Genomic DNA, 57,671 nt, shown 5'->3' on the forward strand with positions numbered 1-57,671 from the left:
TCGATGCGGACGTAGAGTGCGGTCAGGAGGGTGTTGAGGTCGGTCGTCACAACCCGAGCCTGAACACCCTCCGTCCGCGTCTACAGCGCCCTTCGACCCTCCGGGTCGATAGGACTTACTCGTCTAGTGGTGCGCGACGCCTACTCCGACGTGTTCTCCCGGCTGCGCCGGCGCAAGACGCTGTCGCTGGCCGCGGAGATGCAGTGGGAACTGCTGCCGCCGCTGACCTTCGGCACCGACCGGGTGGTCATCACCGGCGGGCTGGAGCCGGCCTATGACATCGGCGGGGACTCGTTCGACTACGCGGTCAACGGCGACACCGCCGAGCTGCTGGTCATCGACTCGATCGGGCACGGGCTGCCGGCTGCGGTGCTGGCCAGCGTCGCGATCAGCGCCTACCGGCACGCCCGCCGCAACGCACTGGACCTGCCCGACATCGCCGCCGAGGTCAACGGGGCCATCGCCACCCAGCTCGGGGGCAGTCGCTTCGCCACGGCCGTCCTGGCCCGCTTCGACATCGGCACCGGTCGGCTGCGGTGGATCAACGCCGGCCACCCCGCCCCGCTGATCCTGCGCGGTTCGTCGCTGGTGCGGCTCCGGCAGTGCCCGCCGGCCCGCCCGCTGGGCCTGCAGGAGGACAAGCCGGTCTGTTGCGAGATCCGGCTGGAGCCCGGCGACCGGCTGCTGCTCTACACCGACGGCATCACCGAGGCCCGCTCCCCGGACGGGGAGTTCTTCGGCGAGCAGCGGCTGGCCGACTTCATCAGCGCCGCCGCGGCGGCCAGCCAGCCCGCACCCGAGATGGTCCGCCGCCTGATGCGCCACGTCCTCGACCACCAGGCCGACCAGCTGCAGGACGACGCCAGCATCGTCGTCCTGGAGTGGCGCACCGGCGGAGAGCGCCAGGTCCTGCCCTGATCCGGCGGAGTGGCCCCGGACCGCCGACAGGACCATGCCGGCTAACGTCCAGGATCCAAGCACGCGACTGAGCTGGGTGGTGGCACCGGAGCTGGAGGTGGTGGCGCCCGAATGGGCGCGGCAGTCGCCCTCCGCCCTCCCCCTGCCGCAGGCAGTACCGGGACACAACCGCTGGCACCCGGAGACTCGAGGCCTGACCCTGCGCCCGGGCGGACCTGACGGATCGAGGGCAGGGTGTGGCATCGCGACGTTCCCTCCTCAGTGAGGAAGGCGGCCCCGCCACCCCGCGGTTAGGAGTGGCGGGGCCTGACCGCGGCATGCCCCCCGGGTGGCCGCCGCGGCTGCATAGGGACCTACGAGGAACGCTAGTGGCCTCGCTCCTGGATCGCCCGGTAAGCGGATTGCGAGGACCGGGTCCGGACGAGTGGGAGTTCACCGGTGAGAACCAGGTGCTCGGCGATGTCGCGGACCTTGACGTTCTTGTTCATCGAGATGGTGGACAGGGCGTCGAATGCCTGGTCGGGGGTCAACTTGTGGCGCTCGATCAGGATGCCCTTGGCCTGCTCGATGACCGCTCGGGATTCGAGCGCGATCTGGAGGTTGTCGGCCGTCGTCCGGGCGCCGCGGTACGCCTGGACGGTCCCGGCGGCGACCGCCGCGTAGGGGGCGAACCCGGTGGCCACCGCCCGGCTGACCTCGTCGAAGGCGTTGGGCCTCCGGGCGTAGACGTTCAGCGATCCCGCGACCTGCTCCTCCCCGGTGAGAACCAACGGCACGGCCAGCACGCTGAGGACGCCGTGTTCGGCGACGTACCGCCCATAGTCCGCCCACCGGCTGTCTACACGCGTGTCGCCGATCTCGACGAGGACGCCGTTGCGGGCGGTGTGCAGGCACGGCCCGTCCCCGCGGTCGTACTGGACCTCATCGAGGCCGAGGGCCAGAGGCCCGGTATCGACGACGGTGCTCGGCTGGTCCTTGACCAGCAGGGTGACCGACGCCTCGGGGTGGCCGGGCATGACCCTCTTGGTGAGGTCGGCCATCGATTGCAGGAGGGTCTCCATGGAGAGTTCCTGCAGGGACACCTGGCCCAGGTGCTCGAGTGCCTTTTCGGCTTCGGTGGATCGTTGGTTCTCGCTGCCGGCCACCGTGGGCCTCCGGTCTGATTGATACCGGGGTGTGACCTCGGCGGCGAACCCCAAGGTGGGTTCCGCAATACGCTACGCCGCTGCCTGACGCAACATCGACGCGCAGGTGCTCGACCGGGCGTCCGCACGAGCCTACGCGCCTTCGCGGTGCGCCGGTGCCCGTTACCGAGTCGACGCCCGCCACGGCCTCGAGCACCATCTGCTCAGGCTGACCGTGCTGGTTCGACTCCCGTCACCCGCTCTGCGCCGTGACCGGCTCCTACGCCTGTCGATGTATCCGCCTCAGGGCACTTGGTTCCAACGGATCATGAGCTGGCGACTCCGCAGCTGACGGTGCACCGAAGGCGGGCCGGCCCCAGACGCCGTTGGGGTGGACGCTCGACCGCAGGTGCCTCTCCAGGTAACGCTGCTCGCCCGAAACGGCACAAGGCCGGGACCCAGGTGAGGCCGCGGGGAGACAAGGTGGGCCCCGATCCCGACCTCCCTCATTTCGCCCTATGCCGTTCCGTTGACGCACAGCGATGACGCGCCGAGGCGCGATTGCCACCTCCCACCGAGCCCCGTTGTCTGCTGGAACCAGGCGCCGAGAAGCGGCGCCGCAAGCCGGGGAGCACGGGATGCCGATCTGGACGGTGCAGGTCACCGACCGCGAGGACGAGACGATCGAGGCCGGGCTGCTGGCCACGGAGGGCGGAGCCCTGGTCGCGCTGTCGGAGGACGGCCTGCTGGCCCGTGCCTGGGCACCAGGCCAGTGGCGAACGGTCCGGCAACTCACCGGCGTGCATGCCCATCCGGCCAACCGGTCCGATGAGACCGACACGCTCCTGACCGGGCGACCTCGGCGCTGACGCGACCCGCCTGCACGGACCCTGCGCCAAACCCGGTGGCGGAGAGGCATCCCTGACTGGGCCAGTCGGGGACATCTCCCCGCCACCGGTGGGAGGGCAGGGAATGTTCGGATGAACCTGCCGTGACCGGTGCCGGTCGAGACGGCCGACGCCACCCGTCCGACATCCCCGGCGACCTCGCAGAACTCAGGAGCGACACGGTGCCCGACGCGGCGAACGGCGAAGAGGACTGGCAGATCTCCTGGGACGCACCTCTGCGGACCGCCCGCGCCCAGGCCGCCGCCCTGACCTCGACCACCGACGCGGTCTGCCGGGTCGACCGCTAGTGGCGCTTCACCCTCGTCAACGCCGCCGCCGAGCGGCTGCTGGGCCACCCCGCGTCCGACCTGGTCGACCGGAGCGTCTGGGACGTGTTCCCGGACTGGGTCGACCGTGACCTGTACCGGGCGCTGCACGAGGCCGTCGAGCACCGCGTGCCGGTGAGCCTGATCACCCTGGAGGCCCGGTGGCGGCGGTGGTTCGAGGTCCGCGCCTTTCCCGACGCCACCGGGCTGTCGGTCTTCTTCCGGGACGTCGACGAGCTCCGCCGGACAGCTCAGGAGCAGGCCGCGCGCACCGAACTGCTGCGGGCCGCACTCAAGGTCTCCCCCGCCGCCACCGTGCTGCTGGACGCCGACGGCACGATCCTGGCCACCAACCGACAGTGGTACGCCTTCGGCGAGCGCAAGGGCGAGGCCCGCGAGCTGCGCGCAACGGGCACCAGCTACCACGACGCCGCGCTGCGCCACGTCACCCCCTTCGACGCCCGCACCCTCCGCCAGGGGCTCGAGGCCCTCGCCGCCGGCACCGAGGACACCTTCGCCCACGACTGCGCCGTCCCGGTCGAGGGCGGCCTGGTCTGGTTCCACGTCCAGGCCTCCCGGGTCGACGATGCCGGGCGGATGGTGGTCACCCACACCGACATCACCCATCTCGTCGACCACGACCGTGGTGGCCTCCAGCCAGCGACCGACCGGCGGATAGAAGCCCGACCAGGTCACCGGCGTGCCGGTGCTGCGGGCCCGGAGCAGGAAGCTGTGGAAGATCGTGCCGCCCAGCTCGGGCAGCGCGACCCAGATGGTGCGCCCGATCAGCTCGGCGGCGGGCCGGCCGAGCAGCGCGGAGGTCGCCGGGTTCACGTAGCGGATGCACCAGTCGCGGTCGAAGAACGCGACCGGACCTTTCCGCGTTTCCAGGCAGGCGATCGCGTCCGCCCGCAGCGGGGAGAGCGTCTCGCTCACCGCAAGCCCGGCTCTTCGGCCCGCCCCGCACCCTTGCAGGTGATCAGAGGCTACGGCAGCAACGGACCGCGGGGGCGATGCCGCGACCCCGGCGTCATCGGCGGCCGACCGTCAACAACGCTCGTGGACACTGCAGCTAGCGCGCCGAGAGCGCGGCGTCGGTGGCTCGGCGGATCGCCTCGTAGCAGTTGCAGGCGTGGGTCTGCAGGCGTGGCCGGTCGGTGATGGTGATGCGGCCGCGGGTGTAGGTGATGGAGCCGTCCTCGGCCAGGGACTGGGCGACCTCGCTGACCGAGGTGCGGCGCAGGGCGAGCATCTGGGCGAGGAAGTGCTGGGTGAGCTCGAAGCGCGGGCTGTCCATCCGGTCGGCGGTGGTGAGCAGCCAGCGGGCGGCGCGCTGGCGCGCGGTGTGCACCCGGTTGCAGGCGGCGTTGCGGGAGACCTGGGTGAACAACGCCTGCGCCGAGCGCCGGACCATGGCGGTGAGCGGGTCGTCGACGTCGGCGAGGTGCGGGCGGAGGTCCTGGGCCGCCATGCGCAGGGCCCGTCCGGGGACCTGCACGAGGGAGCGTTCGCTGGGAGCGGCGGCGCCGAGGTAGACCGAGATGCCGACCACGCCTTCCCGGCCGATGGTGGCGATCTCCACGGTCTGGTCGTCGCCGAGGTCGGCGAGGACGGAGACAACGCCGGCCAGCGGGAAGTACACCTCACCGACGGCCTGTCCGGGTTCGTGCAGCACCTGCCCGGCGGGCAGCGGGATCTCGGTCAGGTCGGGTAGCAGGGCGGCCAGGGCGCCCTCGTCCAGACCGCCGAGGACGGTGTTGCGGCGGGCCAGGTCCAGGTCGCTCGCCACGGTGGTGTGCCTCCGGTGCTGTTCGAGGGGTGTGCCCGGACCTGCCGGTGGAATCCTGATCCCTGTCCGGGGTCGACGCGCTCGGGCGGAGGCTGCACCCTTGCACAGCGGGCATCACCATCCTGGCGCGGCCGGGTCCCGGGCGCCAGGGCAGGACGCCCCCTGCCCTCCGCGCCAATGTCGGGTACCGTGCACAGTGCCGTCGGTGTGCCGTGGAAGCGGCGTGACCGGCGGCGCACGGCGGCGGTGTGACGCTCCAGCCACGGGTGCTCTCGCCGCCGGCGCTGGGGTGGTCCGGAGTCTCCGCGGCCGACCAGCCGAAGTGGAGAGGACCAGGCGCATGGCCGGTCCCACGGATCGCTCGAGCCCGCGCACGCGGGCGGCGCTGGACGAACTCGGCCGGCTGCTGCTGGCCGACCACACTCCGCCGTCGGTGCTGCAGCGGATCGTCGAGCTGGTGCAGCAGGCGCTGCCGGGGGCCGCCGACGTGTCGATCACGCTGATGCGCGACGGGAGCCCCACCACGGCGGCCTTCACCGGCCCGCTGGCCGAGCAGCTCGACGAGACGCAGTACGAGCGCGGCTACGGTCCGTGCCTGGACGCAGCGATGAGCGGCCAGTTCACCGAGATCCTCGACGCCCGCGCCGAGGACCGGTGGCCGGAGTACGTGCCGGTCTTCCTCGAGCACGGCGCGTTGAGCTCACTCGCCGCGCCGGTGCCCGCGCCGCACCTGGCCGCGGGGCTGAACGTGTATGCGCGCACCGCGCGAGCCTTCAGCGACGACGACCGGTCCGCCCTGGCCGACTTCGCCGCGTACGCCGGTGCGGCGCTGACCAACATGGATGCCCTGCAGGACGCCCGGGAACTGGCCGAGAACATGCAGAAGGCGATGGAGTTCCGCTCGGTCATCGAACAGGCCAAGGGCATCCTCGTCGAGCGGTACGGGCTCACCGCCCAGCAGGCCTTCCGGCTGCTGGCCGAGGCCTCGATGCACACCAACCGCAAGGTGCGCGACATCGCCGAGGACCTGGTGCTCACCGGCGAGCTCCCCGCCGCGCCCGCGATCCGCCGGCCACCACCCGACGGCGGCAGCTGAGCGCCGGGCCGCCGCACGCATCGGCCGTGGCGAGCACAGCCACCCGCCGTCACCCCACGGAGCACGATCTCTGGACGGACCCATGACCGACCCCGCTCAGCACGCCGACGGAGCCGCGCCGCAGCCCTTCGAGGATCCGGTCCTGGCCCCGCCGGTGGACCTCGGCGCGGCGCTGAACCAGATGGCCGGGCTGGTGCTGTCCCGGGAGACCGTCGACACCGCCCTGGCACTGGTCACCAGCCTGGCCGCGACCACCACCGCCGGCACGCTGGGCGCCGCGGTCACCGTCGTCGACGAGCACGGCAAACGCTCCCGCGCCGCGTCCAACACCGCCGCCGAGCAGGCCGACGCCCTGCAGTACGAGTTCGACGAGGGACCCTGCCTGACCGCCTGGCGCACCCGCCAGCTGGTCCGGATCGACGACACCACCACCGACGGCCGCTGGCCCCGCTGGAACGAGGCGGTCAGCGCGCTGGGAGTCCGCTCGGTGCTCAGCGCACCCCTGCTGGTGGGCGAGGAGTCCATCGGCGCGATGAAGGTCTACTGCGAGCGCCCCATGAACTACGGCCCGCACGACGAGCACGTCATGCGCCTGCTCGCCGGACAGGCCGCGATCCTGCTGGCCAACACCCAGAGCCTGGCCGAGGCCCGCCGGCTCAGCCGCCAGCTGACCGAGGCACTCGCCAGCCGGGACACCGTCGCCCGGGCCACCGGCGTGCTCATCGCCACCGGCGCGGCCGGCGAGCAGGAGGCGTTCGCCACCCTCGCCGCTACCGCCCGGCGCACCGGCCGCCCAGTCCACGACGTGGCCTCCGCCCTCGTGGCCGCAGCGGTCGCCCGCAATGCCCGCGGCTGACCGATCGCCGACCATGACCAGCGACGAGCCCCACCGGCGCATGGACGCCGCCCGGGTCCGCGCGGAGCTAACCGTGCAGGACCTGTGGCTGCGCTACGTGGCCCTCGGTGGCACCGGCGACGCCTTCGACCTGGACGGCTACCTGCAGGGACTCGTGCCGTTGGAGACCTTCCAGCAGGACATCCTCGCCCAGGCCCTCAACGAGGCACTCGAGGACAGCTACCGCGCCTACCGCGTCCCGCTGTCCTCGCCCCCGCCCGGCGACGCCGTCGACGAGCCGCTCCGCCGCTTCGTCGACGACCTCCTCGACCGCGGACCGCCCGCGTCCCCACAGCAGTCCGAGCCGCCCGCGCACCACTCCGAGTGACCCTCGTCCGCGCCAGCCCCGACGAGGCCGAGGGCGGTCCGACGGCCACTGCTCGACCGCCGGACCTGGGCCGTCGGCACCGGCGGTGACGACAGCCGTGCTTCCAGAATCTTCCGGATGGGGCCCTCAGGGCAATCGTGGCGTCTAGCAGCGGTCGGGGATTCGACGTGCCGGGCCCGGCGCGACGCGACGGCTCCCACGCCCGCCTGTCCTGATGGAAGTGCCCGACCTCTGTGACGGGCCCCATCCGCGGTCACACCGGCACTGGCACCGGCACCATCGGGTAGGCCGCCCTGCGCCGCAATCGCGCCGTTCTCACACCCCTGGGTGTGCCCGTCAACACGGTGGCCAGCCGCGCCGGCGACGGGAGTGCAGGTTGTCGATCCGTGCGTCAGGGACCGAAAAGGGAAGTGGGGCCGCTGATAGCCCGGTGGGCGGCCATGTCGCCGCCAGGCGGCACGCCAGGGCGGACGGCGGCCAGCGCCTCGGAGGACGGGAGCGGCGACCTCGTGTCCGAGGTCGCGACGAACAGGCAGCGGGCAATCGTCGGGGCTGCCACGGCCAAGGCGCTGACCGGGCTCGATGACCACTCCCGCTACTGCGTCAGTGCGGCGCTGATGTCCGCCGAGCGGACCCGGGCGGTGTGTGACGGGCTGGCCGCGGCGCTGCGCCGGCACGGGCTGCCGCAGCAGATCCTCACCGACGGGAGCTGGGTGGGTCGAACGGTGCTATCAGGGGGTGTTAGCGGGTGATCGAGGACGGGCTAACAGTCACCGACTGATGGACGGAGCAGGGGGACGAGCCATGGAGCTAGAAATCAGCGCCGAGGGCTCAACAGACGCTTCAGTCCGCGGCCTCGCGGCTCCGGGATCTCAGGTTCGGCCGATTCAGTCCCTTGTAGCGCCTCGCGCACCGCTTCCCGCCCTTCGGCCTCAGCTCCGCTGCGCTCATCCTCGTCGCTGAACCCCGAATACGGGTCATGGACCAAATCTGTCAACCGCATGCGGGGAGTCTACGGCCGCTACGACTGTGACGGCGACTACTGCCGCGCCATGCGGGACGCGCCGGTCCTGCAGCGCTTGAGCGACACGGGAGCGGCTTGCTACGAAGACGTTGCAGAAGTAGGGCTTCGGGCTCTGTTCCGTCCTGACGGCTTGACGCAGGCTGCCGGGCATGTCCTTGCCGGCGTCTTCCCCGCCGCCCCGGCTGATCAGTGACGAGTTGTGGGCGCTGTTCGAGCCGCTGATCCCGCCGCAGCCGCCGGCGGTGCACGGGCGCACCGGCCGCCCGCGGGTCTCCGACCGGGACGTACTCGAGGGCATCGCCTTCGTGCTGTCCATCGGGATCGGGTGGACCAAGTTGCCCACCGAGCTGGGCTACGGGTCGGGCTGGACCTGCTGGCGGCGGATGCGCCAGTGGGCCGAGGCGGGCGTCTTCGACCGCGTCCACCAGACCGTGCTCGACCGGCTCGGGGAGCAAGGCGAGCTGGACTGGTCGCGGGCCAGCCTGGACTCGGTCAGCGTCCGGGCGAAAAGGAGGGTGAGCTGACCGGACCCAATCCCACCGACCGGGGCAGGGCCGGCACCAAGTACCACCTGCTCGTCGACGCCGCTGGACTACCGCTCAACGTGCTGGTCTCGGCGGCCAACCGGCACCACAGCATGCTCGTCGAACCAGTGCTGGACTCGATGCCGGCGATCAAGCGCGGCGGCCGCGGCCACTCCCAGACGCCGACCGGCCAAGCTGCACGGCGACAAGGGCTACAACAACCCCCGCGTCCGCCGCTATCTGCGGCGCCGCGGGATCACCGCCCGGATCGCCCGCATCGGCGTGCACTCCAGCCAGCGACTGGGCTGGCATCGCTGGGTGGTCGAGCGCACGCTGGGCTGGCTGCTGTTCTACAAACGCCTGGCACTGCGCTACGACCGCACCACCGTCACCATCACCGCGCTGGCCCGGCTGGCGGTCATCCTCATCTGCGCTCGCCGGCTCCCGAGCAACTAATGCAACGTCTTCTAAGGGCTAGCGGCCCCACCACGCCCCTCACAAGCGGCTGACGCACTCCGTCAACGGCTCGGCCTCCGCTCGCGCCAAGCCGCAGGGGATCCTGACGTGCGTGCGCATCGAGCCATCGGCCGCTATGGGTCGCAGCCGGCCGCGGGCCGCTGCGAGTCGCGCGGCCCGACCGGCAACCGCAGCAGGCCGATCCCCATATACTTCGTATGATCTCATGTGATACCGCTTTCGAGCGAACGCCTATCCGGTTCGGCGCGCACCAAACCGCATGGACGCCACTGCCTCCGCTCATTGACGACTCGGCCACGGCTCAAGCGACCCGCAGAGCTGATCGGCCCACAACTCCTTGGGTCGGCCAAATCGCTAGCCCGCACGACGAGCGCAAACGCTGGAGTACGGCCTGGGCCCGGTGGGGAACTGGGCGAATCTATGTCCTAGATTGGCGATAGGCCACGTCGAGCGAGCCCCGTTCTACCACTCGCGTGCAAGTAGCTGAGGGTTGAGCTCGGACGGGAAGTATTGAGTCCTCCGCACCCAGACAACGCCTTCCGCCCGCGAAACCACGGCGACGTCAATGGGCTTTCCGACGACCTCGACCGCCATGGACATTCGCAATCTGAAAGCAGTGAAGGCCACCATCTGCCGAGCGAACTCAGCAAGGTCTGCCTTTGGCAGGAAGCGCACTGCATCAATTACTTGCCGTCCGTGATCATTAATTCGATCGTCCAACAGTCGATTGAATCGGTCGGTGACCGCCGCCTCTACACCGTGCCTTTCGTTGAGCTCGCCAAGGACGCCGCCGAACCAGCGACGTAGGTCTGGGTGGATCCCTTCCATGAAGAGTCGCACATGGTCATTCACGGCAAAAGGAACGATGATGGCAGGTCGATCTGTTGTGACAGAAACCGCATCGGCCGAGGCTTGCCTTACATGCTCTCCGACGGGCACGCCAATAAGGTGATGGCACATGCTCGGTAAGCGCTGCTTGCACCCATACCCCGCAATCACAACTCCGGTGTGGTACGGCTCGTGTGGAGATAAGTGCGTCCAAGCCGATAGAGCAGCTCTGCGCAGGACGGCTGCGGCTCCCTCAGGAAGGAGTCCGCTTTCAGCGCGCAAACGGTCGAGCCTTTGGCTCAACCATGCTTCCAGGGGGCTGTAGCTTTCTACAACTTCATCTTCCAGCACGCGCTTTCGCGGACGAAGTTTCTTCATATAGCGGTTTATCTCGTCTTGGACCGCCTCAACCGGGTCGGCGGGCTTGATGCGCAGCGCCCTTGTTGCCCGAGTGAAGATTGGCTCGCCAAGGCGGCAGCTGCCGGCGCACGAGCTGGCGATGGTGCCGACTTTGCCATCTCGGCGTCGATGAACTGGAGGAGTTCAGTGGCGTAGTCGCCAACCGTATCCCTCGTTGCAGACTCCACCAACCGGAAATCCTTGAATAGGACCTCCCACGGACTCCCGAGATATTCGGGACTGCCGTACCAGAAGACTACGACGGGATCCTTGGAGTGAAGCGCCAGTAGCTTCGACGCACCTCTGTAGTGTTTGGACCCGTCTCGATAGGGGATCGTGACCGTGCTATCGGCCGCCAAGGCAACGGCGCTGGCATTCATAACCACCACGCCAGCAGTCATGTCGCCACGAGCCCTTCATAAACCGGGATGTCCTGGAACACGTCGTCGTCCGGGTCGAACAGGTCCTCGTCCTCATCGACGATCCGCTCGAAATCGTCGCTGTACGAGCCCTTCAGTTGAATATCGGGGGAGAACCAGCGACGCCGAACGCGCTTTGCTCGGAATAGTGGCGTCAAGTGCCCGCTTGAGATAATCGCAATCTGCATACTTCGACTTGCGACGATCCGGGCCTCAGTGTCGAGGGTAAGTAGTTCCAAACCGCCAGCCTTGATATTGGCGGATACGGCGACTTCGACACCCGCACCGGCGGACTGTGATACCAGGGCCGCGGTTGCTTGCGCCGTGATGACATCCGTGACCACGTGCCAGTCCCGATCCCAACGTCCGGCTCGGATCAATGAGCGTATCTCGGTCTTCAGCTCCGCCTCATCCGCAAATCTGCGATGAGACCCGCCTGAGGCTCTGAAGACCGTTGCATTCTGCCGGGTGAAATTGATGCCCAGGCCCGCCTGGTCAATTGGGAGGTGAGGTACGAGGGGGTTGACCTCCCCCTTCGCCTTGAACCCAAGCTCCACCGCCCCGGTGCTCGCGTACTCAAAATCCATATTCGAATCGACGGGAGCGGTTTCTTCAGGCTTTACTCCGAATTGTCGGAGTGACGTTAATGGCATGAAGACTCCACCGTCGAGCACGCCAATATCCCCCATCGCCACTCTTATGCCGGGCGGCCAGGCCGCCAAGAAGCGCAGGTTTCGGGCCAGTTCGGAACAGTACTGCTCGCCAGCGGACGCCATTTCCCCCACCTCGCATGCCGCGTGTCTGTGATGGGCGTACCGGAACTGCTGGGAGGCGGAGTCTAGCCATCCAAGCACCGATGTGGGAGCGCACTCGGCGCCAGCCATGTAGGAGCTGCCCGGTCGACATAGGCGGCAATCCGCGGAGCGAGAGCCGGGATGCGATCCGTGTCTCATCCACGCGGGACGCTGAGCCATGCGAGGTGCCCCGCTGACCAGCGATGGGGCTCTGTATCCCTGGGGCCGTGGACTCGAGCTCGGCTCCCCGCTTAGAAGGCGTTGCATTAGTCGCTCGGGAGGCGTCGGGCCCAGATGAGGGTGACGGCGAGACGGACCAGCGCGGTGATCGTCTTTGCGGTGCGGTCGTAGCGCAGCGCGAGGCGTTTGTAGGAGAGCAGCCTAAGGTGCGTTCGGCGACACAGCGGTGCCGGCCGAGGGGGGCGCTGGAGTCACGGCCGATCCGGGCGATCCGCGCGATCCGCGCGGTGCTCCCGCGGCGACGCAGGTAGCGGCGCACCCGCGGGACGTCGTAGCCCTTTGTCGGCGTGCAGCTCGATCGGTCGCCGACGCAGATGGGTCGCGGCCGCCGCGCCTAATCGCCGGCATGGAGTCCAAAATCGACTCGACCAGCATGCTGTCGTTGCGGTTGGCGCCGGAGACGGCGACGTTGAGCGGGAGCCCGCAGGCATCGACGAGCAGGTGGTACTTGGTGCCGCGCTTGGCCCGATAGGTGGGGTTCGGGCCGGTCAGCTCACCCCCTTGTCGCCCGAACGCGACGCTGTCGAGGCTGGCCCGCGACCAGTGTAGGTCGCCCGAATGCCGAGCTTGTCGAGCACGGCCCGGTGCAGCCGGTCGAACACACCGGCGTCGTTCCACTCGTGCAGCCGGCGCCAGCACGTCCAGCCCGACCCGTAGCCGAGCTCGCGCGGGAGCGTGGTCCAGCCGATGCCGGTGGCCAGCACGAACGCGATGCCTTCGAGCACGTCCCGATCGGAGGTGCGGGGCCGGCCGGTGCGGCCGTGCACGGCCGGCTTGGGCGGTGGGATCAGCGGCTCGACCAGCGCCCACAGCTCGTCACTGATCAGCCGCGGCGGCGGGCAAGACGCCGACGATGACATGCTTGGCACCCTGGCCATCGGCTCAGCGGCTGACGGAGCCAGACGACCTACGTCCGCAACGTCTTCTCAGTGGCGGGTTGAGGTTGTGACGCCAATCGCGTCCGGTCGCCGGGACGGGCCGCGCATCCTCAGCGACCTTGCTCGTCAACTGAACGATGGCCAGATGTACGAATGCGCCCTGCCGCAGGTCCGCCTGGGCCCAAGGAGTCACCGGGCGTACGACCGCCGCGCCAAGCACAGGCGACCGTCATCCGCGAGCGCCAACGGTTGCTGGTTCGTGCCCGGAGCTGACCTGGTCGCCCGCCCGTCGTTCCCTGTCGACCCGATCTCCCTGGTCATCGCGCGGCGACCGCCCCCGGCAGGCCGCCCGATGAGGCCATGACCGGCACCGCATCGTCACCTGGATGCTGGGGCCGTCAGCAGTCAGACCCGAGGAAGCAGTGCAGTCACCTGCAAGCCTTTGTCGGCAGTCCGGGTGACGTATGCGTGGCAACCGGGCTGTTGGCCGACGGCCAGATCGACCTCCACCATGGGCAGATACTTGTCGGCCTGGGCCTTGGTCAGCTGTCCAACCCGCTGTCCATTGATGCGGACTTCGACGGTCGACTGACCGGCGTACTTCCCAGTGGCGATCTGACAGACGCCAAGACTGGCGAAGACCGGGAACATTCCGTCGGCCGTGTGGTGTGGTGTCAGTGCACTCAGCACGTCCTGATGCCGCTCCTCGCCGGTGACCGTGACGTGGCGTGCCGCCTCCCATAGCGTCAGCCCAGCAGGCTGGTTAGCTGGCTGCAGCAGCCCCGGTGCGCTGAGGTGTAGGTGGATGCCGTAGGACCGTCCGCCACCGCCCATGATCCGTGCGGAACAGCTGCCCACCTGACCGCGGCGGCGCAACTCCAAGAGCACTGGCTGGTAGGTCCGGGCAAGAGCGCGGCTGAGGTAGCCGACGGTCCGGCCGTCAACGTCGACGCGGACAGCGTGGCTGTCATGGACGTTCTCCGGCTCTGGCACCAGTGTGGCCTGGACGCGGATGGCGTTCTCGAGAGTGGCTGCTGCTCTGCCGCTGGCGGCATGGCGCAGTGCATCCTGGTAATGCGACTCGCCGACCACCTCCACCCGGCCGTCGCCACCGAGCACCAAGGGAGTGAGCGCCGCCGGCGCTCGCGGTGTCATTGGCGGCTGCGGCGGCACAGGCCGCGGCGATGGGAGCGGAAGCGACCGAGTGATCGGCTCGGCGGCCGCTCGCAGAGAGGCTGAAGAGTTTGTACTGCTCGTCCCGAACGCTGAGGTTGCATCCGTGGGAACCGAGGGTGCCGGGGCGGACGCGGGACCAGGACCGGGCTTAGCCGTCAGCCGCAGTGACTCGCGCGGAACGGCTGCGAGGATGGCAGCGAGGTTCAGGGTGTTGGACAGGTGCGAGACCTTGAGGTCCCACTGCAGCCTCGAACTGCTGGTGAAGCGCAGGTCACCGTAGAGCAGCACTGGCAGCTGTCGGTTGTTCTTGTAGCGGCGGTCCGGCCCGCCCTTGACGTTGACGTAGCGCCAGGTGGTGTCGACCTGCTGCGCATCCGCCGGTACGGCACTGTCCTCAATGAAGCGCGTCGGTGCCGCGCTGACTTGCAGACTGTCGTAGCCCACATCACTGAACCGGCGGCCGTCGCGCACCAGGATCCGGTCAGGCAGGAAGGACAGCGATGCTCCGCCAACGGTGATTGTTGGAACGCTGACGTTGGTCGTCAGGCGGGGCGGCCGACTGAGATCCATCTTGGCCGTCCGGCGTGCCACCACCCGAGAGGCGCCGGCGTTGACCTTGTGCTGGTGCGTGTTGCTGACCGCGCCCGCCGCAGTGATACGCCACATGCCCTTGCTGCGGGACAGCTCGGTTGCGGCGGCTACCAGTTGCTCATACCAGGCCGCCGGAGCGTCCTGCACGTCGTAGAAGGCGACGACGGTCCGCCGGGCGCGGTCACGCAGCCCCAGCCAGATCACCAGCGGTAGGGCCAGCAGGAGGACCACCAAGCCGACAGCGCCCAGGGTGATCGCGATGATGAGCGCTGTGAGGCCCACCCACACTGCCAGCGGCTGCCTTGAGGCTGAAGCGTTCAGCTGGTCGACCAGGTCATCAGAACCTGTCGCCACCAGCTGCTGCACGCTGGTCCCGGTGGTGTCCTCCAGTAACACGGCCGTGGCCGCACCGCCGGCTGGCGACGTCGACCCAGCGTTCGGCGATCGGCTTCCCGTCTGGCGCCGCGTCGCCGAACCACCAAGCGTGGCTTGATAGCTGATGCCGTTGCCACCAACGCGCACGTAATTGCCGCGCGGACCAGTGCCGACGCGAAAGCCCGGTACACCGGCGCTGACGCCCAGGCCGCTTGAGCTGATGTTGAAGCGGAACGGACCCGCGCGCAGGCTTGTCCCGACTCGAAGACCCATCGGCTGCACTTCCCCCGTGACGGTCCTGCTTCCAGCCGCTACCGGCCTTTGGCAGCGACGTTGGCTATCGATGACACCATCTCGGTGCCGTTGAACCAGCGCGCAGCGCTGAAGCGCTGGAACTCGTGTGGCCGATGCTGCCGATGTGTGGCGTGAGCCGGGGACGAGTGGCCAGCGCGGGCGGATCGCGATGCTGTGCGGCCAGGGATGGCCGAGAAGCGTGGGGCATTTCAGGACTAGCAGGCGAGCCGGTGCGGTCAGGGTTTGACTCAGGCAGGTCGCTGTGATCATTTCTGGGGAAGACCGGGGAGTTGCTGGAGAACGGTGGCAATAGTCGGCTGCATGACGTCCCGATCCGCGCATCGGCGCGACCCCGACGGCCCTCCTCGCGATGTCCTGATGTCCGTCGAGCAGGCCGGCGAATACCTAGGCACGGGCGAGAGGTTCATCCGCCGGCTGATCACCGAGCGCCGGATCAGCCACGTGAAAGTTGGCAAGTATGTGTGCCTGGAGCGCGCGACGCTAGACGCGTTTGTGGACGCCGGCCGCGTCCCCAGCCAGCGGTGACGACGGCAGACTCCGGCTAACCCACCCGCCAGGGTCGCGCCGTGGCCAAGCGGACGTTCGGCACGGTCGACCGGCTCCCGAGCGGTCGCTTCCGCGCCCGGTATCGCGGCCCTGACGGTAGGCACGCCAAGGCCTTCGGCACGAGGGCCGACGCCTGGGCCTGGCTGGCCACACAGCAGACCGACCTCCTCCGCAAGAGCTGGCGGGCCCCGACCTCCAAGCGCCCGACGGTCGGCGAGTACGCCGAGGACTACCTCGCGCGCACCGACCTCCGAGAGAGCACCCGTCTCCTCTACGCGGGCCTGTGGCGCCACCACCTCGCCGAGCCATGGGCCGACGTTCCCGTCGACGAGGTCACGCCGGCCGCCGTCCGTTCCTGGCACGCCGGGGCCGGCCGGACGACGCGTCCCGACGGCACTGGCCCAGTCGTACCGGCTCCTGCGCGCCATCCTCAACATCGCGGTCGCCGACGAGGCCATCGCATCCAACCCGTGCCGGCTGCGCGGGGCCGGCACACCGAAGGCCTCCCGGCCGTCGCGGGCACTCACCGCGGCGGAGGCCCTGCAGCTGGCAGAGCAACTGGGGGGATACCGGAGGACCGAGCGCTACCGCGCTCTGGTGCTCGTCCTGGCCTTCGGCGGGCTCCGATTCGGTGAGGCCACTGCGCTGCGCCGGGCCGACGTCCTGCCCGGCGGCCGGCTGCGCGTCGAGCGCTCCGTCCGACGCGTCGGCGGCCGGTGGGTGGTCGGCGAACCCAAGACCGACGCAGGCCACCGGACCGTAACCCTCCCCGCCGCCATCGCGGCGGTCTTGGAGTACCACCTGGAGAAGCACGTTGGCCCTTCTCCGGACGCCCTCCTGTTCTCCACCAGTTCCGGCGGCTACCTCGCCCGCAGCAACTGGAACTCGACCTTCCGCCGCGCCGCCGACGCCATGGGCTTGCCGGCGGTCCGTCCGCACGAACTCCGCCACACCGGTGCCACGCTCGCCGCGGCCACCGGTGCCACCACCAAGGAGCTGATGCGCCGGCTCGGCCACTCCTCCCCCGCCGCCGCGCTGCTCTACCAGCACGCCGCCGATGACCGCGACGCAGACATCGCTCGTGCCCTCGACGCCATGCTGGGCGCAGCCGGCAAATCATCGGACGACTTTCCGGGACGGAACGAGTAGCACCCCGGCCGCCAGCCTGCGCCCTGCTGATGTGGTGCGGGCATCGGCCTTGAGTGTCCTTGAGCGGCCCACTCTGGGACAGGCTGCGGTGACGCCTACCCGCAGGCAATGCCGGTGCTTGCTCGGCGAAAGCCGGTGGTCAGCTCGCCCGTTGGAGGATGGGCCACCGGCATAGGGTGGGCGCCCGTCCCGGGCCAAGGAGTACGCATGACACAGGTGGAAGACCGGCTCACGTCTCCGGAGTCGGTGGGGATGAGCGCCAACCGCCTTGAGCGCATTGCGCCCGCGCTGCAGAAGTACGTCGACGAGCGCGGCTACCCAGGCTTCACGACGCTCGTGTCGCGCCGCGGCCAGCTCGTCCATGCAGGGCGGATCGGCTGGCAGGACCGTGAAGCCGAGGTGCCCTTGGCGGAGGACACGATCTACCGCCTCTACTCGATGACCAAGCCGATCATCTGCACCGCGCTGATGACGCTCTTCGAAGAGGGGAAGTTCCAGCTCGTCGACCCGGTCGCCAAGTGGATCCCGGCGTTCGGGGCGACCAAGATCGCCGGGCCGGGCGGGACGCTCGAGGATCAGTCGCCGCTGCGCCCGATGCAGATCCGCGACGTGATGAGCCATACGAGCGGGCTCACCTACGACTTCCTCGAGGACTTCCCGGTCGCGGAGCAGTACCGCGCGAAGCAGCTCATGCACGACCCGACGCGCACGCTAGAGCAGCTCATCGACGAGCTTGCGACGATCCCGCTGGCCTTCGCGCCCGGGACGATGTGGCACTACAGCCTGGGCACCGACGTCACGGCGCGCCTGATCGAAGTCATCTCGGGCCAGAAGCTCGGGGACTTCCTCCAGGAGCGCCTCTTCGGGCCGCTCGGGATGACCGACACGGCCTACGGCGTGCCGGAGTCCGCGCGCCGCCGCATCTCCGCCATGTACGGCCTGCCGGACATCCTCGCCGAGGACATGACGTTCAGCACCCTGGCCGGCGCGTTCGCCGCCGGCGACTCAGGCCGCCGCGACGTGGAGTCGACCTATCCGAGCGACGCGGCGGAGGTCTTCCAGCGTGGCGGCCTCGGCCTCTTCGGGACGGGCTCCGACTACATGCGCTTCGCGAACATGCTGCTCACGGGCAAAGCGGAGGACGGCACCCGCATACTCGGCCGCAAGACGCTCGAGCTGATGCACACGAACCATCTCGCACCGGCGCTGCGCCCGTACGTCCTCGCCGGCATACCGGCGCTCGGCTACGGGTTCGGCCTGGGCTCTCGCGTCGCCATGGACATCGGCCAGAGCGCGCTGGCCGGCTCCCCCGGCGAGTTCGGCTGGGCCGGTGCCGCGAAGACCTATTACTGGGTCGACCCGGTCGAGGAGATCGTCGGCGTGCTGCTGACGCAGCACATGGTCGGCTTCGACCTGCCCGAGGCCGACTTCCGGGCGGTCGTGTACCAGTCGATCGAGGACTGACCGGCGGTCCCCGGGCGGCGGCGGGTTCTCCGCCGCCGCCTGCAGGTCATCATCGCGCGTCACTGCACGCCCATTGCCTGCTCGACCCCTGCGCTAGCCAGCCGTGAGTTGTACGCCTGGCACGCGGCGCGCATTGCTGACCCGCGCTCGGGTGTCTCAGAAGCCGCCGCCTTCAGGGCGACCCTCGCCGAGCGAGGCAGTAGCGAACCACCTGCCGCGGTGGGTCACGCGTGGGTCACGCCGACCGCGTGGGTCATGGGTGGGTCACGAGCCGGATCCATAGACCGTAACCAGCGACTGACCAGCACAAACACGTCGGCGGGTCCCGCCTTCCAAGCTGGCCATGCGGGTTCGATTCCCGTCACCCGCTCCACGCACTACCACCTCGTATGCGCGTGTGTCCGAGTCAGCAGGCTTCAGAGCTGCTTTCGCGCCTCAGTGGCTCTGACCCCTATGCACCACTGACCACCGGACTTGACCGGTGCTCAAGGCACGGATGAGGCACAACCTCAAGGGGTCTACGGCCTGTCCCGGCGATCACTTGCGCCAGATGCGGATGGTGGCGATTCCGACCATGGCGCTGGGGGCGTCCTCAGTCGCTGAGCCGCGATCTCTGCCCGCTGCGCTACCTCGGCCGCGGCGACCCGGCGTGACCACCGCGGAGCTGATGCGCCGGCTGGCCACGCCTCTGTCCGATCGTCGTGGCGCCGGCATGCGCGCCCCCACAGAGCTCATCCACCAACTTCAAGGTCACGACGGCAAACCGCAGCGATGCGCAGCGCTGGCCATGGAGCCGGTACGACGGCGTGTCCTTAGTCGCCTACACACCGGTAGGCGTGAGTAGCGGCGTCCCACCCGCGGGACGTGCGATATCGCTTCCCGGGCCGGCGTTCCGGTGTCGCGGAGGATGAGACGCTGCTGAGGACGGACGGCATGCGTCGCCCGACACCATAGGCATCACCGTCGCCGATCCCGACGTCCCAACCGACGGCCTTCCGGCGAGGACCGGTTGCCAACCGGCCGCCGAGGCCCGTGGTGCGTCCCCAGCACCCAACGGCGGAGCGCCTCTCGTCGGCGCACACCCGGCTCCTCGCCTCGCAGGCCGTCGTCCTAGGCCGGGTGGATGCCTGCTCACGCAGATACTGCTTGCCTCGTCGGCGTGTCGCCGACGAGGCAAGCGGATCGCGTCAGCGCCCGAGGCGCTTTTCGCGACACCCGAGCCGGGGACCTCCGAGCGCAGTGATGGGTCTGTGCCGCCCGATTCGCCGCCGTTCGGACCGAGTTGCTGCACCGGCTGCCAGGCCTCTCCCCGCGCTCCGTCGCGTCATGAGGGTCATGACGAACGGGCCGCATTGACTTCATCAGGAACCGTGAAGAGTCGGTATGGTCCTGCGCTCACCGACGACAACAGGGCCGTCATGAGCCATCGGTCGTACTGGAGGATCAAGGACCAGTGAGCACCCCCGTTCTGCACCTACGCGGCGACGTCCCCTCCGGTTTGCTGGACAACGCCTTCCTCGGCCAGGGGGACCGGTTGGACATTCACGTCCGCCACGACGACGGCAGTACCGAGATCTACAGCTACAGCAGGAACCACCGCACCGGCCTGACGTCGGTCCGGCGGAGCACCAACGATGTGCCGTTCGGCTGCGGATGCTCTTGAAGGAGCGCTTGGAGGCGACGAGCGAGGTCTGGCACACCGCTACGGCGCACGAGCAGGAACGGGGCCAGGACCACCGGTGAGATCCAGGTTGGCGACACCCGCTTCCAGCGCCAGCCAGCCATTCGTCCCCTGAAGGATTCACGATCGCGGGCCCTCCCATCCATCACAGGCCGGAGCGCGGAGGACGGCTGCCCTCACGCCCTCTGACGCCTCGTACTGATCGCTCCGGCGGCTCTTGGAAGGCAGCAGCACGTCGTGGCCGGCTCACGAGCAGGACCGCAGATGCGGCGCGTCACTGAGCCGCCGCGAAGATCGCCAGCTCAGTCAGGTCTCCAGTGCGGGTCCATGCTCTTGCCGTGACCCTGCGGGCAATGACCGAATCCCGATCCGCTGATGTTCCAATGCGCGTAGCAGTACGCGAGGTCGCATTGCCCGCAGAAGCCGGCGTCGTCATAGAAGCCCGCCGTGTGGATCCGGGCGTACGTGTGCGGCTCCTGGAATGCGCCACGAACCAGCTCGGCCTTCGCCGCGTCAATGGCATCCCCCACCCAGCCGTTTCCCGCGTCGATGCCCTCGAACAGAAGGCGCCACCGATCGGGATCGCGGTGCTGCAGAAACAGCTGCTTGCGTTCGTCGTCCCATTGATCCCACTCCGCCGGCAGATGACCGGGGGCGACGGTTTCCACCCGGCTCACCCGGGAATTGCATATGCCACAACGGAGAACGGACACCATGCCTGTGCTCATGGCCAGATGGTGCCACCGATTGCCGCCCGACCTCTCCCGTTCTTCAGCAGGCATCGGTCTGGGCAGGTCCACTGAGCCACTTCGGCCGAATCCGTCCCAGTCATCTGATTCGCCGCAGGTCCGGACCGCCGGGGCGGACAGCTCGACCGGCGATGGAGACCAGCACGTTGAGCGGCAGCCCGCTGGCGTCGACCAGCAGGCGGTACTTGCTGCCGGCCTTGCCCCGGTCGGTCGGGTTCCGTCCGGTCAGCTCACCCCCCTTCTTGCGCGAACGCTGACGCTGTCCAGGCTGGCCGGCGACCAGTCCAGCTGCCTTGCTCCCCGAGGCGGTCGAGCAGGGTCTGTTGAACGCGGTCGAAGACGCCGGCCTCGGCCCATGCGCGCATCCGCCGCCAGCAAGTCCAGCCCGAGCCGTAGCCGAGCCGGCGGGGCAGCTTGGTCCAGCCGATGCCGGCGGGGAGCAAGAAGGCGATGCCCTCGAGCCCGTCCCGGTCCGAGGTATGCGGCCGGCCGGTGCGACGGTGCACCGCAGGAGGTTGAGCCGGGATCAGTGGCTCGGCTGGGTCCCAGGGCTCGTCACGGATCAGCCCCGGCAGCGGGGAAGACGCCGACAAAGACCATGCGCCGCACTCCGCGACAGCCAGCCGCCATAGGCGGTCGCTTCTGGAGCGCTGTTGGATTCGGCCCGCTGGCCGCTTCTCGACCGGCGGGGCCTAGATCACCGCGGCTCCCCTTGTCGCCCACCGCAGCGGCCTACGAGTCACCGTGAGCGCGCTTGCTCGCGGCGGATACGTGATCGGCTCTCTTGTTGAGGACTGACTAGCACCCCGCCCCGCCCTCCACGGAGGGAAGGGCCGAGCCTGCGGAATCGCCCTAGATGGCTACCTGTCCTCGGCTTCGCAGACCCGCGGTCACGGGCACCGCTCCTCGAGCTTGACCACTCCGAAGTCGATCTGGCCTTCCACGTTGCCCACGACCTGTTGGCCAGCAGGGATGTTCTGATTGCAGACCTGCCAATTTCCGTCCAACACCTGATTACGAATACCCAGCAGGTCGTGCGAGACGGAGTACATGACACCGTTCGCCTGCATGGTGTTCTGGGCAACCTGCAAGTTCATTCCCACCATGTTGGGCATGGGGAAGTTGACGGTCGGCGCCGCTGCGCCTGTTGTCTGAGTGGCGGGCGCGGCCGCCGGTGTCGGTGCCGGTGCCGGTGCCGGTGCCGGCGCCGGCACCTCGACGGTCTCCGTGACCGTCGTCGGCGCGGCGCTGGCGTCGGGCTCGCCTCCTCCGCAGCCGGCCATGACCAGGCCAGCGCTGAGGATCAAGCCAAGGGTTGCGGTGCGCTTCATGCGAGTCCCCCATGTGTTGTGGTGACCGCCACCATAAGCACACGCAACTGCCCCAGATCGACCCTTGAGTCAGCGGGTTTGCACCACTGGCCCCAGTCGTGACTTCACAACCCAACCGCCTCTCGGGCAGGGCGCTCACCGTGGCCGACGACACTGCTGAGCGACCGAAGTTGTCCTCCGCCATACCGGGAAACCGACCCGCCTTGTGTGGCCGGGCGTGACAAGTGCGCCAACGAATCAACATAGAAGGAGGCTCAAGAAATCTGACCATGAAATGACAAGAAATGAGGGACCCCGCGGAAGTGCCGCGTGCTTCAGAGGCCCCTTCGAGTGGCCATCTGCAACCGCTCCATCTGCGGCGTGGGGGCAGCGCGCGAGACGTCTCAGCGCGACTGCGCGCCTCGTCGGTAGGCCCCGACGCCACTTTGCGCGACACCGGTTCACCTCTACTTGCCATGGCTCATCCGCACCCAGCCAGTTGCCACCGCAGACCACAGCGTCCCGATTGCGACCGTCGGCTATTCGGCGGCAGCACGTCGGGCGACGGTCCCCGCCGCACTCGTAGGCGCCGATCCACTCAGGGTGGTCGCGTGCTACTCGTGCCTGGTCGATGCCGACCCGGTCGCCGGCACGTCGGGCACCGTCGGTAGCGGCAATGTCCCCCGCCGATCCGGACCCGAGAACGGTCGTACGTCATCGGTCACGTCCCCGCACACCCGGCCCGCGTTCAGACACCCCTCCACCAACGTCTGCATCTCCCCCGGGTCCCACGCAAGGATCGCGTCCGCGTGCAGCCCGTACGGCGACAGCCCACCCTCGAACCGCATCCCCTCGTACGTCGACCCCTCCGCGTAGGAGGACTCCAGCGACAGCTGCGGGATCGCCACCGGGTGCGACGCCGGGCACTCACCGCCCCGCGGATACGCCAGGTGCGCCACCCCGTCCAGCCACAGGTCCACCCCGTTCCAGCACTGCGGGAACTGGACGTCCGACCGCAGGAACTGCCCCGGCCCACAGTCCACCGCGGTGTCGTGGACGGAGTCCACCAGCCCGTACGACGCCCCCACGCACAGGTAGTCGATGTCCAGCGGTTGCCGCGACGTCGCCATCGGATCCCCCGCCACCAGACGCAGACCGAACGGCGCCGGCTCGATCAGCTGTGGGTCCACCTCACCCGCCCGGTAGTAGGCGCGGAACGACTCGGGCACCACCGGCTGACCGGCCTCGTCCACCAACGTCGGCTGCCAGTACGCCGACCGGTCCGCCGAGTCCTTGCACCCCGAGCCCCCCGCGAACAACTGGCCGGCCGTCGACGACGCGTGCACCGCCGGGTTGCCTCCGAACGTGTGCAGATGGGGCCACGACCCGCCCGGGTTCAGGATCGGGTCGATGTGCGCGGTGCCGACCTGGTCGCACTCCACGATCCAGTGCACGTCCACCGGCACGGCCCGCACGGCGGCCATGTCCGGGGCGGGGGTCATCGCCGCGGCCACCACGAACACCGCCGCGACCGCCGCAGTCACCCGACCCCACATCTCCGAGCGCCCCCGTCACCGGGCCCCGAGCGCACGGGCAGCAGGAACGACTCCCACTCCTGCCACCCGGTCCTCCGCACCCGCACGCTCGGGACGCGCCCGCTTCCCACGCGCCTGCCCCGACGCCATCCGCTCCCACCCACCCGACACCCACACCGCAGCTCCCAGCCGCGCGCCCGCCACCGCCACCAACCGCACCGGTAGTTTCAGCCATGAAGGCACGAACACGGACACGCCCCTACACCTCCGCTCCCCGGCCCAGCGCAGCGCCACGCCGGCAGCCGGACTCGGAACTGAGAGTGCCACCGGCAATCCGCCCGTTGGCTGTGTGCCAACCCCAAACCTGCCTCAATATCTGATCGTGACGAGTGAAGCCATGCTCGGTGCCATCGACGAGACGCCGAACGAGCAGGCGCACGAACGGCCTCAGTAGCCCCCGACGTCGGAACGGCTCGGCGCCCTGCACGAGTAGGGGTCCGCCCGAAGCTGAGCCCGAGGGACGGGCCTTGATCCCTCACTCGCTCGGGGCGGGAGACCCATGACGAACGCGAGCCACCCTGATCACCTCTGTCGTCACCACGCCTGAGCATCGGTCGGCGCTGGAGCTCTCATCAACAGGGCCTCACACGCCGTCTGCGTGTGGGATCAGACCAACTCAAGCGCGACCAGGATGGCAGCCCCTACGACCCCGGCCCCGAGCAACCCGCGCACCTTGCCGAGCTTCTCCCCATCCATGGGTGCCACAGGGACGAGGATCGAAGCGGCCATGACCAGCGTGGCCACGGCGACCGACCTGGTCAGCGGTACCTCCGACCAAGCCACCTCAATGAACAGCACCAGGCCGAGGAGGGCAAGGAGGACGGGCGCCGCTGAGTGGACCCGCTGCTCGGCGGCAGTAGGCGTCTCCGCCGCAGGGGTCCTCGGCTCGGCCGACGGAGCCACCGCCTGCTCAGGGGACGCAGTCGCCGGCGGCAGCGTGGACCGAGCCGCGACCGGCGCGCCCGCGACAACGGGTAGCGGGGCCCATGGAGTGCCCAGCGCGCCCGTCCCGAGACCGAAGAGCAATCCGGGGCCCCACGTTGTCTGTCGCACCGCTATTCCGAGGCGCCGAGCAATGAGCGTCCGGCTGTGCATCGCAGCGGCCGCGACCACCATCACCCCGAGGGCGAAGGCAACGACACCGGTGAGGCTTTCGGCCGGATGGCGCAGCACCGGAAGGAGAAGGGCGACGACCGTGGCGGCGAGAGCCCATCCCCGCCACTGGACCCGACGGATCAGGGGTAGTCGCTCTACGTGAGCCGTGACCGGCTCCAACCAGCGATCGGCCAGGTCGCGTCCCCCTTCCTTCGTCGCGGCCTTCGCTGTGGCGACGACGAGCAGGAGCACGGCCAGCAACCCCGCGGCCGCCACCGGCTCTCGACGCTGGATGTCGGCGAGCGTCCACCGCGGAGGCAGCGGGCGGGCCAGGTCCAGCCCTGTGTGGTACACAGCGGCGTCGATCACCAAGTCCCGTTCCCGGTCCCGCAGAGACGCATCGAGGTGGAAGGCGCGCGCGAAGGCGCCCTGGGACTGCAACAAGTGCAGCGGCCCCATCCGCGCGTGGACCCCGCCCAGGTTGAACCATCCCAGCGCGTAGTCGGGTCGCGCCCCGACGGCCCTGCGCAGGGCGACGAGCGCTGCACCCTCCTCACCGCGACGGGCGAGGAGCACGCCGAGGTCGTTCGCCGCAGGAAAGGCACCGGCGTCGCTCTGCAGGGCCGCTCGGTCGTAGCGAATGGCCAGGTCGCTCTGGCCGGCGCGCTCCGCGACGAAGCCGGCGGTCATGAGGAACACCGGGTTCCGGGGGTCCTCCGCCAGCGCCAACGCGATGTCATTCGCGGCCGCCTCCGTCCGGCCCAGCTTGAGGTCGACGAGCGCCTGGTTGGCGTAGACCCGTTCCACTCTCAGGTTCGCGCGCTCGCGATCCCTGAGCCGATCGAGGCGCTCGCGGGCAGCGTCGTAGTACTCCGACGCCGACAGCGCGTCACCGGCCTCCCGAGCTCCGTCGGCCAGCTCTGCGCGGACCCAGAACGAGAGGACGTCGTAACGGACGTCGCTGAACCCCGAAGAGCTTCGGTAGGACGAGGCCACCAGCGCGGTGTCCTCGTCCACCGAGCGCAGGAGCGCCGTCGCCTCCTCCTGCCGACCGGCCGCCATGAGCGTGGCCCCGCGGGCATAGAGGGCGTGGTACATCTCCACGGTGTGCGGCGCCGACCCGTCGACGGTTCGCCGCGCCGCGGCGCCGAAGGAGGCCGCAGCGTCGTTCAACTGCCCCCGCAGATACTGGATCTCTCCGAGACGCAGCATGGGCAGCGGATCGGTGGAGCCAGCGGCGCGGAGCCAATCCCGCACGACCGCATCGGCGCGCTCCAGCTCGCCGGCCCAGCGCAAGAGATTCTGCCGTCGATCGGGCAAGGCATCCTTCGCGCCCGTACCGGACGGGGTGGTCCCCTCCGCGCCCGGAGTGGCGACATTCGTGGCCTGGCCCGCCTCGAGCGCAGACAGTTGACGGAGAAGGGTGTCCGAGCCGAGGAGCCCACACCACGAGCCGCGGCTCTCGGGGCGGACGTCGGTGAAGGTCTCGTGTGGAGCGGCCAGGACGGCTCTGGCGTGCCCCGCCAGTAGAGCATCCCGGCGCCAGGTCCACCCGGGGCAGGACGCGTTGGTCCCTGTGAGCGCGAAGTCCGGCCGGAACGAAGGGGCGAACGCCGCGTCCTCAACCGCCCCAGAGGCCCCGAAGTCCTCGCTGACGTCGATCAGTCGCACGTTGAAGGGGGTGTACCGGTCGACCCCCAGCGACAGCGGGCCATCAGCCTCCGGTCCCGATCCACGGCCAGCCACCGGGAAGAGCGGTCCTCCTGCGGGGTAGGCGTCGCTGCCGAGTTCGGCCAGACGACGAGCAGCCTTTTCGGCCGTGTCGAAGTCCCTGTCCGCCTCGGCAGCCGTGACGACGAGCTCCAGCAGTCGGCCCGACTCACCGCGCTCCGAGACCAGCCGCTGAGCGATCCTCAGCGCCTCCTCTCCCTCGCCCAGTGCGGCAAGGGCGCGTGCGAGACCCGGACGGGTGTCGTCGTCGTGGGACCCCAGGTCCTGCGCCCGGCGGTACTGGGCGACCGCCACCCGGAGCTGTTCCCGGGCGGTGAACGGCTGCGCGCCAATCAGGGCCAGTCCGGCCCGGACGTGCGCATCGCCCAGGCTGGACACGGCCGCGGCCGAGGCCGGGAAGCGGGCCGCGAGGTCGAGCGACGCGGCAGGCACGGCGTCCTCGGGCTTGAGGGCGAGGGGGCCGACCGGTTCTTCGCCAGAGGCCGGCAGCCTCTGACTCTGCGACTCGTGCTGCGCGAGCAGCCATCGAGGCGTCGGATCGCCTGGGCACGTGGCAGCCGCCCGCTCGGCCTCGGCACGGACAACGTCGGGACCGCCCTCCTGGTCGGCGGCCACCAGCAGCAGCAGGTTGAGTTGAGCCGCACAGGCGCCGCCCTCGCGCGCCCGATCGAGCACGGCGAAGGCAACCGGTCCAGCGTTCGGATAGGCCGGCTTCCGGTCCTCCCCCGGAAGTGAAGCGAGCTGTACCAGCGCGGCTCCGAGAGCGATGACCTCCGGTGTCCGCCCCTCTTCCGGGAGTGCAGCCAGCAGCCCCTCAAGAGACGTGTATTCGTAGGGGTAAACAGGCGCGTCATCCTCGGTGACCGCTGTCGCCGTCAGGGGACGGGCCACGGGAGCCAGCACGGCGAGGAGCGCTTCGCCGGCCAACTCCCCGAGCGCCTGCGCCGCCAGCGGGCGCACGTCGGCAGGGGTCCGCACGATGAGGTCGCCCGGCAGGCCGGCAGGCAGGTCCTGTACGGCGCCGCCAGCTGAGCCTGCAGGCACTTCTGGCAGCACGACCTCGTCGGACGGTGCTGCAGGGCGCCCCACACTGATCCAGGCGATCGGCGCGAAAGCGACCACGGCCAGGAGGCCGACGACAACGACGACGGTGGCGTAGGCACCCTGCCCGCTTGCCCCGGCGTCCTCCAGCGGACGCTCGGAGGGCTCACGATGGACGGTCGCCATGCCACTCCCCCATCGACCAGTGAGGATGTGCGCGCCGCGAGGACCGCCCTACTGACCGGAGGGTCCTGGTCAGGCGTCACCGACGCGTCACGGCCGAGGCCCATCACCGCGGCCTGGTCCCGCGCGCTGAGACGCACTGATCAACCGACGCGCAACCGACGACGGTCGGGGCGGCTCCAGGAGCAGTCGATCCGACACATGGGTCACATCTGGGGTCCGCGAGCCTGCCCGCAGGCCAGAACAAGCGCCTGACCGGCGAAGGCCGCCCTGCAGTGCCCGCCTCTCAAGCTGGCCATGCGGGTCCGATTCCCGTGACCCGCATGACGCGCAACCGTCCAGGGACGCGCTCGCCACCGCCCCACTACCGAGGCCGAAGCCATCCACAAGCACCCCGCACTGGCCCGTCTCCACGCACGTTGTCCCCCGCCATCGGATGTGCTCTACTACGCGCATACGTATATGGTAGTCAGGCCGATCGAGCGACGGGAGACGGCGGGTGCCCAACAAGACGATCTACGTGTCGGATGACGACCTCGCGCTGTACGAGCGGGCCCAGGCGCTGGCCGGCGGCAACCTCTCCGCGGCCGTGTCCCGCGCCCTGCGCCAGTTCGTGGACGCCGAGGAGACGCGGCAGGGCGGCTACGAACAGGTGACCGTGCGGGTCGGCAGCGGCCGCGATCGTCGCGAACAGCGGTTCTCGGGCGTGCTGCTCGGCGAGTGGCGGCACCCCACCGCCGAACGGCGCATCGAGCGCTTCCGCGTCTACCGGACGCCCAAGGGGAAGTTCGCGCTGCAGATCAGCCGGATGCCCGACTGGGCGGCGTGGTCGGACCCGGAGACGTGGCGTGGCGGCTGGCACTGGGACTGGAACCGCTGGGACCGGGAGGGCATGGGCAACCCGGCCGACAACTGGCGCGACTTCAAGCAGGGGCTCAAGGAGACGCTCCGCCGCGAGGCCTCCCGCGGCTGGTCGTGGGGCCCGACGGAGGAGACCCTGGAGATCGCCGACAGCCTCGAGGACCTGCGGGACGAGATGCCCGCCGAGTTCTACGACACCCTCACCGCAGAGGGCGGCCGGCCCGACGTCGAGGACCTCGACATCTGACCCGGCTCGAGCGGAGCCCCACGGCGACCGCCCGCTGAACAGCACGACCGAGCGACGCCGGCCCGCGCAACCACCACTGAGAGTCAGCGCGCGGGCCGGTCAGCCCCCGACCTCCGGTCAGCCCCGGTCGGTCACCTTGTAGGGCGCGCCCGACCTGTCGTAGGTCGTCCACTCGCCGACCTCGCGGCCCCGGTCGAAGGAGCCCGAGCGCAGTGTGGTGCCGTCGAGCCGGAACCACTCCCAGTAGCCGTGCGGCCGGCCGTCGACGACCGGCCCGCGGGCACGCAGCGAGCCGTCGCGGTGGAGCTCCTCGTGGAACCCCTCGGTGAACTCGGTTCGCGGCACGTCAGGGCACCCGGGCGTCAGCCGGGTCGACGGGCAGGCCCAGCCGGCGGAACAGGTCGTTGTCGAGGTCGAGGAAGCTCGAGATGTGGGCGATGCGGCCCTCGCGCACCTCGAGCACGTGCAGCGCCCACGGCTCGTGACCACCCCCCGGCCGCGGCCGGTACTGCGCGAACGCCGGCGCACCGTTGGCCCGCGTCGGCAGCACCCGCGACCCCTGGCACTCCGAGCCCGGCCCGAGCATCCAGGTGCCGATGTCGGCCGGCCCCTTCAGCCACATCTCGAACGGCGGCATGTGCTGGGTGGCGTCCTCGTGCAGCAGCGCGACGAAGGCGTCGATGTCGTACCGCTCGAAGGCGTCGACGTAGCGGTCGAGCAGGTCGCGCTCGTCGTCGTCCAGCGGCTGGGGGTCGATCTCCCCGCCGACCTCGGCCAGCGTCGCCCGGGCACGCTGCAGCGCGCTGTTGACCGAGGCGACCGTGGTGTCCAGCAGCGTGGCCACCTCGTCGGCCTTCCAGCGCAGCACCTCGCGCAGCAGCAGGACGGCGCGCTGCCGCGGCGGCAGGTGCTGCAGCGCGGCGACGAAGGCCAGCCGGATCGACTCGCGCTGCACCGCCTGCTCGGCGGGGTCGGCGTCCTCGGCGACCACCTGGCGGTCGAGCATCGGCTCCACCCACGCCGTCGCCGGCTTCCGCGCGGCGAGGGACGCCTCGACCGGCTGCCACGGCGAGCCGGAGAGGTCCATGGGCAGGGCGCGGCGCTGCCGACCGGAGAGCTGGTCGAGGCAGACGTTCGTGGCGATGCGGTACAGCCACGACCGCAGCGCCGACCGCCCCTCGAAGTCCGCCAGGCCCCGCCAGGCGCGGACCATCGTCTCCTGGACGGCGTCGTCGGCGTCGAACGCCGAGCCCAGCATCCGGTAGCAGTAGCCGGTGAGCTCCCGCCGGTGCTCCAGCAGGCGGGGGTCGAGCTCCTCGCTGACGACGGTCACGTCTCCTCCTCGTCTCGACGGCCGCGACAGCAGACCACAGGGCACCGACGGAACGGGAGGGGTCGGGCCCTACTGGTAGCTGATGAGCTGAGGCCGGGGGCTGACCTGCGCGATCGTCTCCTCGGGGCTGAGCATCGGGGCGTCCTCGTCGTAGAAGTTCTTCCAGCCCCAGTACACGGCGTCCGGGTTCGTCTGCCGGAGCGTGCGCCAGGTCGCCTGCTTGTCCCCCTGGCCGCCCTGGCCGTCGGCGTGCACCATCACCGCCAGCTCGTCGCGGGAGGTGTCCAGCCGGTCCCGGTCGGGGATCATCCGCACCTGGAACTGGTGCAGCACCAGCAGCTTCTGCGGCAGCGCGTTCTCACGGGTGAGGTCGGCGAGCCAGGTCACCACCCGGTTCACCTCGTCGATCGACACCGACCCGATCTGCGTGAGGTGCACCTGTCCCGGCGCCAGCCGCCACTCCGGGTCCAGCGCCAGCCCGACGTGGGGCAGCTCCAGCAGGGTGCGGTACTGCTCGGCCTGGGCGACGAAGTCGGTGCGGCCGGGCTGCAGGTCGATGACGACGTAGAGCCCCGCCTCCCCCGCCGCCTCCACCCACGGCCGCAGGTCCTCGGCGGGCACCTCGGTGGAGTAGTTGCCGTCGGGGCCGGCGAACTCCGAGGCCACCGTCGCGATGATCTCGAAGGCCGGGACGACGGTCGCGTCGGTCACCAGCGCCTCGTACGGCGCCGCGTGCTCCCGGGCCCGCTCGACCGAGGCCGCGGCGTCCTGCTCACCGAGCACGCCCAGCGCGCCGCTGCCCGGGTGCCCGTAGAGGGCGACGAGGAAGTGCTCCGGGAACAGCACCTGGCCACCGCCGGGCAGCTGGGTGCCGGTGGCCGCCGTGTCGAGCTTCCACTCCAGGCCGTCCTCGCCGGCGAAGCCCGCGCCCAGGGCCACGACCGCGTCCGGCGGCGAGTCGGCCATCAGGTCGACCAGCTCCTCCGAGGCCCGCGGGTCGGTCGCGCCGCCGGTGAGCTGCACCCGCGCGCCGGCGGCCCGGGCGGTGGCGATCCCGGCCACCGACTCCGGCGTCCCGGTGGCCAGCACCAGGGTGCCCTCGAGCGGGTCGGCGCGCTCGACGCCGGGCAGGGCCTCGACCTCGCCGTCCGCGGCCGGGGTGTCCCCTGGCGGCTGCAGCGCGACCGGCGCGTCCGGGTCCAGCCCGGCGACCGCCTCGGCCGCGGCATCGGCGTCCACCTCCTGCGTCTCGCCGAGGCCGAGCCCCGTGGCCTCGGCGACCGACTCCGCGGCGGCCGGGACGGCGACGACCTCCGGACCACCCTCGCCGAGGCTGTCCGCCTCGCCCACGGCCAGCACGGTCGCCGCCCCCAGGCGGTCCAGCTCGGCGGTGAGGGCGTCGGCCGCCCCGCCGTCGGCCGGCTGCAGCAGCAGCGGGACGCCGAGGCCCGCGGCGGCCGAGGCGCCCAGCAGCGTGCCCGCGTCGTCGCCGTCCCGGGCCACGACGACCACCTCGGCGGAGTCGAAGAGCGCGCGGCTGGCCGACGCGGCCGAGGCGACCGGGTCCTCGTCGGCGACCAGGGTGAGCCGGGCGTCGGGGACCGACGTCGTCGCCCCCAGAGACTCCTCCGCATCGGCCTCCGTGTCGTCGGTGAACGAGCTGCAGCCGCCGGCGAGCAGCGCTGCGGCCAGGACGATCGGCACTGCCTTGGAGCGCACGGCTCCCTCCCCCGCCGGGCGTGCGGTCGCGCGGGGACGCGACGTCGACGGCGCGCTCGGCTGTCGGGGACCCTAACGGGGCGTGGGTGCTGGACACCGGCGCCGCCCCGCCACGAGCATCGGCCCCGACATGACCAGCGCATCCCTGTCGGGCCAGCCCGACACTCGATCGACCGGCTGGCGGGATGGGTCCGGACCCCTCCCACGGCCAGGCTCGACGGCATGACCACCGACACCGCCGTCCTGCCGACCGTGTCCCCGACCTCGAGCGCCCCGGCCCGCCCGTCCGGCCGGCTGCGCCAACTGGGCGTCGACACCGGCTACTCGCTGCTCGCCCTCCCCCTCGGCATCGCCGCCTTCGTCCTGGTCGTCACCGGGCTGGCCGCCGGCACCGGGCTGCTGGTCGTGTGGATCGGCGTCGCCGTCCTCGCCGGCACCCTGGTCGCCGCCCGCGGGCTCGCCGCCGCCGAGCGGTCCTGGTTGCCCGCGGTGCTCGGCTCGCCCCTGCCCCGCCCGGCCTACCGTCGCGCCGAGGGACGGGCGGTGCGCCGGCTGACCACGCCGCTGCGCGACCCGCAGTGCTGGCTGGACGCGCTGCACGCGCTCGTCCGGTTCCCGTTCGCCATCCTGGGCTTCGTCGTCACGGTGACGTTCTGGGCGGGGGCGCTGGGCGGCCTCACCTACGGCCTCTGGGACTGGTCGCTGCCCGAGGCCGCCGCCGACCCCGACCAGAACGACCTGCTCGAGGTCCTCGGCTTCGAGACCTCGCCCGCGCGCCGGATCCTCCTGTACACGCTCATCGGCGTCGTGTTCGCGCTGCTCCTGCCCGTGGCCGTCCGCGCCGTCGCGCTGCTCCAGGCGCAGCTGGGACGGGCGCTGCTGACCTCCCGCGCCGCCACCCAGGCCGAGATGGGCCGGCTGGCCGAGGGCCGGGACGCCGCCGTCGCCGCGGAGGCGGTGTCGCTGCGCCGGCTCGAGCGGGACATCCACGACGGCCCGCAGCAGTACCTGGTCCGCCTCGGCATGGACCTCTCCCGCGCACAGCGGCAGCTCGACCGCGACCCGGCCGCGGCCCGCGCGACCCTGGGCGAGGCCGCCGGCCTGGCCAAGGAGGCGCTGGAGGAGCTGCGCGCCCTCTCCCGCGGCATCGCGCCGCCGGTGCTGGCCGACCGCGGCCTGGCCGCCGCGCTCGCCGCGATCGCGGCCCGCTCGCCGGTGCCGGTCGAGCTCTCCGTCGACCTGCCCCAGCAGCGACTGGCGCCCGCCGTCGAGAACACCGCCTACTTCGTGGTGAGCGAGGCCCTGGCCAACGTGGCCAAGCACAGCGGCGCCACCACCTGCCAGGTCGTCGTCGTGGCGGCCGGGCCGGCGCTGCGGGTCACCGTCGAGGACGACGGCACCGGTGGCGCGGTGCTCGCGCCGGGGCACGGCCTGTCCGGGCTGGCCGACCGGCTGCGCGCGGTGGACGGCGTCCTGGCCGTGGACAGCCCGCGCGGCGGACCCACCCGGCTGGTGGCGGAGCTGCCGTGCGGGTCGTGATCGCCGACGACTCGGTGCTCCTCCGGGAGGGCCTCGTGCGGCTGCTCGAGGACGAGGGCTGCGAGGTGGTCGCCGCCGTGGGCGACGGCCCCTCGCTGGTCCGGGCGGTGGCCGAGCACCGCCCGGACGTCGCCGTGGTCGACGTCCGGATGCCGCCCACGCACACCGACGAGGGGCTGCGGGCCGCGGTGGAGGCCCGCGCCACCGTCCCCGGGACGGCGGTCCTCGTGCTCTCGCAGTACGTCGAGGTGGCCTACGCCGACGAGCTGCTCGCCGACGGCCGCGGCGGCGTGGGCTACCTGCTCAAGGACCGGGTCACCGACCTCGACTCGTTCCTGGGCGCCCTGACCGACGTCGTCGCCGGGGGCACCGTGCTCGACCCCCAGGTGGTGGCCCAGCTGTTCGCCCGCCGCCGGGCCGACGACCCGGTGCGCCGGTTGACCCCGCGGGAGCGGGAGGTCCTCGGCCTGATCGCGGAGGGCTCCTCGAACAGCGCGATCGCCCGGCGGCTGGTGGTGACCGAGGGCGCCGTGGAGAAGCACACCCAGCGGATCTTCGCCAAGCTCGGCCTCAGCCAGGACGAGGACCAGCACCGCCGGGTGATGGCGACCCTGGCCTACCTGCGCTCCTGAACCGAGTCGAACTCCGCGCGCAGGCGGGCCGGCGCCCGCAGCCGCCACGCCTCGGTGAGCAGCTCGGCGAGCTCCTCGCGGTCGGCCGCGGCCAGGTCGACGACGACCATCGTGGAGTTGCGGTAGTGGTGCGGCACGGAGAAGACCGCGGGCCGCTCGGCCGCCAGCGTGCGGTTCTCCCCCTCGGCCAGCCGGACGGCCACCCACGTCTCCTCCGGCGGCATCGAGGCGAAGATCCTGTCCCGCACGCGCAGGCACGCCATGTCCCAGGCCGGGCGCTCGGTGGTCTCGGGCAGGGCGAGGGCGACGGCGCGGACGTCGTCCGGGGTGGCGGCCATGGCGCATGGTGGCACCGGGGACCGACAACCGGTTCGCGCAGCGTCGGAGGGTGCCGGTAGACAGACCCGGGTGACCGATCTCGTCGACTCCCTGCGCCCCGCCACCGCCGAGGAGTGGCCGGCGTTCAGCCGCGCCCTCTTCGACGTCTTCGCCGAGCCGGCGCCGCGGTCCTTCCTCGAGACGGTCCCCGCGCACGCCGAGCTGGACCGGACCCTGGGCCTGTGGGAGGGCGACCGGGTGGTCGCGACGTCGGGGATCTACAGCCGCGAGCTGACCGTGCCCGGCGCGGTCGTGCCGTGCGCCGGCGTGACCTGGGTGACCGTCTCCCCCACCCACCGGCGGCGCGGAGTGCTGACGGCGATCATGCGGCGCCAGCTGACCGAGGTGCGCGAGCAGGGCCGGGAGCCGGTGGCCGCGCTGTGGGCGTCGGAGGGCTCGATCTACGGCCGGTTCGGGTACGCGCCGGCCACCTGGCGGGGCAACCTCTCCGGCACGGTCGACCGGCTGCGGCTGCGGCCCGGCCTGGACGCCGGCGAGGGCCGGGTCGACCTGGTGCCCGTCGCGGAGTACCGGGCCGAAGCGGTGGGGCTGCACGACCGGGTGCGCCGGCTCGTCCCCGGCGACCTGGCGCGCGACGACCGGTGGTGGGACCGCGCGCTGCGCGACGACCCCGACGAGCGCCGGGGCGCGACCGAGCGGCGGTACGCGCTGCACACCGAGCCCGACGGCACGGTCACCGGCTACGCGGCCTACCGGGTGAAGGCGGCCTGGACCGACGACAGCGAGGCCGACGGCACGCTCACCGTGGAGGAGATCCGCAGCACGAGCACGCCGGCCCACGCCGCGCTCTGGCGCTTCCTGACGTCGATCGACCTCGTCCGCACGGTGAAGGCGCCGTCCCAGCCGGACGACGACCCGCTGCGGCACCTGCTCGCCGACCCGCGGGCGCTGCACGCCCGGCCGGCCGACGCCCTGTGGGTGCGCCTGGTCGACGTCGGCCGCGCCCTCGCCGCCCGCCGCTACCCGACGCCGATCAACCTGGTGTTCGAGGTCCGGGACGCCTTCTGCCCGTGGAACGACGGGCGCTGGGCGCTGACAGCCGGCCCCTCCGGTGGCTTCTGCGCGCCGACCGACAGCGACCCCGACCTGGTCGTGGACGTGGAGGCGCTGGCCGCCGCCTACCTGGGCGGGACCTCGCTGGCGACGTTGCAGGCGGCCGGCCGGGTCACCGAGGTCAGCCCGGGGGCGGTCACGCTGGCCGCGACCGCGTTCCGCTGGCCGGTCAGCCCGTGGTGCCCGGACGAGTTCTAGCAGGCCCCCGCTGCTCCCCCGGTCCGGCGACACGTGGGCGGGGATGTCCCGCACCTGGGCCGGCTGGATCGGGCGTCGGCGCCGGTGGGTGGTCCGGCCTGCCGGGTCGGCTCCGGAACCGGTAGTGATCGGGGCGCTCCGGCCGGCCCCCGGTCAACGACGGCGGAGAGCGAACACGCCCCAGCCGAGGAACCGCCGCTGGTACCGGACGTGCCGCAACGGGGCGGCGTCCAGCTGGGCTCGCATCGCCGGAGCGAGCTCGTCGTCCGGGTGGGCGTCCAGCCACCGACGGACGTTCCACCACTGGGCGCCCGCGTAGCGGTCCCAGCCGGCCTCGTCGGCGAGCACCATCTCCACCAGGTCCCAGCCGCCGCCCGGGAACGATGCCACGAGCCCGGGGAGATCGAGGAAGTCCTCGGCGGTGGAGGCGCCGCACGCCTCCACCGTCTCCTGGTCGGCGGGCTGCTCCCGCCAGTAGGGCTCCCCCACGAGGACCGTGCCGCCCGGCAGGAGGCTGCGGGCCAACAGCTCGACGGTGCCCGCCACACCCCCACCGATCCAGGTCGCGCCGAGGCACGCGGCCACATCGACCGGCTGCTCGCTGACGTACCCGGCAGCGTCCGCGTGCTCAAACGTGACCCGGTCCTCGACGGCCAGCTCGGCGGCCCGCGCTCGGGCCGCCGAGAGGAAGGCTGCACTGAGGTCCACGCCGTGACCGGTGATGGCGTGGTCTCGTGCCCAGGTGCACAGCATCTCGCCGCTGCCGCAGCCGAGGTCGAGCAGGCGTTGCCCAGGACGCAGCCAGATCGCCCGCCCCAGCGTCGCGAGGTCCTCCTCCCGGAACGGGTTGTGGATGCGATGAGTGCTCTCGCGGATCACGAACTCACGAGGGATGTCCATGCCGGAGCACCGTCCCAGTGCCGCGGCCTCCGGGCCAAGCGGGATCCGGGCACCGTGCGGTCGTCGCTGCCGTGATCGGATCCGTGCGACGACGTCGTGTGACATCTCCGCCCCCGTGTCGCCCGTACTGGCCGCCCACGCCTCGCCGGCTCGGCGCGGGACCCTGCAGCGGGGCCGACCCAGGGCGGGTGGGTCTCAGACCGGTTCCTCGCGGGTGGGCAGGCCGCCGGCCGGGCGGCGCCGGTTCTGCTCGTAGTCGGTCACCAGGCCGATGCGGCGGGCGTGCCGCTCGTCCCCGCTGAACGGCGTGGCGAGGAAGGTCAGCACGAGCTCGGTGGCCTCCTCGACGCTGTGCTGGCGGGCGCCGATGGAGACCACGTTGGCGTCGTTGTGCTGGCGGGCCAGCTCGGCGGTCTCCCGGTTCCACACCAGCGCCGCCCGCACGCCGGGCACCTTGTTGGCCGCGATCTGCTCGCCGTTGCCCGAGCCGCCGATCACCACGCCGAGGCTGCCCGGCTCGACGACCGTCCGCTCGCCCACCTCGAAGCAGTACGGCGGGTAGTCGTCCTGGGCGTCGTACTCGTAGGCCCCGCAGTCGACCGGCTCGTACCCGGCGTCGGCGAGCGCCTGCTTGAGGTGCTCCTTGAACTCCAGCCCGGCGTGGTCGGTCCCGACGAAGACGCGCATGGCGGGGAGTCTGTCAGGCTGCCGGGGTGGCGGTGCTGGGGGTCGACGGCTGGCGCGGGCAGTGGGTCGGCGCGCGGCTCGACGGGCGCCGCGTGGAGCTCACCGTCCTCCCCGACGCCGCTGCCGTCCTCGCCGTGCCCGACGTCGCGGTGGTCGGCATCGACATGCCGATCGGCCTGTCGGACGACGGTGTCCGCGCCTGCGACGTGGCCGCCCGGTCCGCGCTGCGCGGGCGCGGCGGGGCCGGCTCGGTGTTCCCCGCCCCGGTGCGCGCGGTGCTCGCCGCCCGGGACCATGCCGACGCGCGGCGGATCTCCGTCGAGGCGACCGGCGGCCGGTCGCTGTCGGCGCAGTCCTTCCAGCTCGTCCGCTCCATCGCCGCCCTCGACGAGGCGCTGGGCGACCCTCCTCCCGACCGCGTCGTCGAGGTGCATCCCGAAGTGGCGTTCCGCGCACTGGATGAGCGGGTGCACGACCCCAAGTCGAGCGCGCGCGGCCATGCGCAGCGGATCCGCGCCCTGGAACCGGTCATGGACGTGCTGGACGCGCTCGCCGACGCCCCGGACGGCGTCCCCGCCGTCGACGCCCTCGACGCCTGCGTCGCGGCGTGGTCGGCCCGGCGGATCGCCGAGGGGACCGCGGAGTGCGTCGGCGACGGCGCCCGCGACGCCCGCGGCCGGCCGATGCGGATCTGCTGGTGACGTTCGAGGAGGTCGCAGACGGCGTGTTCGTCCGGCGGCACGAGTCCCTGGACCTCAACTGCGGGCTGGTCGTGGGCGAGGGCGCCTGCCTCGTCGTCGACACCCGCTCGGACCTCGGCGAGGCCGCCGACCTGATCGCCGCCGTCCGCCGGGTCACGCCGTCCCCCTGGACGGTGGTGGACACCCACGCCCACTACGACCACTGCTTCGGCAACGCCGCGTTCCGCCCGGCGACGATCTGGGGGGCGCGCGCGTGCGCGGCCGCCCTCCGCGCCACCGGCGAGGCACAGCGCGCCGCGCGGGTGGCCGAGCTGCTGGCCGCCGGGGACCCGGCGTCGGCCGAGCGGGTGCGGCAGGCCCCGCTCGACCCGCCCGACGCCCTGGTCGACGACGTCGCGGTCCTGGACGTCGGCGGCCGCGAGGTGGTGCTGCGGTTCCTCGGCCGCGGGCACACCGACTCCGACCTGGTCGTGGAGGTCGAGGACGGGATCGTGTTCGCCGGCGACCTCGTCGAGGAGGGCGCGCCCCCGGCGTTCGAGGACGCCTTCCCCGCCGAGTGGCCGGCCACCCTCGGCCGGCTGCACGCACTGGCGCGGGGCCCGGTCGTCCCGGGGCACGGGGCGGTCGTCGACGCGGCGTTCGTGGGCGCGCAGCGGGAGGAGCTGCTGGCGGTGCTGGCCGCCGTCCGGGCCGGCCGACTGGCCGCCGGGCCCTACGACGAGGCGACGATGCGCACCGCGGCCGGTCGGATCGGTCCCGAGCGTGCGAGGAGCGGCTGAGACACGGGCCCTCCGCAGGGTCCCGCCGCGAACCTGGGAGCGGAGGCGCCCTCCGTCAGGTGAGCCGGCGGACGACGGGCAGCGGCAGCACCCGCAGCGCCGCGGACACCGGCCGCCACGGCCACTCGGGGACGTAGGCCCGCGCCGGCTCCCGCTCGATCGCCGCGGTGAGGGCGTCGACGCCGCGGTCGGGACCGACGGTGAACGGGCCGCGGCGGCCGACGTTGATGTCGGTGGCGATGTAGCCGGGCAGGACCGTGGTGACGCGGATGCCGGTGCCGAGCAGGTCGGCGCGGATCCCCTCGGCCAGGGAGTTGAGCGCGGCCTTGCTCGCGCCGTACGAGGTACGGGTGCCGTGCATGCCGCGGATCGAGGCGACCGAGGAGATGACGACGAGGTGGCCCGCGCCCTGCGCGCGGAACAGCTCCACCGCCGCCTCGCACTGGGCGTGGGTGCCGAGCACGTTGGTGAACAGCGTGGCCCTGTTCGCCCAGGCCCGGCCGGTGCCCACCGAGGCGCCCTTGCCGATGCCGGCGTTGGCGATGAACCGGTCGATCCCGCCGAGCCGGCCGGCCAGCTCGGGGACCACCTTCTCGACCGCCGTGGCGTCGTCGACGTCCAGCTCGGCGGTGACCACCCGGATGCCGGGGTGGGCCGCGAGCAGCTCGTCGCGGAGGGCCTCGAGCCGGTCGGTGCGGCGGGCGGCGAGCGCGAGGTCGCGGCCCTTCGCGGCGAACCGGCGGGCCATGCCCTCGCCGAGGCCGGAGCTGGCGCCGGTGATCAGGATGCGCTGGCGAACGGGACGCGACACGCGCTCAGCATGCCGCAGGGCCCGGACAGCGGAGTGCGGGCGGCGAGGAGACCTCGCCGCCCGCACTCCGGTGCGGCCTCAGCGGCGGCCGGTCAGCTCCAGGGCGTCGGCGGGGACCGAGTCCATGTCGGGGCCGGAGAGCCGGGTGCGCTTGAGCTCCCAGAAGTCGGGCAGGTTGGCCAGCAGGACGGCGCCGTCGAAGGCCTTGCCGGCGTCCTCCCCGGTGGGCACCTTGCTGATCACCGGGCCGAAGAACGCCACGCCGTCGATGTGCATGACCGGCGTGCCGACGTCGTCGCCGACGGGGTCCATGCCCTCGTGGTGGCTCTTCTCGAGCGCCTCGTCGTACTCGGTGGAGGTGGCGGCCTCGGCCAGCGACGCGGGCAGGCCGACCCGCTCCAGCGCGGGGGCGACCAGCTCGTCGAGCTCGACGCCCTCGTGGTGGCGCAGCGTGCCCATGGCCGTGTAGAGGTCGCCGAGGACCTCGTCGCCGTGCTGCTGGGCGGCGGCGATGGCCACGCGGACCGGACCGATCGCCTTGGTCATCATCTCCTGGTACTCCGGCGGCAGGTCCCGGCCGCGGTTGAGGACGGCCAGCGACATGACGTGCCAGTGCAGGTCGATCTCGCGGACCTTGGCCGCCTCCAGGACCCAGCGGCTGGTCAGCCACGCCCACGGGCACAGCGGGTCGAACCAGAAGTCGACGCGGGCCTTCACGGGGGCGCTCTGCACTGCCTCGGTCATGGTGGGTTCTCCTCGCTGCTGGACGTCTCTCGCCGGTCTCAAGCCCGACCGGAGGGTGGTTGTTCCCTCAACCGGATGCCGACCTCCGCGCACCGGGGAGTGGTGTCGGGCCTCCGTGGGAAGCTGCCGTCCGTGGCCGTACCCAACCTGACCCGGAATGACGCCGCCCGCCGCGCCGAGCTGCTGGCGGTCGACAGCTACGACGTCCAGTTCGACCTGACCGACGGTGCCGGCCGCCCCGGCGAGCACACCTTCGGGTCGACGACGACGGTGCGGTTCACCTGCCGCGAGCCCGGCGCGAGCACGTTCATCGACCTGGTCGCCGAGACCGTCCACGCGGCCACGCTCAACGGCACGCCCCTCGACGTCGGCACCTACACCGAGGAGGGCGGCCTGCCGCTGCCCGAGCTCGCCGCGGACAACACGCTGGTCGTCGTCGCCGACTGCCGGTACTCCAACTCCGGCGAGGGGCTGCACCGCTTCGTCGACCCCGAGGACGGCCGGGTCTACCTGTACACGCACTTCGAGCCGGCCGAGGCCAAGCGCGTGTTCACCTGTTTCGACCAGCCCGACCTCAAGGCCACCTACACCGTCCACGTGACCGCGCCGTTCGACTGGGAGGTGGTCTCCAACACCGGCGGCCGCACGGTCGAGGCCGGGCCCGCGGGCTCCCAGCTGGTGCACTTCGAGCCGACGAAGCGGCTGTCGACCTACCTGCTGGCGCTGATCGCCGGCCCCTACGCGCGGGTCACCGACTCCCACGAGGGCATCCCGCTGGGGCTCTACTGCCGCGCGTCGCTGGCCCAGCACCTCGACCCGGAGGAGCTGTTCCGGGTCACCAAGCAGGGCTTCGACTTCTACCACCGGGTGTTCGACTACCCGTACCCGTTCGACAAGTACGACCAGCTGTTCGTGCCCGAGTTCAACGCCGGGGCGATGGAGAACGCCGGCGCGGTCACGTTCCTCGAGGACTACGTCTTCCGCTCCAAGGCCACCCGCGCCCGCTACGAGCGGCGCGCCGAGACGGTGCTGCACGAGCTGGCCCACATGTGGTTCGGCGACCTGGTGACCATGCGCTGGTGGGACGACCTGTGGCTCAACGAGTCCTTCGCCACCTACATCTCCACCCTCTGCCAGGCGGAGGCCACCGACTACTCGACGGCCTGGACGACGTTCGCCAACACCGAGAAGGCGTGGGCCTACGCGCAGGACCAGCTGCCCTCCACCCACCCGATCGCCGCCGACATGGTCGACGTCGCCGCGGTCGAGGTGAACTTCGACGGGATCACCTACGCCAAGGGCGCCTCGGTGCTCAAGCAGCTGGTCGCCTACGTCGGCCGCGACGAGTTCCTGTCCGGGGTCCGCCGGTACTTCCGCAAGCACGAGTACGGCAACACGACCCTCGCCGACCTGCTCGACCCGCTGTCGGAGGCCACCGGCCGCGACCTCTCGGCGTGGGCCGAGCAGTGGCTGCAGACCAGCCAGGTCAACACCCTGCGCCCGGTCGTCGAGCTGACCGACGACGGCCGCTACGCCCGCTTCGCCATCGAGCAGACCGCCGTGGCCGAGCACCCGGTGCTGCGCCGCCACCGGCTGGCCGTCGGCCTCTACGACCGCGGCCCCGGCGGGCTGACCCGGACCACCCGCGTGGAGCTCGACGTCGACGGGGAGCGCACCGAGGTGCCCGACCTGGTCGGCCACCCGGCCGCGGACCTCGTCCTGGTCAACGACGACGACCTGACCTACGCCAAGCTGCGGCTCGACGAGCGCTCACTGGCCACGCTCAAGGAGAGCATCGGCACCCTGCCGGACTCCCTGCCGCGCGCGCTGTGCTGGTCGGCGGCCTGGGACATGACCCGCGACGCGGAGCTGCCCGCCCGTGACTGGGTGGCGCTGGTCCTGGCCGGGGTGGACGCCGAGACCGAGATCAGCGTCGTCCAGTCGCTGCTGGCCCGCGTGCAGACGGCGCTGGCGAACTACGCCGACCCGCGGTGGGCCGAGACCGGCTGGCGCGCCCTGGCGGACAAGGCGCTGTCGGCGCTGGAGGCGTCCGAGCCGGGCAGTGACACCCAGCTGCAGTGGTCGCGCACCTTCGCCACCGCGGCGCGCACCGGGGAGCACGCCGCCGTCCTCCGCGGCCTGCTCGACGGTTCCCGCGTCGTCGAGGGACTGCCGGTCGACGCCGACGCGCGCTGGGCGTTCCTGAACGGTCTGGTCGCCATCGGCGCCGCCGGGGACGCCGAGATCGCGGCCGAGGAGGCCCGCGACGCGACCGCCACCGGCCAGCGGCGGGCCGCGACGGCGCGGGCGCTGCGCCCGACGGCGGAGTCCAAGGAGGAGACCTGGCGGCGGGCCCTGACCGACGACAGCATCCCGAACGCCGTCCACGAGGCGATGCTGCAGGGCTTCTGGCACCCGGCCCAGCGGGAGCTGACCGCCGGGTACGTCGAGCGCTACTTCGCCGACATCCGCCCGCTGTGGGACCGCCGTCCCGGGGAGATCGCGAAGAACGCGGTGCAGTACCTGTTCCCGCCGGTGGTGGAGCTGCGCACCGTGCAGGCCGCCGACGCGTGGCTGGCCGGGGAGGACCACCCCGCCCCGCTGCGACGGCTGGTCGCCGAGGGCCGGGACGGGATCGCCCGGTCGCTGCGGGCCCGGGAGCGGGACGCCGCCGAGAACAGCTGAGCGGACGAGAGAGGCCCAGGACCCGGTGGGTCCTGGGCCTCTCTCGTGTCCGGCGCGGGGAGGACGGGCGGCCCCGGTGCAGGGCCCCGCACCGAGCGTGCGAGGCGTGGGGGCACCGGGGTCCTCTCAGTGGGTGCGCAGGCTCCGCGGGTGGCCGGCCTGGTCCGACAGCTGGCGCAGGCCGTTGACGATGCCGCCCACCAGGTCACCGGAGGCGAAGGAGTTGGTCATCGACAGCACCGCGAGGGCGCAGGCGCGGTCGGGCAGCCGGCGGGACGCCGCCGCACCGGCGACGACCTCGATCACCCGCTGCCCGGGCGAGACGGCCAGCAGCACCGACTCGGCCAGGTGGCCGCCGGAGCGCTCGAACAGCTCCTCGGCGCGCTGGCGGGTCTGGGCACCGAGGTCGCCGATGTACAGCGTGAACCGCAGCCCGGTCTCCCGGGAGGACATGGTCAGCGCCTCGTCGATGCGGAGCAGCTCGCGGTAGCTGAAGATCGAGTCGAGCGACTCGGCCTCGTCGGACCGCGCCGCCGCGGTACCCGCCGACGTCGCCGTGTCGTGCGACGTGGCTTCCAGCGCGCGGGTCATCGCAGGCCTCCGGAGACGTTCTCGGTGCGGATCAGGGGGGTCATGCGCTCACCACGTCCCGCGGGCGCCGCCGTAGGGGCGGGCCGAGGCCACCGCGGCCGCGGACGGGAGAGCAGTGGCCCCACGGCCGTGCCCGTGCCCGCCGTCGCGCGCCGGCCCGTCGTGCTGCTCGGGGTACATCGACGAGCCCAGCGCGGTGGTGCCGTCGCCGGGGACGGCGGCCGGGCCGTGCGCCTCGGTGGGGCCGTGCGCGCCGCCCTGCGGGTGCGGCTCGTACCAGACGGGCTCGTGCTCCCACGGCTGACCCGGCTTGTAGCGGACCTTGCGCCGTCGCGCGCCCGGCACGAGCGTCAGGAGCGCGAGGAGCAGGACCACGGCCAGCGGGGCCACCACGTAGACGAGGATGGTCTCGACGACGGTCACCCCCTCAACCTACCGGCAGCGGTCGCACCCCTCCTGCTCAGTCCCATCCGGCGGGGCGCCGGTGCGCCCAGGGCCGGGCCGCCTCCAGCTGGGCGGACAACGCGATGAGGGTCGCCTCGTCGGCCGGGCGACCGACGAGCATGGTGCCGACCGGCAGACCGCCGTCGGTCCAATGCAGCGGGACGCTGACCGCCGGCTGTCCGGTGACGTTGAAGACGGCGGTGAACGCGGCGTAGCGCTTCTGCCGCTCGAAGTCGGCCGCGCCGTCCCCGTCGGCGTCGAACCAGCCCACCGGCCGCGGCGTCAGGGTGGTCACCGGCGCCAGCAGGACGTCGAACTGACGGGTCGCCTCGAGGAAGCGACGGGAGAACAGCCGCAGCGCGGTCAGGGCCTCCATCGCCGCCTGGGCCGACAGCGCGAGGCCGCGGGCGCGCAGCTCGCGGGTGAGCGGCCGCAGCTCCCCCACCCGCCCGGGCGGGACCGGCAGCAGCGTGCCCGACAGCGTCCACGCCCGCTCGAAGGCCGCCAGCACGTCCGCACCCAGCAGGCCGGCGGGGACGTCGTCCACCTCGTGGCCGAGGTCGGTGAGCAGCCGGGTGGCGTCCTCGAACGCGGCCGCCACCTCCGGCTCGAGGACGGCGTCGGGCATCGGGGACTCCAGGTGCCGGCCGATCCGCAGCCGGCCCACCGGGCGGTCGGCGTAGCCGAGGAAGGTCTCGCCGGGCGGGGGCGGCGGGGCCCAGGTGGCGTCCCCGGGCACCGGGCCGGCCATCGCGTCGAGCATGGCGGCGGCGTCGCGCACCGTGCGCGCGATCGGACCGTTGGTGCCCAGGCCGGTCACGTCGGCGCCCAGCGGCCCGTTGCTGACCCGGCCGCGGCTGGGCTTGATCCCGAACAGGCCGTTGATTCCGGCCGGGATCCGGATCGAGCCCCCGCCGTCGCTGCCCTGCGCGAACGGCAGCATCCCGGCGGCCACCGCGACCGCCGCTCCCCCGCTGGACCCCCCGGCCAGCCGGGAGCGGTCCCACGGACAGAGAGCGGGACCGGCGAGGGCGTTGTCGGTGTAGCAGGGGAACCCGAACTCGGGTGTGTTGGTCTTGCCCACGCTGATCGTCCCGGCCGCGGCCAGGGCGGTCACCACGTGGTCGTCGATGCGGGGGACGTTGTCGGCGAAGACCGTGCACCCGTACGTCGTCCGGACCCCGGCGGTGTTGTTGAGGTCCTTGATCGCCGTCGGGACGCCGAGCAGCGGCGGCAGCTGCCCGCCGCGGGCCACCCGGTGCTCGGCCCGCCGCGCCGCGGCCAGCGCCCGCTCCGGGGTGACGGTGAGGAAGGCGCCCAGCCCCGGGCCGACGTCCTCGATGCGCCGCAGCGCGTGCTCGACGAGCTCGACCGGGCTGACCTCCCGCGCGCGGACGGCGGCGGCCTGCCCCAGGGCGGTGAGGTCGTGCAACTGGGTCACGGTGCGGGACGGTAGACCGGTACACAGGACGGCGTGGACCTCTCCCGCGCACACGCCGAGTCCCTCGACGCGGCCGACCCGCTGGCCGCCTCCCGGAGCCGCTTCGCCGGTGCGGGCGAGGACGGCCTGCTGTACCTCGACGGCAACTCGCTCGGGCGGATGCCGCGGGAGACCCCCGCGGCGCTGGCCCGGGTGGTGGAGGACGAGTGGGCCCGCGGGCTGGTCGGCTCGTGGTCGTCGTGGATCGGCGCGGCCACCCGGATCGGCGACCTGCTGGCCGAGGGGGTGCTCGGCGCCCGGGCCGGCGAGGTGCTGGTGAGCGACTCGACGTCGGTGGACCTCTACAAGCTGCTCGTGGCCGGGGCCGACGCCCGGCCGGGCCGCGACGTGCTGGTCTGCTGCGCCGACGACTTCCCCACCGACCGCTACGTCGTGGCCGGTGTGGCGCAGGCGCGGGGCATGACCGTGCGGGAGGTGCCGGCCGACGTCGACGAGGGACTCGACCCCGCGGTGCTGGCCGCGGCACTCGACGAGCGGGTGGCCGTCGTCGTCCTGTCCGCCGTCGCCTACCGGTCCGGCGCGCGGGCAGACGTCGCCGCCGTCACGCGCGCCGCGCGGGAGGTGGGCGCGCTGGTGCTGTGGGACCTCTCCCACGCCGCGGGCGCGGTGCCGCTGGACCTGACCGCCAGTGGCGCCGAGCTCGCCGTGGGCTGCACGTACAAGTACCTCAACGGCGGGCCCGGCGCGCCGGCCTTCCTCTACGTGCGCCGTGAGCTGCAGGAGCAGCTGCGCCAGCCGATCTGGGGGTGGTTCGGTCAGCGGGACCAGTTCGCGATGGGCCCGGTCTACGACCCGGTGCCCGGGATCGAGCGGTTCGGCGTGGGGACGCCGCCGGTCGTGGCGATGGCCGCGGTCGAGGTGGGCGCCCGCCTGGTCGCCGAGGCCGGGATCGGGCGGCTGGCGGCCAAGGGCCGGGCGCTGGGCGAGCTGACCGTCGCCCTGGCCGACGCCTGGCTGGCTCCGCACGGCGTCGCGCTGGCCTCGCCGCGGGACCCGGCGCGCCGGGGCTCGCACGTCACCCTCGCCCACCCGCAGGCCTGGCAGCTGACCCAGGCGCTGGTGGCCCGCGGTGTGGTCCCCGACTTCCGCACGCCCGACCGCGTGCGGCTGGGCCCCGCGCCGCTCTACACCCGCTTCGTCGACGTGTGGGACGCGATGGCCTGCTTCCGGGAGATCCTGTCCACCGGCGCGCACGAGTCCTTCCCCGTGGAGCGCAGCAGGGTGACGTGAGGACGGTCCTCGTGCAGGGGCCCGCCGCGGGCCCCGTCCCGGGTCCCGCCCTGAGCCGGCGAAGGGTGGGGAGGACGGGGTCCTTCGACGGTGGGGGGCACGAGGGTCCGTCCTCAATCCGGGTCGGGGACGCCGATCGGGTTGCGGTCGGGCCACAGCCCCGCGGCGAGGACGGTCCGCCGCAGCGGCACCAGCAGCTCGGCCAGCCGGTCGCAACGCACGGCGCCGAGCTCCTGCCACGGGCCCAGCGCCAGCCGGTCGGTGTCGGCCTCGACCGCGGCCACGATGGCCGCGCCCTCCGCGGTGAGCTCCGCGCCGGCCAGCCAGCCGCGGGCGGCGAGGTCCTCGGCGGCGGCGTCCCACGCGGCGGCGTCCCACCCGCGGGCGCGCAGGAGCCACTCCTTCTCGGTCCGGCCAGCGGCAGCGGCCAGGACGTGGGCACCCACCCCCGAGATCTCCCGCTGCAGCAGCGCGGCGTTGTGCCCGTCGCCCCGGTGCTCCCGCAGCGTGGTGAGCGACTGCCACAGGGCCAGGTGCGCGTCACCGGGGACGGGTAGTCCGGCGTTGGCCGCGGCCAGCGGCCGCCCGGGCGGGTCGACCGCGGCGGCGGCCGGCCCGGCCAGGTCCGCCGCCTCCGTGACAGCGGAGCGCCAGTCCTCCCCCAGCACCCGGCGGACCGCGGCGTCCACCCCGGCCAGCCGGGCGGTGAGCGCCTGCTCCGGCGTCACGGCCCGCCAGACCGCCGGCACCCGGCGGGCCACGAACGCCGGCGCGAAGTTGTAGAAGGTCGCCGTCACGACCTCGGGGCCGACCGGTCCCATCGGGGCGGCGCGCATCGCGAAGTAGGGGGACCAGAAGCCGGTCAGGCCGGCGGCCTCCGCGGCCGACCGGCACTCGTCGGCGAAGTAGGTCAGCGCGTGGAAGGGCTCCGCCAGCGCCCACAGGCGCCGGGCCGTGGCCGGCGAGGTCATGCCGGCCCCCTCCAGGGACCTGCCGCGAGCGGGCGAGTTGCGGGGGGCAGGGGGTCCTCCCTCACGCCGACACGCTCTCCGGCACGCCGAGCCACTCCCGCCAGCGCGGGTCGACGGTGCGGGCGCCGAGCAGCCGCCAGGCGGCGCCGCTCGGGGTGCGCGGCGGGTGCGGGAGCTTCCAGCCGAGCTCCGCCAGCGACCGGTCGGCCTTGGTGTGGTTGCACCGCCGGCAGGCCGCCACCACGTTGTCCCAGGTGTGGGTGCCGCCGCGGCTGCGCGGGACGACGTGGTCGATGCTCGTCGCCGACCCGCCGCAGTAGACGCAGGAGGAGCCGTCCCGGGCGAAGACCGCCCGCCGCGACAGGGGCACCTGCGCCGGGTAGGGGACGCGCACGTACCGGGTCAGCCGCACCACGACGGGCACCGGCAGGGCGACCGTCTCGGCGTGGACGAGCTCCGGTGCGCTGTCCACCGACACGGCCTTCTCGGCGAGGACGAGCACGATCGCGCGGCGGCTGGACACCACGCACAACGGCTCGTACGTGGCGTTGAGCAGCAGGGTCGCGGCCGTGGTCGACCGCGCGGGACTGGGCGCGAGCGGATGAGGGAGTGGGTCGCGCCGCTGACCTGGCTGGCCGGCGGACGACCCGGATGCGGAACGCGGCACAGGGCACCTCCGAGCGCCCGGGGCCGCGCGCCGGGTGCTGTGCGACCCGTGGGCGCCCCCATTCTGACCTGCGACAGCGCATCCGCGCTGCCGGGAGCAGCCGGGCGCCTCGATACCGTGACCCGGGTGCGCTACCCCGACGCCCCCCGGCTCGACCTGGTCGAGCACCTCCACGGCCACCCCGTCGCCGATCCCTACCGCTGGCTCGAGGACCCCGACGACGCCCGCACGGTCGCCTGGACCGGGGCCCAGGACGCCCTGACCGCCGAGGCGCTGGCCGGCCTGCCGCTGCGCGACCGGTTCGCCGCCCGGCTGGAGGAGCTGGTGCACGCCGGCGCCGTCGGCGTCCCGGTCTGGCGCTCCGGGCGCGCCTTCTCCACGCGGCGCGACCCCGGGCAGGAGCACGCCGTCCTCCGCGTGCTCGAGCCCGACGGCAGCACCCGGGTGCTGGTCGACCCGATGGCGATCGACCCGTCGGGCACCACCACGCTCGACGCGTGGTCGCCGTCCTGGGAGGGCGACCGGCTGGCCTACCAGCTGTCCACCGGCGGCGACGAGGAGTCGCGGCTGTACGTCCTCGACGTGGCCACCGGCGAGCAGCTCGACGGGCCGATCGACCGCTGCCGGTACTCCCCGGTCGCCTGGTTGCCCGGCGGCGAGGAGCTGTTCTACGTCCGCCGGCTGGCCCCCGACCTCGTCCCCGCCGGCGAGGAGCAGTTCCACCGGCGGGTGTGGCGCCACCGGGTGGGCACCGACCCGGACGGCGACGCGCTGGTCCACGGCGAGGGCAGCGACCCCGCGACCTACTTCGGTGCCCGCACCAGCCGCGACGGCCGCTGGTTGGTGGTCTCCGCGTCGGTCGGCACCGCTCCGCGGGACGACGTCTGGCTGGCCGACCTGGCCGGGGACGGCGTCCTGCGCGAGCTGCAGGTGGGGGTCGACGCGCAGACCGCGGCGTGGGTGGCCCGCGACGGCCGGCTCTGGCTGATGAGCGACCGCGGCACCCCGCGCTGGCGGCTGGCCGTCGCCGACCCCGCGGACCCGGGCACCTGGGCGCCGGAGGCGTGGCGGGACGTCGTCCCCGAGCAGGAGGACGCCGTGCTGACCGACGTCGCCCTCGTCGACGGTGCGGACGGCGACCTGCAGGTCCTGGCCGTCCACTCGGTGGACGCCACCGACCGGCTGTCGCTGTGGGCCGGGGACGGGTCCGGACGCGTCGCCGAGGTCCCCCGGCCCGGCGCGGGCAGCATCTCCGGGGTCAGCTCCCCGCCCGAGGGCGGGACCACCGCGTGGATCGGCTACACCGACCACGCCACCCCGCCGTCGGTGTACCGGTGGGAGACCGGCGCCCGCGAGGAGCTGACCACCTGGGAGCGGGCACCGGTGGCCGGCGAGGTGCCCGCGGTGCGCGTCGTGGAGACCCACGCGACCTCGGCCGACGGCACGCCGGTGCACCTGTTCGTCGTCTCCGGGACCGGGACGCCGGACCGGCCGCGGCCCACGGTGCTCTACGGCTACGGCGGGTTCAACGTCGCGCTCACCCCGGCCTACTCGGCACAGGCGCTGGCCTGGGTGGCCGCGGGCGGGGTGTGGGCGGTGGCCAACCTGCGCGGCGGCTCCGAGCACGGCGAGCAGTGGCACCGGGCGGGGATGCGCGAGCACAAGCAGAACGTGTTCGACGACTTCGCCGCGGCCGGGGAGCACCTGGTCGCCGAGGGCTGGACGACGCACCCGCAGCTGGCCGTGATGGGCGGCTCCAACGGGGGGCTGCTGGTGGGGGCCACCCTGACCCAGCGGCCCGACCTCGCCGCCGCCGTCGTCTGCAGCGCTCCGCTGCTGGACATGGTCCGCTACGAGCGCTTCGGCCTCGGCCGGACCTGGAACGACGAGTACGGCACCGCCGAGGACCCCACCGAGCTGGGCTGGTTGCTCGGCTACTCCCCCTACCACCGGGTCGTCGAGGGCACCGCCTACCCCGCGGTGCTGTTCACGACCTTCGAGTCCGACACCCGCGTCGACCCGCTGCACGCCCGCAAGCTCGCCGCGGCGCTCCAGCACGCGACCAGCTCATCGGCGCCGGTGCTGCTGCGCCGGGAGACCGAGGTCGGCCACGGCGCCCGGGCCGTGAGCCGCACCGTCGGGCTGGCCGCCGACCAGCTGGCGTTCCTCGCCGCCCACACCGGGCTCGAGGACTGAACGGCAGCGGGCCGCGCCCCCTCCGCGGTGGAGGGGACGCGGCCCGTCGGCGGCCCCCTGCAGGGTCCCGCCGCGAGCTCGCGAGTGGCGGGGGGCAGGGGGTCCTTTCTCAGTTCTCGACGAAGATGTTGTCCAGCTCGACGTCGCCCTCGATGATCCCGTCCTGCTCACCGAGCTCCAGCAGCTTCTCGACCGACTCGCGGTTGATCTCGCTCTGGAAGGTCGGCAGGGTCAGCTGCTGGGCGATCTCGGGACTGATCTGGGTGTAGGTGCCCAGCACCGCGCGCACCTGGTCGGGGTTGGCCTGCGCGTACTCCTGGGCCTCGATCATGGCGTCGGCGAACCGCTGCACCACGTCGGGGTTCTCCGCCGCGTACTGGTCGGAGGTGAAGTACCCGGCCACGGTCAGGTCGTCGTCGGTCTCCGTGTAGGGAGCCGACACCCGCCGCAGGCCCTGGCTCTCCCCGACCGTCGCCGACGGCTCCACGGCGAAGGCCGCGTCGACCTGGCCGGTGCTCACCGCCGCCGGCATGTCCGGGAAGGGGATCTCGACGAACTGGATGCCCTCGGGGTCGCCGCCGGCCTGGCGCACGCTCTCCCGGACGACGGTGTCGCTGATGTTGTTGATCGAGTTGATCGCGACCCGCTTGCCCGCGAGGTCCGCCGCGGACTGGATCGGGCTGTCGGCCGGGACGACGACGGCGGCGAAGTCGTCCTCGGCGTTGCCGGTCGCGCCGGGGCCCGGGGCGACCAGGCCCAGCGGGACACCGCGGGCCTCGGCCTGCAGCAGGCTGGTGATGTTGGAGAAGCCGAACTGGGCCTCCCCGTTGACGACGGCGGGCACGATCGCCGCGCCGCCCTGGGCGAGGAACGGCTCGACCTCGAGGTCGTGCTGCTCGAAGATGCCCTGCTCGATGCCGAGGTAGAGCGCGGCGACGTCCACGATCGGGATCGCGCCGACCCGGATCTGGGTGGGGCCGGTCTCGCCGCCCCCACCGGAACCGCCGGAGTCCTCGTCCCCGCCCCCACAGGCGGCGAGCACCACGGTGCTCGCCAGGGCGAGGGCCATCCACGTACGACGCACAGGTCCTCCACGGTGTTGCTGGGCCGGACACGTGACGGACACGCGCCCGACGCATGGTCGGCGGCGATCGTCAGATCGGCGGCGACCACGCGTCAACACGGCCGTCGGAACCGCTACCGAATCGTGGCCGACGCTCCCGGGCCGGACCGATCCGCCGCGGGTGGTGCCCCTCGGGCCGGGAACCTGAGAGTATTTCCCGTGATGAACGCGTCACCCTCCGTGCTCGCCGCGGCCGACGACGGCCTGACCGGCTCCGTCCCCGACTGCGCCGACTACTGGCTCTGCCAGAAGGTCTACGACTGGTTCGGGATGGACTGGCTGGCCGAGAACGCCCAGGCCCTCATCGCCAAGCCGGCCAAGATCCTGCTGATCGTCGTCCTCGCGACGCTGGTGCGGGCGCTGGCGCACCGCGCCATCCGGCGGCTGACCGACTCCACCGCCAGCGGCGCCGTGCCGGCCATCCTGCGGACCCGGCGCACCCGCGTCTCGGCGCTCGGCGATGCCGTCGAGCAGATCGCCGCCCGGCGCACCCAGCGCGCCGAGGCGATCGGGTCGGTGCTGCGCAGTTTCTCCTCGATCGTCGTGCTCGGCATGGCCGTGGTGCTCGTCCTCGGCGAGCTGGGCATCAACCTGGCGCCCATCCTGGCCAGCGCCGGCGTGGTGGGCGTGGCCCTGGGCTTCGGCGCGCAGAACCTGGTCAAGGACTTCATCGCCGGGATCGGCATCATCCTGGAGGACCAGTACGGCGTCGGGGACGTCGTCGACCTCGGCGAGGTCAACGGCACCGTGGAGGCCGTGGGGCTGCGCATCACGCGGCTGCGGGACGTCAACGGGGTCGTCTGGTACGCCCGCAACGGCGAGATCCTGCGCGTGGGCAACAAGAGCCAGGGCTTCGCCCAGGTGGTCATCGACATGCCGGTCGCCCACGACACCGACCTGGACCGCTGCCGCACCGTCATGCAGGAGGTGGCCGACGAGATGTACGCCGAGGCCGAGTGGGCACCGGCGCTCCTGGCCGCCCCCGAGTCCCTCGGTGCCGAGCAGATCACCGCGGAGGGCGTCGTCATGCGACTGCAGGTGCGCAGCACCAGCGCCGACCAGTGGCGCGTCGGCCGCGAGCTGCGCATGCGGCTCCAGGAGCGCTTCGTGCTCGAGGGCATCAAGACCCCGCTGCCGCTGCTGGGCGCGGTGTCCGGCGCCGGGGCGGGGGCCCCCTGACCGGGGGTGCGCCGGCGGGCGGGGGCCCGGCCGGCGGCAGTCCGTCCCGTCCGGCGACCTTCCGCGAGGTCTTCGCCGTGCCGGAGTACCGGCCGCTGTTCGGCAGCTACCTGCTGTCGACGATCGGCGACGAACTGGCCCGCGTGGCGCTGACCGTCCTGGTCTACCAGCGCACCTCCTCCCCGCTGCTGTCGGCGATCACCTTCGGCATCAGCTATCTGCCGTGGCTGCTCGGCGGCCCGCTCCTGTCCACCCTCGCCGACCGGTTCCCCCGACACCGCGTCCTCATCGCGACCGACGTCGCCCGCGCCCTGCTGGTCGCCGGCATGGCGGTCCCCGGCACCCCGCTGCCCGTGCTGCTGGCGCTGCTGCTCCTGGTGGCCCTGGGCGCACCACCGTTCGAGTCCGCCCGCTCCGCGCTCATGGCCGACGTCCTGGACGGCGACCGCTACGCCGTGGCCACGTCCCTCACCAACGTCGCCGGCCAGGTGTCCCAGGTGGTCGGGTTCGCGCTCGCCGGCGCCCTGGTGGCGGTGCTCTCCCCGTCGACGGTGCTGCTGCTCGACGCCGCGACCTTCGTCGTCTCCGCGGTGTGGCTGTGGGCGCGGCTGGAGCGCCGTCCGGCTCCGGACGCCGGCACGCCCGGGGAGGACCGGCCGCGGTCGGTCTGGCGGGACGCGGCCGAGGGGCTGCGGCTGATCGGCCGGACGCCTCGGCTGCGCGCCATCATCGGGCTGACCTGGATCGGCACCCTGTTCGCCAACGCGGCCGAGGGCGTCGCCGCGCCGCTGGTCGACCAGCTCGGCCAGGGGGCCACCCAGGTCGGTCTGCTGCTCGCGGCCAACCCGCTCGGGGTCACCGTCGGCGGGCTGCTCATCGCCCGCGCGGTCACCCAGGACCGTCGGGAGCGCCTGGTGCCGGGGCTGGTCGTGCTGTCCCTGGCGCCGGTCGCGCTGGCCGGGCTGGTCGCGCTGTGGGCCGACCCGGGACGCGGGGCCTACCTCCTCGTCGTCGCGCTGATGTTCGTGGCCGGCCTCGGCGCGGCCTGGGGGATCCCGCTCAACGTCGCCTTCGTGCAGGCGGTGCCGCAGGCCTTCCGCGGCCGGGCCTTCGGGGTGGCGGTCAGCGGGCTGTACGGCGTGCAGGGGCTGGGCGTGCTCGCCGCCGGCTTCGCCGCCGAGGGCCTGTCGCCGGGCGCGGTCGTGGCGCTCATCGGGGGGGTCGGGCTGGTCGCCGTCGTCCAGCCGCTGGTGGCCTACGGACGTACCCAGGGTCACGTGGCAGCAGCCACCGCGGCTGCGGGACGATCGACGTCATGAGCCGTTCCCTGCCCTCGGCGCGGACCTTCTACGAGGAGGTCGGCGGCGCGCCGACCTTCGAGCGGCTCGTGGCGCGCTTCTACGCCGGGGTCCGCACCGACCCGGTGCTCGCGCCGCTGTACCCCCAGGACGACTGGGAGGGTGCGGAGGCCCGCCTGCGCGGGTTCCTGGAGCAGTACTGGGGCGGCCCCACCACCTACTCGCAGCAGCGCGGCCACCCGCGGCTGCGCATGCGGCACGCCCCCTTCGCCATCGGCCCGGCCGAGCGCGACGCGTGGCTGGCGCACATGCGCGACGCCGTGGACTCCCTGGAGCTGTCCGCCGAGCAGGACGCCACGCTCTGGGGTTACCTGGAGATGGCTGCGCGCAGCATGCAGAACCGCTGGCCCGACGACGCGCCCGGAGACCTGTCGCTCGCCTGAGGCGAGCGGTTCCCGATGTCCACCGGCCTCGGCCCGAGGCCCACCCCGAGCGTGCGAGGGGTGAGGGGGCCGAGGTCCTTCCCCCTGAGGAGCCCGGTGAGCCCTGCTCCCACCTCCCGCCGCACCGACGCCGACTGGTGGCGGGACGCCGTCTTCTACCAGGTCTACATCCGCAGCTTCGCCGACGGGAACGGCGACGGCGTCGGCGACCTGGCCGGCATCCGGTCGCGGCTGCCGCACCTGGTCGAGCTCGGCGTGGACGCGCTGTGGATCACGCCGTTCTACCCCTCCCCCATGGCCGACCACGGCTACGACGTCGCCGACCCGCGCGACGTCGAGCCCGCCTTCGGCGACCTCGCGGAGTTCGACGCCCTGCTGGCCGAGGCGCACTCCGCGGGCATCCGGGTGACCATCGACCTGGTCCCCAACCACAGCTCCCACCAGCACGAGTGGTTCGAGGCGGCGCTGGCCGCCGGCCCCGGGTCGCCGGAGCGGGCCCGCTACGTCTTCCGCGACGGTCGCGGCCCGGACGGCGCCCAGCCGCCGAACAACTGGCCGTCGGTGTTCGGCGGCCCCGCGTGGACGCGGGTGCCCGACGGCCAGTGGTACCTGCACATCTTCGCGCCCGAGCAGCCGGACCTGGACTTCACCAACCCCGAGGTCCTCGCCGACCTCGAGACGACGATGCGGTTCTGGCTCGACCGCGGCGTCGACGGGTTCCGCATCGACGTCGCCCACGGCATGGCCAAGCCCGAGGGCCTGCCGGACATGCAGCCGATGGAGGACACCGGCCTGCTCGACGACCACGGCCCCGGGGACCACCGGTTCGACGACGACGGCGTGCACGACGTGCACCGGCGGATCCGGGCGGTGCTCGACCAGTACCCCGGCACCATGGCCGTGGGAGAGGTGTGGGTCTCCGACGACGACCGGCTGGCGCGGTACCTGCGCCCCGACGAGCTGCAGCTGGCGTTCAACTTCAAGCTGCTCACGGCCGACTGGACCGCCGAGGAGCTCCGGGATGCCGTCGTCCACTCCCTGGCCACGGTCGAGGGCACCCCGGCGCCGGCCTGCTGGGTGCTGTCCAACCACGACCGCCCGCGCCACGTCACCCGCTACGGCGGCGGGGAGCTCGGCACCCGCCGGGCGCGGGCCGCGGCGCTGCTCCAGCTCGCGCTGCCCGGGGCGGCCTACCTCTACAACGGCGACGAGCTGGGCATGCCCGACGTCGACCTGCCCGACGAGGCCCTGCAGGACCCGATCTGGGCGCGCTCGGGCCACGCCGAGCGGGGGCGGGACGCGTGCCGCATCCCGGTGCCGTGGTCGGGCACCGAGCCCTCCTACGGGTTCAGCACCCGCCGGGACACCTGGCTGCCGATGCCCGAGGGGTGGGGCGCGCTGACCGCGGCAGCGCAGGACGCCGACGCCGGTTCGGTGCTGTCGCTGTACCGGACGGCGCTGCGCCTGCGGCGGGAGTCCGACGCGTTCGCGGGCGAGACGCTGGAGTGGCTCCCCGCACCGGGGGGCTGCCTCGCGTTCCGCCGTCCGGGCGGCCTGGTGTGCCTGCTCAACGTCTCCGGGGCCGCCGTCCCGCTGCCCGAGGGCCAGGTGCTGCTGGCCAGCGCCGACGTGGCGGCCGGGACGCTGCCCGACGACGCGGCGGTGTGGCTGCGGGCCTGAGCGGGCAGGACCCTGGGGCGTCTCCCGGCCTCCGGGTTCGGCAGGCGCCACCCCCGTGCGCGGGTAGCATCGGACCGGTGACGAAGCGTCGCGGGGGACGCTGACACGACGATCGACCGACCCCGTGGTCGGGGACCCTGACGGGGAGGCCGCCCGCCCATGCCGCTGCTGCAGGTCGAGGGCTTGAGGAAGTCCTTCGGGGGCCGGCGCGTCCTGCGGGAGGTCTCCTTCGAGATCGCCGAGGGCGAGATCGTCGGGTTGGTCGGCACCAACGGCGCGGGCAAGTCGACCCTCGGCGACATCGTCGCCGGGATCACCCCCGCCGACGCCGGCGTGATGACGCTGCTGGACCACCCCTATGCCCCGCTGTCGGCGGCGGACGCCCGCCACGTCGGCGTCGGGGTCGTCGAGCAGCTGGTCCGCATCGACCCCGGGCTGACCGTGGCCCAGGCCGTGTTCCGCGGCACGGCGCAGGGGGGGCGCCCCCAGGCGGAGCTGCGCCGGCCGGCCCGGGCCCTGCTCACCGAGGTCGACCTCGACGTCGACCCCGACACCCTCGTCGGGGACCTGCCGCACTTCGTGCACCCCCTGGTGGAGACCGCTCGCGTGCTGGCCGAGGACACCCGGCTGGTCGTGCTCGACGAGGTCTCGGCGGTGCTGCTGCCCTCGGAGGTCACCCGGCTGCACGCCGTGGCCGGCCAGTTGAGCAAGCAGGGGCGCGGCGTGCTCTACATCAGCCACCGGCTGCCCGAGATGCTCGAGGTGGTCGACCGGGTGCTGGTGCTCCGGGAGGGGCGGATCGCCCTCGACAGCCCGAGCGCGTCCCTGGACCCGGTCCGGCTGGCCGCGGAGACGGTCGGCGGACCGGTGTCCCTGCCGGTGCGCCGCGAGTCCGCGACTCCTCCCCCGACGCAGCCGGACGACGCCCCGGCCCCCGCACCGGCCCGGCCGGCGCCGTCCGAGGAGGTGGCCCTGCGGGTCCGCAACCTGCGGGTCCCCGGCCGGGTCCAGGGCGTGGACCTCCTGCTGCGCCGGGGCGAGGTGGTCGGGCTGACCGGGCAGCGCACCTCCGGCGTCCGCGAGATCGCCGGGGCCCTGAGCGGAGAGCTGCCG

Annotated in this window: 47 protein-coding genes and 6 pseudogenes (1 of these 53 running past the window's edge); 27 read left to right on the forward strand and 26 right to left on the reverse strand. The window is 72.5% G+C overall.

Annotated elements, in window-relative coordinates; genetic code table 11:
* The first annotated feature begins 126 nt into the window (after window positions 1–126).
* Window positions 127–918 (forward strand): PP2C family protein-serine/threonine phosphatase, encoded by a 792-nt coding sequence (locus ACI79C_RS12070; protein ID WP_456945903.1) that lies wholly within the window; start codon window positions 127–129, stop codon window positions 916–918.
* Between the two features lie 365 nt (window positions 919–1,283).
* Here ACI79C_RS12070 and ACI79C_RS12075 read toward each other — a convergent pair whose 3' ends face one another.
* On the reverse strand, window positions 1,284–2,063 hold the full coding sequence (locus ACI79C_RS12075; protein WP_456945904.1) for an ANTAR domain-containing protein: 780 nt from the start codon (window positions 2,061–2,063) through the stop codon (window positions 1,284–1,286).
* Window positions 2,064–2,680: 617 nt separating this feature from the next.
* On the opposite strand from ACI79C_RS12075, the gene ACI79C_RS12080 reads away from it, so the two are divergent.
* From ACI79C_RS12080 to ACI79C_RS12090, 3 genes and pseudogenes are all read left to right on the forward strand, one after another.
* On the forward strand, window positions 2,681–2,911 hold the full coding sequence (locus ACI79C_RS12080) for a hypothetical protein (protein WP_456946040.1): 231 nt from the start codon (window positions 2,681–2,683) through the stop codon (window positions 2,909–2,911).
* A 200-nt stretch (window positions 2,912–3,111) separates the two neighbouring features.
* Entirely contained in the window at window positions 3,112–3,237 is a 126-nt protein-coding gene (locus tag ACI79C_RS12085) for a hypothetical protein (RefSeq protein ID WP_456946041.1), read from the forward strand.
* A 15-nt stretch (window positions 3,238–3,252) separates the two neighbouring features.
* Window positions 3,253–3,870 (forward strand): annotated as a pseudogene (locus tag ACI79C_RS12090) (PAS domain-containing protein); the annotation flags it as partial.
* A 63-nt stretch (window positions 3,871–3,933) separates the two neighbouring features.
* On the opposite strand, the pseudogene ACI79C_RS12095 reads toward ACI79C_RS12090, so the two are convergent.
* Together ACI79C_RS12095 and ACI79C_RS12100 are read right to left on the reverse strand one after the other, a co-directional pair.
* A pseudogene (locus ACI79C_RS12095) lies at window positions 3,934–4,191 on the reverse strand (PAS domain-containing protein); the annotation flags it as partial.
* 136 nt (window positions 4,192–4,327) lie between these two features.
* Window positions 4,328–5,044, reverse strand: coding sequence for a Crp/Fnr family transcriptional regulator (locus ACI79C_RS12100; protein ID WP_456945905.1), 717 nt, complete (start codon window positions 5,042–5,044; stop codon window positions 4,328–4,330).
* Between the two features lie 340 nt (window positions 5,045–5,384).
* On the opposite strand from ACI79C_RS12100, the gene ACI79C_RS12105 reads away from it, so the two are divergent.
* The 5 genes and pseudogenes from ACI79C_RS12105 (at window position 5,385) to ACI79C_RS12125 (ending at window position 9,367) form a co-directional block, all read left to right on the forward strand.
* Window positions 5,385–6,140 carry an ANTAR domain-containing protein gene (locus tag ACI79C_RS12105; RefSeq protein ID WP_456945906.1) on the forward strand — a complete coding sequence of 252 codons (756 nt, stop codon included), beginning with the start codon at window positions 5,385–5,387 and terminating at the stop codon, window positions 6,138–6,140.
* 82 nt (window positions 6,141–6,222) lie between these two features.
* Window positions 6,223–6,996 carry a GAF and ANTAR domain-containing protein gene (locus ACI79C_RS12110; protein WP_456945907.1) on the forward strand — a complete coding sequence of 258 codons (774 nt, stop codon included), beginning with the start codon at window positions 6,223–6,225 and terminating at the stop codon, window positions 6,994–6,996.
* Between the two features lie 13 nt (window positions 6,997–7,009).
* Window positions 7,010–7,363 carry a hypothetical protein gene (locus tag ACI79C_RS12115; protein ID WP_456945908.1) on the forward strand — a complete coding sequence of 118 codons (354 nt, stop codon included), beginning with the start codon at window positions 7,010–7,012 and terminating at the stop codon, window positions 7,361–7,363.
* Between the two features lie 557 nt (window positions 7,364–7,920).
* A pseudogene (locus ACI79C_RS12120) lies at window positions 7,921–8,079 on the forward strand (IS481 family transposase); the annotation flags it as partial.
* 457 nt (window positions 8,080–8,536) lie between these two features.
* Window positions 8,537–9,367, forward strand: a pseudogene (locus ACI79C_RS12125) (IS5 family transposase).
* Window positions 9,368–9,850: 483 nt separating this feature from the next.
* Here the strand turns inward: ACI79C_RS12125 and ACI79C_RS12130 are convergent.
* The 4 genes and pseudogenes from ACI79C_RS12130 to ACI79C_RS12145 all read right to left on the reverse strand — a co-directional run bounded on the left by ACI79C_RS12130 (window position 9,851) and on the right by ACI79C_RS12145 (window position 15,361).
* On the reverse strand, window positions 9,851–10,327 hold the full coding sequence (locus ACI79C_RS12130; protein ID WP_456945909.1) for a hypothetical protein: 477 nt from the start codon (window positions 10,325–10,327) through the stop codon (window positions 9,851–9,853).
* 685 nt (window positions 10,328–11,012) lie between these two features.
* A complete protein-coding gene (locus ACI79C_RS12135) occupies window positions 11,013–11,810 on the reverse strand; it encodes a hypothetical protein (protein ID WP_456945910.1) in 798 nt (265 codons plus the stop codon).
* A gap of 284 nt (window positions 11,811–12,094) precedes the next feature.
* Window positions 12,095–12,928 (reverse strand): annotated as a pseudogene (locus tag ACI79C_RS12140) (IS5 family transposase).
* Window positions 12,929–13,351: 423 nt separating this feature from the next.
* On the reverse strand, window positions 13,352–15,361 hold the full coding sequence (locus ACI79C_RS12145; protein WP_456946036.1) for a DUF4236 domain-containing protein: 2,010 nt from the start codon (window positions 15,359–15,361) through the stop codon (window positions 13,352–13,354).
* A 399-nt stretch (window positions 15,362–15,760) separates the two neighbouring features.
* Between ACI79C_RS12145 and ACI79C_RS12150 the strand changes: the two genes are divergently transcribed.
* From ACI79C_RS12150 to ACI79C_RS12165, 4 genes are all read left to right on the forward strand, one after another.
* Window positions 15,761–15,928: an excisionase family DNA-binding protein gene (locus ACI79C_RS12150; RefSeq protein ID WP_456945911.1), complete on the forward strand. Its 168-nt coding sequence runs from the start codon at window positions 15,761–15,763 to the stop codon at window positions 15,926–15,928.
* A gap of 498 nt (window positions 15,929–16,426) precedes the next feature.
* The gene (locus ACI79C_RS12155) at window positions 16,427–17,098 is read left to right on the forward strand and encodes a tyrosine-type recombinase/integrase (protein WP_456946037.1); all 672 of its coding nucleotides are present in this window, start codon (window positions 16,427–16,429) and stop codon (window positions 17,096–17,098) included.
* Between the two features lie 207 nt (window positions 17,099–17,305).
* Complete coding sequence (locus ACI79C_RS12160) at window positions 17,306–18,562, forward strand: serine hydrolase domain-containing protein (RefSeq protein ID WP_456945912.1); 1,257 nt, start codon at window positions 17,306–17,308, stop codon at window positions 18,560–18,562.
* A gap of 1,453 nt (window positions 18,563–20,015) precedes the next feature.
* A complete protein-coding gene (locus ACI79C_RS12165; RefSeq protein WP_456945913.1) occupies window positions 20,016–20,225 on the forward strand; it encodes a hypothetical protein in 210 nt (69 codons plus the stop codon).
* Window positions 20,226–20,545: 320 nt separating this feature from the next.
* On the opposite strand, the gene ACI79C_RS12170 is transcribed toward ACI79C_RS12165, so the two are convergent.
* The 5 genes and pseudogenes from ACI79C_RS12170 to ACI79C_RS12190 form a co-directional block, all read right to left on the reverse strand.
* A complete protein-coding gene (locus tag ACI79C_RS12170) occupies window positions 20,546–20,911 on the reverse strand; it encodes a hypothetical protein (protein WP_456945914.1) in 366 nt (121 codons plus the stop codon).
* Window positions 20,912–21,113: 202 nt separating this feature from the next.
* A pseudogene (locus ACI79C_RS12175) lies at window positions 21,114–21,585 on the reverse strand (transposase); the annotation flags it as partial.
* 297 nt (window positions 21,586–21,882) lie between these two features.
* Entirely contained in the window at window positions 21,883–22,323 is a 441-nt protein-coding gene (locus ACI79C_RS12180; protein WP_456945915.1) for a hypothetical protein, read from the reverse strand.
* A gap of 593 nt (window positions 22,324–22,916) precedes the next feature.
* The gene (locus ACI79C_RS12185; protein WP_456945916.1) at window positions 22,917–23,846 is read right to left on the reverse strand and encodes a DUF1996 domain-containing protein; all 930 of its coding nucleotides are present in this window, start codon (window positions 23,844–23,846) and stop codon (window positions 22,917–22,919) included.
* A gap of 657 nt (window positions 23,847–24,503) precedes the next feature.
* Entirely contained in the window at window positions 24,504–27,950 is a 3,447-nt protein-coding gene (locus ACI79C_RS12190) for a hypothetical protein (RefSeq protein ID WP_456945917.1), read from the reverse strand.
* 496 nt (window positions 27,951–28,446) lie between these two features.
* Here ACI79C_RS12190 and ACI79C_RS12195 point away from each other — a divergent pair, with 496 nt between their 5' ends.
* Complete coding sequence (locus ACI79C_RS12195) at window positions 28,447–29,055, forward strand: EXLDI protein (RefSeq protein ID WP_456945918.1); 609 nt, start codon at window positions 28,447–28,449, stop codon at window positions 29,053–29,055.
* Between the two features lie 117 nt (window positions 29,056–29,172).
* Here the strand turns inward: ACI79C_RS12195 and ACI79C_RS12200 are convergent, their stop codons facing one another.
* From ACI79C_RS12200 to ACI79C_RS12210, 3 genes are all read right to left on the reverse strand, one after another.
* Window positions 29,173–29,400, reverse strand: coding sequence for a toxin-antitoxin system YwqK family antitoxin (locus ACI79C_RS12200; protein WP_456945919.1), 228 nt, complete (start codon window positions 29,398–29,400; stop codon window positions 29,173–29,175).
* A 1-nt stretch (window position 29,401) separates the two neighbouring features.
* Window positions 29,402–30,388 (reverse strand): sigma-70 family RNA polymerase sigma factor, encoded by a 987-nt coding sequence (locus ACI79C_RS12205; protein WP_456945920.1) that lies wholly within the window; start codon window positions 30,386–30,388, stop codon window positions 29,402–29,404.
* 69 nt (window positions 30,389–30,457) lie between these two features.
* Window positions 30,458–32,107, reverse strand: a complete 1,650-nt coding sequence (locus ACI79C_RS12210) for a hypothetical protein (protein ID WP_456945921.1) — start codon at window positions 32,105–32,107, stop codon at window positions 30,458–30,460.
* A gap of 222 nt (window positions 32,108–32,329) precedes the next feature.
* Here ACI79C_RS12210 and ACI79C_RS12215 point away from each other — a divergent pair, with 222 nt between their 5' ends.
* Together ACI79C_RS12215 and ACI79C_RS12220 are read left to right on the forward strand one after the other, a co-directional pair.
* Complete coding sequence (locus ACI79C_RS12215; protein ID WP_456945922.1) at window positions 32,330–33,646, forward strand: sensor histidine kinase; 1,317 nt, start codon at window positions 32,330–32,332, stop codon at window positions 33,644–33,646.
* Window positions 33,634–34,278, forward strand: a complete 645-nt coding sequence (locus tag ACI79C_RS12220) for a response regulator (RefSeq protein ID WP_456945923.1) — start codon at window positions 33,634–33,636, stop codon at window positions 34,276–34,278. Before ACI79C_RS12215 ends, ACI79C_RS12220 begins: the two co-directional genes overlap by 13 nt.
* Here ACI79C_RS12220 and ACI79C_RS12225 read toward each other — a convergent pair.
* Window positions 34,263–34,616 carry an MmcQ/YjbR family DNA-binding protein gene (locus ACI79C_RS12225; RefSeq protein WP_456945924.1) on the reverse strand — a complete coding sequence of 118 codons (354 nt, stop codon included), beginning with the start codon at window positions 34,614–34,616 and terminating at the stop codon, window positions 34,263–34,265. The two genes, ACI79C_RS12220 and ACI79C_RS12225, sit on opposite strands and share 16 nt — an antisense overlap.
* Before the next feature lie 70 nt (window positions 34,617–34,686).
* On the opposite strand from ACI79C_RS12225, the gene ACI79C_RS12230 reads away from it, so the two are divergent.
* Window positions 34,687–35,928: a GNAT family N-acetyltransferase gene (locus tag ACI79C_RS12230; protein WP_456945925.1), complete on the forward strand. Its 1,242-nt coding sequence runs from the start codon at window positions 34,687–34,689 to the stop codon at window positions 35,926–35,928.
* A 153-nt stretch (window positions 35,929–36,081) separates the two neighbouring features.
* Here ACI79C_RS12230 and ACI79C_RS12235 read toward each other — a convergent pair whose 3' ends face one another.
* Entirely contained in the window at window positions 36,082–36,828 is a 747-nt protein-coding gene (locus ACI79C_RS12235) for an SAM-dependent methyltransferase (RefSeq protein WP_456945926.1), read from the reverse strand.
* 195 nt (window positions 36,829–37,023) lie between these two features.
* Window positions 37,024–37,515: a ribose-5-phosphate isomerase gene (locus ACI79C_RS12240; RefSeq protein WP_456945927.1), complete on the reverse strand. Its 492-nt coding sequence runs from the start codon at window positions 37,513–37,515 to the stop codon at window positions 37,024–37,026.
* A 26-nt stretch (window positions 37,516–37,541) separates the two neighbouring features.
* Here ACI79C_RS12240 and ACI79C_RS12245 point away from each other — a divergent pair, with 26 nt between their 5' ends.
* Together ACI79C_RS12245 and ACI79C_RS12250 are read left to right on the forward strand one after the other, a co-directional pair.
* A complete protein-coding gene (locus ACI79C_RS12245; RefSeq protein ID WP_456945928.1) occupies window positions 37,542–38,216 on the forward strand; it encodes a DUF429 domain-containing protein in 675 nt (224 codons plus the stop codon).
* Window positions 38,213–38,995 (forward strand): MBL fold metallo-hydrolase, encoded by a 783-nt coding sequence (locus ACI79C_RS12250; protein WP_456945929.1) that lies wholly within the window; start codon window positions 38,213–38,215, stop codon window positions 38,993–38,995. The genes ACI79C_RS12245 and ACI79C_RS12250 overlap by 4 nt, the downstream gene beginning before the upstream one ends.
* A 55-nt stretch (window positions 38,996–39,050) precedes the next feature.
* Here the strand turns inward: ACI79C_RS12250 and ACI79C_RS12255 are convergent, their stop codons facing one another.
* Together ACI79C_RS12255 and ACI79C_RS12260 are read right to left on the reverse strand one after the other, a co-directional pair.
* Entirely contained in the window at window positions 39,051–39,806 is a 756-nt protein-coding gene (locus tag ACI79C_RS12255) for an SDR family oxidoreductase (protein ID WP_456945930.1), read from the reverse strand.
* Window positions 39,807–39,884: 78 nt separating this feature from the next.
* The gene (locus ACI79C_RS12260) at window positions 39,885–40,550 is read right to left on the reverse strand and encodes a mycothiol-dependent nitroreductase Rv2466c family protein (protein WP_456945931.1); all 666 of its coding nucleotides are present in this window, start codon (window positions 40,548–40,550) and stop codon (window positions 39,885–39,887) included.
* Window positions 40,551–40,682: 132 nt separating this feature from the next.
* Here ACI79C_RS12260 and pepN point away from each other — a divergent pair, with 132 nt between their 5' ends.
* The gene (gene pepN / locus ACI79C_RS12265) at window positions 40,683–43,235 is read left to right on the forward strand and encodes an aminopeptidase N (RefSeq protein WP_456945932.1); all 2,553 of its coding nucleotides are present in this window, start codon (window positions 40,683–40,685) and stop codon (window positions 43,233–43,235) included.
* Window positions 43,236–43,361: 126 nt separating this feature from the next.
* On the opposite strand, the gene ACI79C_RS12270 is transcribed toward pepN, so the two are convergent.
* Genes ACI79C_RS12270 through ACI79C_RS12280 form a run of 3 tightly spaced genes read right to left on the reverse strand, consistent with a single transcriptional unit; the run spans window position 43,362 to window position 45,711 of the window.
* Complete coding sequence (locus ACI79C_RS12270) at window positions 43,362–43,826, reverse strand: DUF5130 family protein (RefSeq protein WP_456945933.1); 465 nt, start codon at window positions 43,824–43,826, stop codon at window positions 43,362–43,364.
* 48 nt (window positions 43,827–43,874) lie between these two features.
* Window positions 43,875–44,249: an aa3-type cytochrome oxidase subunit CtaJ gene (ctaJ, locus tag ACI79C_RS12275; protein ID WP_456945934.1), complete on the reverse strand. Its 375-nt coding sequence runs from the start codon at window positions 44,247–44,249 to the stop codon at window positions 43,875–43,877.
* A gap of 37 nt (window positions 44,250–44,286) precedes the next feature.
* Window positions 44,287–45,711, reverse strand: a complete 1,425-nt coding sequence (locus tag ACI79C_RS12280; protein WP_456945935.1) for an amidase — start codon at window positions 45,709–45,711, stop codon at window positions 44,287–44,289.
* Between the two features lie 33 nt (window positions 45,712–45,744).
* Between ACI79C_RS12280 and kynU the strand changes: the two genes are divergently transcribed.
* Window positions 45,745–47,001, forward strand: coding sequence for a kynureninase (gene kynU, locus ACI79C_RS12285; protein WP_456945936.1), 1,257 nt, complete (start codon window positions 45,745–45,747; stop codon window positions 46,999–47,001).
* A gap of 113 nt (window positions 47,002–47,114) precedes the next feature.
* Here kynU and ACI79C_RS12290 read toward each other — a convergent pair whose 3' ends face one another.
* Window positions 47,115–47,972, reverse strand: a complete 858-nt coding sequence (locus ACI79C_RS12290; protein ID WP_456945937.1) for an SCO6745 family protein — start codon at window positions 47,970–47,972, stop codon at window positions 47,115–47,117.
* 61 nt (window positions 47,973–48,033) lie between these two features.
* Window positions 48,034–48,498: an HNH endonuclease gene (locus tag ACI79C_RS12295; RefSeq protein ID WP_456945938.1), complete on the reverse strand. Its 465-nt coding sequence runs from the start codon at window positions 48,496–48,498 to the stop codon at window positions 48,034–48,036.
* Between the two features lie 267 nt (window positions 48,499–48,765).
* On the opposite strand from ACI79C_RS12295, the gene ACI79C_RS12300 reads away from it, so the two are divergent.
* Window positions 48,766–50,835: a prolyl oligopeptidase family serine peptidase gene (locus tag ACI79C_RS12300; RefSeq protein WP_456945939.1), complete on the forward strand. Its 2,070-nt coding sequence runs from the start codon at window positions 48,766–48,768 to the stop codon at window positions 50,833–50,835.
* Between the two features lie 109 nt (window positions 50,836–50,944).
* Here ACI79C_RS12300 and ACI79C_RS12305 read toward each other — a convergent pair whose 3' ends face one another.
* Window positions 50,945–51,904, reverse strand: coding sequence for an ABC transporter substrate-binding protein (locus ACI79C_RS12305; protein ID WP_456945940.1), 960 nt, complete (start codon window positions 51,902–51,904; stop codon window positions 50,945–50,947).
* A 216-nt stretch (window positions 51,905–52,120) separates the two neighbouring features.
* On the opposite strand from ACI79C_RS12305, the gene ACI79C_RS12310 reads away from it, so the two are divergent.
* The 5 genes from ACI79C_RS12310 to ACI79C_RS12330 form a co-directional block, all read left to right on the forward strand.
* A complete protein-coding gene (locus ACI79C_RS12310; RefSeq protein WP_456945941.1) occupies window positions 52,121–53,137 on the forward strand; it encodes a mechanosensitive ion channel family protein in 1,017 nt (338 codons plus the stop codon).
* A 77-nt stretch (window positions 53,138–53,214) separates the two neighbouring features.
* Entirely contained in the window at window positions 53,215–54,456 is a 1,242-nt protein-coding gene (locus ACI79C_RS12315; RefSeq protein WP_456945942.1) for an MFS transporter, read from the forward strand.
* Window positions 54,453–54,878 (forward strand): globin, encoded by a 426-nt coding sequence (locus ACI79C_RS12320; protein WP_456945943.1) that lies wholly within the window; start codon window positions 54,453–54,455, stop codon window positions 54,876–54,878. Before ACI79C_RS12315 ends, ACI79C_RS12320 begins: the two co-directional genes overlap by 4 nt.
* A 96-nt stretch (window positions 54,879–54,974) precedes the next feature.
* Complete coding sequence (locus tag ACI79C_RS12325) at window positions 54,975–56,558, forward strand: glycoside hydrolase family 13 protein (RefSeq protein WP_456945944.1); 1,584 nt, start codon at window positions 54,975–54,977, stop codon at window positions 56,556–56,558.
* A 159-nt stretch (window positions 56,559–56,717) separates the two neighbouring features.
* On the forward strand, window positions 56,718–57,671 hold the 5' portion of the coding sequence (locus tag ACI79C_RS12330; protein ID WP_456945945.1) for an ATP-binding cassette domain-containing protein. Its footprint extends 582 nt past the window's final position; only the first 954 of its 1,536 coding nucleotides appear in the window; the start codon lies at window positions 56,718–56,720; its stop codon lies off the right edge, out of view.

Source organism: Geodermatophilus sp. SYSU D00697 (genome assembly GCF_054050175.1).

Excerpts from the sequence above, each read along its gene's own strand:
- ACI79C_RS12080 (WP_456946040.1), top strand. The coding sequence starts at position 2,681 with ATGCCGATCTGGACGGTGCAGGTCACCGACCGCGAGGACGAGACGATC.
- ACI79C_RS12105 (WP_456945906.1), top strand. The coding sequence starts at position 5,385 with ATGGCCGGTCCCACGGATCGCTCGAGCCCGCGCACGCGGGCGGCGCTG.
- ACI79C_RS12110 (WP_456945907.1), top strand. The coding sequence starts at position 6,223 with ATGACCGACCCCGCTCAGCACGCCGACGGAGCCGCGCCGCAGCCCTTC.
- ACI79C_RS12115 (WP_456945908.1), top strand. The coding sequence starts at position 7,010 with ATGACCAGCGACGAGCCCCACCGGCGCATGGACGCCGCCCGGGTCCGC.
- ACI79C_RS12135 (WP_456945910.1), bottom strand. The coding sequence starts at position 11,810 with ATGGCGTCCGCTGGCGAGCAGTACTGTTCCGAACTGGCCCGAAACCTG.
- ACI79C_RS12145 (WP_456946036.1), bottom strand. The coding sequence starts at position 15,361 with ATGGGTCTTCGAGTCGGGACAAGCCTGCGCGCGGGTCCGTTCCGCTTC.
- ACI79C_RS12150 (WP_456945911.1), top strand. The coding sequence starts at position 15,761 with ATGTCCGTCGAGCAGGCCGGCGAATACCTAGGCACGGGCGAGAGGTTC.
- ACI79C_RS12160 (WP_456945912.1), top strand. The coding sequence starts at position 17,306 with ATGACACAGGTGGAAGACCGGCTCACGTCTCCGGAGTCGGTGGGGATG.
- ACI79C_RS12180 (WP_456945915.1), bottom strand. The coding sequence starts at position 22,323 with ATGAAGCGCACCGCAACCCTTGGCTTGATCCTCAGCGCTGGCCTGGTC.
- ACI79C_RS12190 (WP_456945917.1), bottom strand. The coding sequence starts at position 27,950 with ATGGCGACCGTCCATCGTGAGCCCTCCGAGCGTCCGCTGGAGGACGCC.
- ACI79C_RS12215 (WP_456945922.1), top strand. The coding sequence starts at position 32,330 with ATGACCACCGACACCGCCGTCCTGCCGACCGTGTCCCCGACCTCGAGC.
- ACI79C_RS12225 (WP_456945924.1), bottom strand. The coding sequence starts at position 34,616 with ATGGCCGCCACCCCGGACGACGTCCGCGCCGTCGCCCTCGCCCTGCCC.
- ACI79C_RS12235 (WP_456945926.1), bottom strand. The coding sequence starts at position 36,828 with ATGGACATCCCTCGTGAGTTCGTGATCCGCGAGAGCACTCATCGCATC.
- ACI79C_RS12240 (WP_456945927.1), bottom strand. The coding sequence starts at position 37,515 with ATGCGCGTCTTCGTCGGGACCGACCACGCCGGGCTGGAGTTCAAGGAG.
- ACI79C_RS12260 (WP_456945931.1), bottom strand. The coding sequence starts at position 40,550 with ATGACCGAGGCAGTGCAGAGCGCCCCCGTGAAGGCCCGCGTCGACTTC.
- ACI79C_RS12270 (WP_456945933.1), bottom strand. The coding sequence starts at position 43,826 with ATGACCCGCGCGCTGGAAGCCACGTCGCACGACACGGCGACGTCGGCG.
- ACI79C_RS12290 (WP_456945937.1), bottom strand. The coding sequence starts at position 47,972 with ATGACCTCGCCGGCCACGGCCCGGCGCCTGTGGGCGCTGGCGGAGCCC.
- ACI79C_RS12305 (WP_456945940.1), bottom strand. The coding sequence starts at position 51,904 with ATGGCCCTCGCCCTGGCGAGCACCGTGGTGCTCGCCGCCTGTGGGGGC.
- ACI79C_RS12310 (WP_456945941.1), top strand. The coding sequence starts at position 52,121 with ATGAACGCGTCACCCTCCGTGCTCGCCGCGGCCGACGACGGCCTGACC.
- ACI79C_RS12320 (WP_456945943.1), top strand. The coding sequence starts at position 54,453 with ATGAGCCGTTCCCTGCCCTCGGCGCGGACCTTCTACGAGGAGGTCGGC.